At 38.4% G+C, this 57,671-nt stretch carries 55 protein-coding genes, 4 tRNA genes and 1 riboswitch (1 of these 60 only partly in view); of the genes, 47 read left to right on the plus strand and 12 right to left on the minus strand.

Annotation, left to right across the window (positions count from 1 at the left end; all coding sequences use genetic code 11):
* Nucleotides 1-69: 69 nt before the first annotated feature.
* The 7 genes from DEU42_RS01595 to tenA all read left to right on the plus strand — a co-directional run bounded on the left by DEU42_RS01595 (nucleotide 70) and on the right by tenA (nucleotide 5,657).
* Entirely contained in the window at nucleotides 70-870 is an 801-nt protein-coding gene (locus tag DEU42_RS01595) for a TIGR00266 family protein (RefSeq protein WP_114756527.1), read from the plus strand.
* Between the two features lie 138 nt (nucleotides 871-1,008).
* Nucleotides 1,009-1,575, plus strand: a complete 567-nt coding sequence (locus DEU42_RS01600) for a hypothetical protein (protein WP_147278042.1) — start codon at nucleotides 1,009-1,011, stop codon at nucleotides 1,573-1,575.
* A 130-nt stretch (nucleotides 1,576-1,705) separates the two neighbouring features.
* On the plus strand, nucleotides 1,706-2,530 hold the full coding sequence (locus DEU42_RS01605; protein ID WP_114756529.1) for a hypothetical protein: 825 nt from the start codon (nucleotides 1,706-1,708) through the stop codon (nucleotides 2,528-2,530).
* 67 nt (nucleotides 2,531-2,597) lie between these two features.
* A riboswitch (TPP riboswitch) is annotated at nucleotides 2,598-2,690 on the plus strand.
* Nucleotides 2,691-2,755: 65 nt separating this feature from the next.
* Nucleotides 2,756-3,559: a hydroxyethylthiazole kinase gene (thiM, locus tag DEU42_RS01610; RefSeq protein WP_114756530.1), complete on the plus strand. Its 804-nt coding sequence runs from the start codon at nucleotides 2,756-2,758 to the stop codon at nucleotides 3,557-3,559.
* Nucleotides 3,552-4,187 (plus strand): thiamine phosphate synthase, encoded by a 636-nt coding sequence (gene thiE / locus DEU42_RS01615; RefSeq protein ID WP_114756531.1) that lies wholly within the window; start codon nucleotides 3,552-3,554, stop codon nucleotides 4,185-4,187. The genes thiM and thiE overlap by 8 nt, the downstream gene beginning before the upstream one ends.
* The gene (thiD, locus tag DEU42_RS01620) at nucleotides 4,184-5,017 is read left to right on the plus strand and encodes a bifunctional hydroxymethylpyrimidine kinase/phosphomethylpyrimidine kinase (protein WP_114756532.1); all 834 of its coding nucleotides are present in this window, start codon (nucleotides 4,184-4,186) and stop codon (nucleotides 5,015-5,017) included. Before thiE ends, thiD begins: the two co-directional genes overlap by 4 nt.
* A complete protein-coding gene (gene tenA, locus DEU42_RS01625) occupies nucleotides 5,004-5,657 on the plus strand; it encodes a thiaminase II (RefSeq protein ID WP_114756533.1) in 654 nt (217 codons plus the stop codon). The genes thiD and tenA overlap by 14 nt, the downstream gene beginning before the upstream one ends.
* A gap of 145 nt (nucleotides 5,658-5,802) precedes the next feature.
* Here tenA and DEU42_RS01630 read toward each other — a convergent pair whose 3' ends face one another.
* Complete coding sequence (locus DEU42_RS01630) at nucleotides 5,803-7,182, minus strand: sialate O-acetylesterase (RefSeq protein ID WP_114756534.1); 1,380 nt, start codon at nucleotides 7,180-7,182, stop codon at nucleotides 5,803-5,805.
* 196 nt (nucleotides 7,183-7,378) lie between these two features.
* On the opposite strand from DEU42_RS01630, the gene DEU42_RS01635 reads away from it, so the two are divergent.
* Nucleotides 7,379-7,768 (plus strand): hypothetical protein, encoded by a 390-nt coding sequence (locus DEU42_RS01635; RefSeq protein ID WP_114756535.1) that lies wholly within the window; start codon nucleotides 7,379-7,381, stop codon nucleotides 7,766-7,768.
* 93 nt (nucleotides 7,769-7,861) lie between these two features.
* Here DEU42_RS01635 and DEU42_RS17395 read toward each other — a convergent pair whose 3' ends face one another.
* From DEU42_RS17395 to DEU42_RS01655, 5 genes are all read right to left on the minus strand, one after another.
* Nucleotides 7,862-8,020 (minus strand): hypothetical protein, encoded by a 159-nt coding sequence (locus DEU42_RS17395; RefSeq protein WP_158537840.1) that lies wholly within the window; start codon nucleotides 8,018-8,020, stop codon nucleotides 7,862-7,864.
* 1 nt (nucleotide 8,021) lies between these two features.
* The gene (locus DEU42_RS17715; protein ID WP_255418233.1) at nucleotides 8,022-8,153 is read right to left on the minus strand and encodes a hypothetical protein; all 132 of its coding nucleotides are present in this window, start codon (nucleotides 8,151-8,153) and stop codon (nucleotides 8,022-8,024) included.
* An 11-nt stretch (nucleotides 8,154-8,164) separates the two neighbouring features.
* Nucleotides 8,165-8,644, minus strand: a complete 480-nt coding sequence (locus DEU42_RS01645) for a hypothetical protein (protein ID WP_114756537.1) — start codon at nucleotides 8,642-8,644, stop codon at nucleotides 8,165-8,167.
* 194 nt (nucleotides 8,645-8,838) lie between these two features.
* The gene (locus DEU42_RS01650) at nucleotides 8,839-9,099 is read right to left on the minus strand and encodes a hypothetical protein (RefSeq protein ID WP_114756538.1); all 261 of its coding nucleotides are present in this window, start codon (nucleotides 9,097-9,099) and stop codon (nucleotides 8,839-8,841) included.
* A 119-nt stretch (nucleotides 9,100-9,218) separates the two neighbouring features.
* Complete coding sequence (locus DEU42_RS01655; RefSeq protein ID WP_114756539.1) at nucleotides 9,219-9,458, minus strand: hypothetical protein; 240 nt, start codon at nucleotides 9,456-9,458, stop codon at nucleotides 9,219-9,221.
* 212 nt (nucleotides 9,459-9,670) lie between these two features.
* On the opposite strand from DEU42_RS01655, the gene DEU42_RS01660 reads away from it, so the two are divergent.
* Together DEU42_RS01660 and DEU42_RS01665 are read left to right on the plus strand one after the other, a co-directional pair.
* Complete coding sequence (locus tag DEU42_RS01660; RefSeq protein ID WP_114756540.1) at nucleotides 9,671-10,177, plus strand: hypothetical protein; 507 nt, start codon at nucleotides 9,671-9,673, stop codon at nucleotides 10,175-10,177.
* A gap of 92 nt (nucleotides 10,178-10,269) precedes the next feature.
* The gene (locus tag DEU42_RS01665) at nucleotides 10,270-11,142 is read left to right on the plus strand and encodes an SdiA-regulated domain-containing protein (protein ID WP_114756605.1); all 873 of its coding nucleotides are present in this window, start codon (nucleotides 10,270-10,272) and stop codon (nucleotides 11,140-11,142) included.
* On the opposite strand, the gene DEU42_RS01670 is transcribed toward DEU42_RS01665, so the two are convergent.
* Entirely contained in the window at nucleotides 11,128-14,862 is a 3,735-nt protein-coding gene (locus tag DEU42_RS01670; protein WP_114756541.1) for a metallophosphoesterase, read from the minus strand. The two genes, DEU42_RS01665 and DEU42_RS01670, sit on opposite strands and share 15 nt — an antisense overlap.
* Before the next feature lie 26 nt (nucleotides 14,863-14,888).
* Between DEU42_RS01670 and DEU42_RS01675 the strand changes: the two genes are divergently transcribed.
* A complete protein-coding gene (locus tag DEU42_RS01675) occupies nucleotides 14,889-16,088 on the plus strand; it encodes a Pycsar system effector family protein (RefSeq protein ID WP_114756542.1) in 1,200 nt (399 codons plus the stop codon).
* A 32-nt stretch (nucleotides 16,089-16,120) separates the two neighbouring features.
* On the opposite strand, the gene DEU42_RS01680 is transcribed toward DEU42_RS01675, so the two are convergent.
* The gene (locus tag DEU42_RS01680; RefSeq protein WP_317047558.1) at nucleotides 16,121-18,508 is read right to left on the minus strand and encodes a GAF domain-containing protein; all 2,388 of its coding nucleotides are present in this window, start codon (nucleotides 18,506-18,508) and stop codon (nucleotides 16,121-16,123) included.
* Between the two features lie 159 nt (nucleotides 18,509-18,667).
* Here DEU42_RS01680 and DEU42_RS01685 point away from each other — a divergent pair, with 159 nt between their 5' ends.
* The 3 genes from DEU42_RS01685 to hemL are packed head-to-tail and all read left to right on the plus strand — an operon-like array spanning nucleotide 18,668 to nucleotide 21,729.
* On the plus strand, nucleotides 18,668-19,558 hold the full coding sequence (locus DEU42_RS01685) for a 1-aminocyclopropane-1-carboxylate deaminase/D-cysteine desulfhydrase (RefSeq protein ID WP_114756543.1): 891 nt from the start codon (nucleotides 18,668-18,670) through the stop codon (nucleotides 19,556-19,558).
* 3 nt (nucleotides 19,559-19,561) lie between these two features.
* A complete protein-coding gene (locus tag DEU42_RS01690; protein ID WP_114756544.1) occupies nucleotides 19,562-20,440 on the plus strand; it encodes a glucosaminidase domain-containing protein in 879 nt (292 codons plus the stop codon).
* Nucleotides 20,441-20,442: 2 nt separating this feature from the next.
* A complete protein-coding gene (gene hemL, locus DEU42_RS01695; protein WP_114756545.1) occupies nucleotides 20,443-21,729 on the plus strand; it encodes a glutamate-1-semialdehyde 2,1-aminomutase in 1,287 nt (428 codons plus the stop codon).
* 68 nt (nucleotides 21,730-21,797) lie between these two features.
* Here the strand turns inward: hemL and DEU42_RS01700 are convergent, their stop codons facing one another.
* On the minus strand, nucleotides 21,798-22,169 hold the full coding sequence (locus DEU42_RS01700; protein ID WP_147278043.1) for a hypothetical protein: 372 nt from the start codon (nucleotides 22,167-22,169) through the stop codon (nucleotides 21,798-21,800).
* Nucleotides 22,170-22,258: 89 nt separating this feature from the next.
* Nucleotides 22,259-22,687, minus strand: coding sequence for a hypothetical protein (locus DEU42_RS01705; RefSeq protein WP_147278044.1), 429 nt, complete (start codon nucleotides 22,685-22,687; stop codon nucleotides 22,259-22,261).
* Nucleotides 22,688-22,795: 108 nt separating this feature from the next.
* Here DEU42_RS01705 and DEU42_RS01710 point away from each other — a divergent pair, with 108 nt between their 5' ends.
* The 4 genes from DEU42_RS01710 (at nucleotide 22,796) to DEU42_RS01725 (ending at nucleotide 26,116) form a co-directional block, all read left to right on the plus strand.
* Entirely contained in the window at nucleotides 22,796-23,167 is a 372-nt protein-coding gene (locus DEU42_RS01710) for a hypothetical protein (protein WP_233506596.1), read from the plus strand.
* A gap of 114 nt (nucleotides 23,168-23,281) precedes the next feature.
* The gene (locus tag DEU42_RS01715; RefSeq protein ID WP_114756548.1) at nucleotides 23,282-24,103 is read left to right on the plus strand and encodes an MbnP family protein; all 822 of its coding nucleotides are present in this window, start codon (nucleotides 23,282-23,284) and stop codon (nucleotides 24,101-24,103) included.
* 6 nt (nucleotides 24,104-24,109) lie between these two features.
* Nucleotides 24,110-25,156, plus strand: a complete 1,047-nt coding sequence (locus tag DEU42_RS01720; protein ID WP_114756549.1) for a cytochrome-c peroxidase — start codon at nucleotides 24,110-24,112, stop codon at nucleotides 25,154-25,156.
* Between the two features lie 3 nt (nucleotides 25,157-25,159).
* A complete protein-coding gene (locus DEU42_RS01725; RefSeq protein ID WP_114756550.1) occupies nucleotides 25,160-26,116 on the plus strand; it encodes a transporter in 957 nt (318 codons plus the stop codon).
* 60 nt (nucleotides 26,117-26,176) lie between these two features.
* On the opposite strand, the gene lysS is transcribed toward DEU42_RS01725, so the two are convergent.
* A complete protein-coding gene (gene lysS, locus DEU42_RS01730) occupies nucleotides 26,177-27,871 on the minus strand; it encodes a lysine--tRNA ligase (RefSeq protein WP_114756551.1) in 1,695 nt (564 codons plus the stop codon).
* A 135-nt stretch (nucleotides 27,872-28,006) separates the two neighbouring features.
* On the opposite strand from lysS, the gene DEU42_RS01735 reads away from it, so the two are divergent.
* Together DEU42_RS01735 and lipB are read left to right on the plus strand one after the other, a co-directional pair.
* Entirely contained in the window at nucleotides 28,007-28,738 is a 732-nt protein-coding gene (locus DEU42_RS01735; protein ID WP_147278045.1) for a hypothetical protein, read from the plus strand.
* 111 nt (nucleotides 28,739-28,849) lie between these two features.
* The gene (lipB, locus tag DEU42_RS01740; protein WP_114756608.1) at nucleotides 28,850-29,575 is read left to right on the plus strand and encodes a lipoyl(octanoyl) transferase LipB; all 726 of its coding nucleotides are present in this window, start codon (nucleotides 28,850-28,852) and stop codon (nucleotides 29,573-29,575) included.
* 13 nt (nucleotides 29,576-29,588) lie between these two features.
* On the opposite strand, the gene DEU42_RS01745 is transcribed toward lipB, so the two are convergent.
* Nucleotides 29,589-30,194 carry a ribonuclease HII gene (locus DEU42_RS01745; RefSeq protein WP_114756553.1) on the minus strand — a complete coding sequence of 202 codons (606 nt, stop codon included), beginning with the start codon at nucleotides 30,192-30,194 and terminating at the stop codon, nucleotides 29,589-29,591.
* A 206-nt stretch (nucleotides 30,195-30,400) separates the two neighbouring features.
* Between DEU42_RS01745 and DEU42_RS01750 the strand changes: the two genes are divergently transcribed.
* From DEU42_RS01750 to rpoB, 27 genes are all read left to right on the plus strand, one after another.
* On the plus strand, nucleotides 30,401-32,338 hold the full coding sequence (locus DEU42_RS01750; protein WP_114756554.1) for a S8 family serine peptidase: 1,938 nt from the start codon (nucleotides 30,401-30,403) through the stop codon (nucleotides 32,336-32,338).
* 255 nt (nucleotides 32,339-32,593) lie between these two features.
* The gene (locus DEU42_RS01755; protein WP_114756555.1) at nucleotides 32,594-35,713 is read left to right on the plus strand and encodes a SusC/RagA family TonB-linked outer membrane protein; all 3,120 of its coding nucleotides are present in this window, start codon (nucleotides 32,594-32,596) and stop codon (nucleotides 35,711-35,713) included.
* 12 nt (nucleotides 35,714-35,725) lie between these two features.
* Entirely contained in the window at nucleotides 35,726-37,219 is a 1,494-nt protein-coding gene (locus tag DEU42_RS01760; protein WP_114756556.1) for a RagB/SusD family nutrient uptake outer membrane protein, read from the plus strand.
* A 17-nt stretch (nucleotides 37,220-37,236) separates the two neighbouring features.
* Nucleotides 37,237-38,109, plus strand: coding sequence for a DUF1735 domain-containing protein (locus DEU42_RS01765; RefSeq protein WP_114756557.1), 873 nt, complete (start codon nucleotides 37,237-37,239; stop codon nucleotides 38,107-38,109).
* A gap of 122 nt (nucleotides 38,110-38,231) precedes the next feature.
* A complete protein-coding gene (locus tag DEU42_RS01770) occupies nucleotides 38,232-40,241 on the plus strand; it encodes a putative porin (protein ID WP_114756558.1) in 2,010 nt (669 codons plus the stop codon).
* A 65-nt stretch (nucleotides 40,242-40,306) separates the two neighbouring features.
* Complete coding sequence (locus tag DEU42_RS01775) at nucleotides 40,307-41,668, plus strand: pyridoxal-phosphate dependent enzyme (RefSeq protein ID WP_114756559.1); 1,362 nt, start codon at nucleotides 40,307-40,309, stop codon at nucleotides 41,666-41,668.
* A 53-nt stretch (nucleotides 41,669-41,721) separates the two neighbouring features.
* Nucleotides 41,722-42,234: a 3'-5' exonuclease gene (locus DEU42_RS01780; protein ID WP_114756560.1), complete on the plus strand. Its 513-nt coding sequence runs from the start codon at nucleotides 41,722-41,724 to the stop codon at nucleotides 42,232-42,234.
* A 28-nt stretch (nucleotides 42,235-42,262) separates the two neighbouring features.
* A complete protein-coding gene (locus DEU42_RS01785) occupies nucleotides 42,263-43,531 on the plus strand; it encodes a DUF2851 family protein (RefSeq protein WP_114756561.1) in 1,269 nt (422 codons plus the stop codon).
* Between the two features lie 58 nt (nucleotides 43,532-43,589).
* A complete protein-coding gene (locus DEU42_RS01790) occupies nucleotides 43,590-43,817 on the plus strand; it encodes a PspC domain-containing protein (protein WP_114756562.1) in 228 nt (75 codons plus the stop codon).
* A 12-nt stretch (nucleotides 43,818-43,829) separates the two neighbouring features.
* On the plus strand, nucleotides 43,830-44,720 hold the full coding sequence (locus DEU42_RS01795; protein ID WP_114756563.1) for a helix-hairpin-helix domain-containing protein: 891 nt from the start codon (nucleotides 43,830-43,832) through the stop codon (nucleotides 44,718-44,720).
* 15 nt (nucleotides 44,721-44,735) lie between these two features.
* Nucleotides 44,736-45,878 (plus strand): acyl-CoA dehydrogenase family protein, encoded by a 1,143-nt coding sequence (locus DEU42_RS01800; RefSeq protein WP_114756564.1) that lies wholly within the window; start codon nucleotides 44,736-44,738, stop codon nucleotides 45,876-45,878.
* Nucleotides 45,879-46,040: 162 nt separating this feature from the next.
* Entirely contained in the window at nucleotides 46,041-47,393 is a 1,353-nt protein-coding gene (locus tag DEU42_RS01805) for an alpha-amylase (protein ID WP_114756565.1), read from the plus strand.
* A gap of 72 nt (nucleotides 47,394-47,465) precedes the next feature.
* A complete protein-coding gene (gene rpsU, locus DEU42_RS01810; protein ID WP_114756566.1) occupies nucleotides 47,466-47,660 on the plus strand; it encodes a 30S ribosomal protein S21 in 195 nt (64 codons plus the stop codon).
* 72 nt (nucleotides 47,661-47,732) lie between these two features.
* Entirely contained in the window at nucleotides 47,733-48,650 is a 918-nt protein-coding gene (locus tag DEU42_RS01815) for a tyrosine-type recombinase/integrase (RefSeq protein ID WP_114756567.1), read from the plus strand.
* Between the two features lie 12 nt (nucleotides 48,651-48,662).
* Complete coding sequence (hpf, locus tag DEU42_RS01820; protein WP_114756568.1) at nucleotides 48,663-48,965, plus strand: ribosome hibernation-promoting factor, HPF/YfiA family; 303 nt, start codon at nucleotides 48,663-48,665, stop codon at nucleotides 48,963-48,965.
* A 92-nt stretch (nucleotides 48,966-49,057) separates the two neighbouring features.
* A tRNA-Thr gene (locus DEU42_RS01825) sits at nucleotides 49,058-49,131 on the plus strand.
* 117 nt (nucleotides 49,132-49,248) lie between these two features.
* Nucleotides 49,249-49,329: transfer RNA gene (locus tag DEU42_RS01830), tRNA-Tyr, on the plus strand.
* Nucleotides 49,330-49,416: 87 nt separating this feature from the next.
* Nucleotides 49,417-49,488, plus strand: a tRNA-Thr gene (locus DEU42_RS01835).
* 55 nt (nucleotides 49,489-49,543) lie between these two features.
* Nucleotides 49,544-50,731 (plus strand): elongation factor Tu, encoded by a 1,188-nt coding sequence (tuf, locus tag DEU42_RS01840; RefSeq protein ID WP_114756569.1) that lies wholly within the window; start codon nucleotides 49,544-49,546, stop codon nucleotides 50,729-50,731.
* A gap of 57 nt (nucleotides 50,732-50,788) precedes the next feature.
* Nucleotides 50,789-50,859: transfer RNA gene (locus tag DEU42_RS01845), tRNA-Trp, on the plus strand.
* Nucleotides 50,860-50,875: 16 nt separating this feature from the next.
* A complete protein-coding gene (gene secE, locus DEU42_RS01850) occupies nucleotides 50,876-51,073 on the plus strand; it encodes a preprotein translocase subunit SecE (RefSeq protein ID WP_114756570.1) in 198 nt (65 codons plus the stop codon).
* 10 nt (nucleotides 51,074-51,083) lie between these two features.
* Nucleotides 51,084-51,635, plus strand: coding sequence for a transcription termination/antitermination protein NusG (nusG, locus tag DEU42_RS01855; protein WP_114756571.1), 552 nt, complete (start codon nucleotides 51,084-51,086; stop codon nucleotides 51,633-51,635).
* Between the two features lie 69 nt (nucleotides 51,636-51,704).
* The gene (rplK, locus tag DEU42_RS01860) at nucleotides 51,705-52,142 is read left to right on the plus strand and encodes a 50S ribosomal protein L11 (RefSeq protein ID WP_114756572.1); all 438 of its coding nucleotides are present in this window, start codon (nucleotides 51,705-51,707) and stop codon (nucleotides 52,140-52,142) included.
* A 20-nt stretch (nucleotides 52,143-52,162) separates the two neighbouring features.
* Nucleotides 52,163-52,852: a 50S ribosomal protein L1 gene (gene rplA / locus DEU42_RS01865; RefSeq protein WP_114756573.1), complete on the plus strand. Its 690-nt coding sequence runs from the start codon at nucleotides 52,163-52,165 to the stop codon at nucleotides 52,850-52,852.
* 22 nt (nucleotides 52,853-52,874) lie between these two features.
* Nucleotides 52,875-53,390: a 50S ribosomal protein L10 gene (rplJ, locus tag DEU42_RS01870; RefSeq protein ID WP_114756574.1), complete on the plus strand. Its 516-nt coding sequence runs from the start codon at nucleotides 52,875-52,877 to the stop codon at nucleotides 53,388-53,390.
* A gap of 62 nt (nucleotides 53,391-53,452) precedes the next feature.
* Nucleotides 53,453-53,830, plus strand: coding sequence for a 50S ribosomal protein L7/L12 (rplL, locus tag DEU42_RS01875; protein WP_114756575.1), 378 nt, complete (start codon nucleotides 53,453-53,455; stop codon nucleotides 53,828-53,830).
* 127 nt (nucleotides 53,831-53,957) lie between these two features.
* Nucleotides 53,958-57,671, plus strand: the 5' portion of a protein-coding gene (gene rpoB, locus DEU42_RS01880; RefSeq protein ID WP_114756576.1) for a DNA-directed RNA polymerase subunit beta. The gene runs 99 nt beyond the window's last position; 3,714 of the gene's 3,813 nt are visible here — the first part of the coding sequence; the start codon lies at nucleotides 53,958-53,960; the stop codon falls past the right edge of the window.

The following is a 57,671-nucleotide window of genomic DNA, read 5'->3' on the forward strand; positions in this document are numbered from 1 at the left end:
TTCTGTAACGAATAATTGTTCTTTTCGTCTAATAGTTTTATAAACGAATCAATCTAAAACGTAAATAAAATGCTTGCACACGAAATTGACTACCATATTTATGGTGAAGAAATGCAATATGTAGAAATAGAGCTCGATCCTCAGGAGGCTGTAGTTGCCGAAGCAGGAAGCTTTATGATGATGGAAAGTGGTGTTCAGATGGAAACTATTTTTGGGGATGGCTCTAATCAGAATGAAAGTATAATGGGCAAATTGTTTTCTGCAGGAAAACGAATGCTAACAGGAGAAAGCCTGTTTATGACCGTTTTTCTTAACCAGTATCATACTAAAAGAAAAGTAAGTTTTGCTTCGCCTTACCCTGGTAAAATCGTTCCGCTGGATTTAACGCAGTTTGGCGGTAAGTTCATCTGCCAGAAAGATGCTTTTCTTTGTGCAGCAAAAGGAGTATCGGTAGGGATAGAGTTTTCACGTAAACTTGGGCGTGGCCTTTTTGGTGGCGAAGGCTTTATCATGCAGAAGCTGGAAGGCGATGGCCTGGCTTTTGTACATGCAGGAGGTACGCTTGCCAGAAAAGAATTGCAAGCTGGCGAAGTACTTAAGGTTGATACCGGATGTATAGTAGGTTTTTCGCAAACGGTAGATTATGATATTGAATTTATTGGAGGTATAAAAAACACCATTTTTGGTGGTGAAGGCTTATTTTACGCAACACTTCAGGGACCTGGTGTGGTTTACATACAGTCACTACCATTTAGCAGGCTGGCCGGAAGGATTTATGCCTCGGCACCTCAGGGTGGCGGACAGCAAAGAGGTGAGGGCAGTATATTAGGCGGTCTCGGAAACCTTCTTGATGGAGATAACAGATTCTAATATTTATAAAAGGGCTTTGGCCCTTTTTTGTTTGTGTTTTGTATATATTTGATTACTTATACAACTTATGAAGCCTTTTTATATAATCCTTTTATTGTGTCAATGCTTTCCTGTTCAAAAAAAGAGCATAAAGCTGTCGTGAAGCAAAATTTTACTGTATCTAACACAACAACAACAACAACAACAAAAGACTCAATAACGAAGGTAATCATTCAGAAGGATAAGGTAAAGGATACCTTAGATGGGCTAGCGCCTCATGAAACTACCTGCATAAAAAAATTTACTACCTCATATAAGTTCAGTGCATTCAAAGTTAAAATGTATACAGGTGAATTAGTCGCTCCAAACTTTGAAGGAAATCCATATGCCGGTGATAAAGAATATGTAGATTTTATAACGGAAGGCTGTAAAAACAACGGAATTAATTTTGCAGGCAGATATACTAATATTCAGAAAAGTTGTGGGTGTATGTGCGAGCATATTTTTATTGTGGATAGAAGTAATGGTGAAATTTTCACAGAGGGAATGCTGGCTTCGGCTGAAGGGGAGGGGAGATTTGGCTTTACCTATAAAAAGGACAGTAAAATGATTATTGTTGATTCCGGATTATTTACAGACGATAATTTCACACACTATACTTGCTTTTATAAAACTGCTCCTGAAATTTATATGTGGAAATCGAAGAGATTTAAAAAACTACAATGAACCTAATATTAGGTTTTATTATCTTTGGATATATATGGTAGGGAAAACGCTTGTTGCACTGTTTTACATAAGCGGCATAACAATTGCGGTTACAGCCTCGTTATTACATTCATAAAAAGACAACTACACAATGAAAATACAATTATTGCTTTCGGCATCACTATTTATGTTCTTTTCAGTTAATGGATCGGCTCAGGAAAAAAATTGTGATGTGAGGCAGTTACAGGTAAGTACATACGATTTTGTGCTCACAAACCTTGACTCTATAAAAATCTACACCCCAAAGACTAACCAGATTACTGCGGCTCTCGATCTGACAGAAGCCGGAGCGATAAAGAAAATTGGTTATTATACAAACTATGGGAAAAAAGAACAGAAAGAAGTAAAAGTCTGGAAGGGGCTCGAAACTTTTGTAAAAAATAATTTTTCACGTTGTCCTGATTCCCATTTCTATAATGCTACAGAACACCTGTTACAGGCAACAATTCCGTTACCACTTTCTAAAGAAGGTATTGCTAAGGCTAAGAAAGAAGTTGAGTCTGAGCCAAACTATATGACAGAGGGCGTAGGAAAAACTGATGTACCCGGTTACAGCAAATTTAAAGTAGAAGTAAAAAGTTTTACAGTAGGGCAGTTCAGGCATAATAAAACCATAGAGCCGGTTGTGAAAGAAGGTACTATGGATGCTTACAGGTCTAAGATGGTAAGGCTGTCGGATATTTTTTCTATAGCTTTTGATGTCGTAAAAGAGGGTAAGAACAATTACCTGAAATATACACTATATGAACGTGTAGACAATAAAAGCCAGACTGTAACTAAAGAAGGATGGAGACCAATCATAAACAATAAGGTTACCCTTTCGGTAAAAGGGATAAGGGATTCGCATCCCGGAGTAAGGCATATCAATGAAGGTGAGGAGTTCGAAATGAATTTTGAAATATCCTTTCCAAAATAATAAGTGATGAAAGACAGGTATTAACACCTGTCTTTTTTGTTTTATAAATACAATCAGTATATTTGAACTTTGGCTTTAGGGGTATTCTGAAAAGAATTGAGAGAGTCCCTTTGAACCTGATACGGTTAACACCGACGTAGGGAAAAGCGCAGGAATAGTATTCTTATTCCTTCACTTCTGTATAGGAGACCTATAGCCATATTTTATTAATCAGTTTATAAAAATATGAAAGAGTCTCTTTGGAATTCTATCCTTTCTGTTCGTGAAAATTCTCCTTTAGTACACAATATTACCAATTACGTGGTAATGAATAACACTGCTAATGCCCTGCTTGCTGCCGGTGCATCGCCCATTATGGCTCATGCTCATGCTGAAGTAGAAGATATGGTAACTTTTTGCGGGGCATCGGTTGTAAATATTGGAACCTTAGATGAATATTGGGTTGAAAGCATGCTTAAAACTGCTAAAAAAGCTCATGAGCTGAATAAGCCCTGGGTTTTAGATCCTGTGGGTGCAGGTGCAACGGCTTATCGAAATGAAACCGTAGCAAGCCTGTTAGCTTATAAACCCACTATCATTCGTGGAAATGCCTCAGAAATAATGGCTCTGGCCAAAGTAGGCGAAGCAAAATCAAAAGGTGTAGACAGTGTGCATCAAAGTACGGAAGCTACAGGCGCTGCGCAATGGCTATCCAATACTTATGGCAGCGTAGTTTGTGTTTCCGGTGCAACGGATGTAATCGTTTCCGGAAATAAAAAAATACTAATCAGTAATGGTCATCCGCTCATGCAGCTGGTTACAGGCTTGGGCTGTACAGCCTCGGCATTAACGGGGGCATTTGCTGCGGTTAGCAATGATAAACTAACGGCAACTGCCGCTGCAATGGCATTGCTAGGGATAGCAGGAGAGTTGGCACAAAAAGAGAGTGCCGGTCCGGGTAGTCTCCAGTTAAATATTCTGGATAAACTATATACTATTACTCAGGAGGATTTCTTTACATACCTTAAAGCTCAGGAAGATAATGGATAATAAGTTTCTTAGCAGGCTTTATCTGGTAGTAAGCAGGGAGGCTTGCCGGGGGCGTGATATTGTAACGGTTACCGAACAGGCCATTATGGGTGGTGTAGATATGGTTCAGTTGCGCGAAAAAAACTTATCGGTTCAGGAGTTTACAGAAACGGCCATTCAGCTCAAAAATATGCTCGACAGACATAATGTTCCATTGATCATAAATGATAATGTTAGTGTAGCTAAAGCATCGGGAGCCTATGGTATTCACGTAGGTAATAGCGATATTCCGCCATCTCAGATAAAAATACAATGGGCTGATTGCGATATGCTTGGATATTCGATTGAGTATTTGGAGCAACTTACAAATGCTGAAATAGCATTTGCTGATTATTTGGGAGTAAGTCCTGTGTTTTCTACCGCGACTAAAACGGATACTGTAACAGAATGGGGACTGGAAGGAATAACTCAAATAAGAAAGCTTACCGATAAACCCCTTGTGGCTATAGGCAACATGAATGAAAGCAATGCTTTTGATGTAATAAAAGCGGGTGCCGACTGCATTGCGGTAGTTTCAGCTATTTGTGGTGCCAAAGATCCTTTAAAATCTGCCGAAGTTTTAAGAAATCAAATTGAAAAAGCCTTATGAAAAAATATACATATCCAACAGTACTGACTATTGCGGGAACTGATCCCTCAGGAGGAGCGGGCATACAGGCCGATCTTAAAACTTTTGCGGCATTGGGCTGTTATGGTATGAGCGTAGTTACGGCATTGGTAGCCCAAAATACCTGTGGTGTAAGGGCAATACATAGTGTGCCACCTGAATTTGTCAGGGAACAGCTTTTAGCGGTACTTGAAGATATAAGACCCAATGCCATAAAAATAGGCATGGTGCATAGTGTGGGGCTTGTGGATGTTATTGTCGATATACTGGCAGCTTATCCGGATATTCCTGTCGTTTTTGATCCGGTTATGATCGCTACTAGCGGGCACCGCCTTATTGAAGAGGATACCGTCGCTGCTATTGTAGAAAAATTATTTCCGTTGTCGGCGGTCATTACGCCTAATATGGATGAAGCTTCTTTTTTGACAGGAATTCCGGTAAAAGGAATTGATGATATGCAGGAAGCTGCAGCGATGATAATGCAAATGAAACCGAAATCTTTACTCTTAAAGGGAGGACATCTGCAATCTGAAAAATTGACTTCAATGCTGGTAAATGCCGCGGGGTTGATTCAGGAGTATCATTCGGATAAAATAGATACAAAAAACATGCATGGTTCAGGATGTACCCTTTCTTCAGCGATAGCTTCTTACCTTGCAATTGGTGACACCATTCGGGATGCTGTAGCCAAAGCGCAGGAGTATGTTCATGGAGCAATTTTTAATGCTGCCGATGTCGTAATCGGTAAAGGGAATGGGCCTTTAAACCATTCCTATAACCCTCAAAAAATGATAAAAAATGAAATGGTCTGAAAAGATATGGGCAGAAACTTTGCCTGTATACAACGATATTATAAATATGCCTTTTATTACAGAACTGGCAGCCGGAACACTCGATGTTGAAAAATTCAAGTATTATCTTCAGCAGGATGCGCATTACCTGGAGTATTTCGCACGGGTTTTGGCAATAATAGCAGCTAAGACACGGGATGTTGATATAATGCTGGATTTTATTCGCTTTTCGGAAGGGGCTATCGTAGTGGAACGTGCACTACACGATTCTTATTTTAAAGATTATAATCTGAATGAACGAGTGGCTATGTCACCCGTATGCCATCATTATGTACACTATCTGCAGAGTAATGGTTACATGGCCGATAATGCCATAGGTATGGCTGCGGTATTGCCGTGTTTCTGGATATACAAAAAGGTTGGAGATCATATCCTTTCAATAGCCAGTATAGACAACAATCCTTATCAGAACTGGATTGCGACCTATGCAGGTGAAGAGTTTGGTCAGCTCGTAGACAAGGCTATTGCTATTTGTGATCTGGCAGCAGAAAAAGCAACCTTTGAACAGCAACAGCTAATGAGTGAAGCTTTTTTGAGCGCCAGTCGTTTAGAGTATTTATTTTGGGATAGTGCCTACAGGCTTGATAGCTGGAAAAAGTAAATATTTTTTATTGAAATATTGGTTTTGGCACACATTATGTATTATATAATTAGCATCAATCAAAAAGCACGAAATATGGCTTCATGCTAAATAATTTGAGTTAGTTAAGTTAATAGAAAAGAGCCTTTAAGGCCCTTTTCTTATGTTATTCAGTTTTGAAAGAAGACATTGGCAATCCTACGCTGTTAAACACGTCTGCAACTGCGATGTTTAGCCAAGCATAGCGAGCATGTACAGGTTTTTTAACCTTTTTTGAAGTCAGTACAACGGTATTGTTTACTATTTTGGGCTGAGCTTCATAAAAAATACCATCTTCCCCTGCAATTTCAAATTGTGTTGAAGTCTTTCCCTTAAAGTGCAATCCATCGGCATAGTTAAAATTCAGGATAATTTTAGTATTGTCTGTTTTCAGGTCTTTAAATAAAGGTCCATTAACCATCCCCTTATTTAAGCCATATGTATTACTTAAGGCCAAATTGGCAAGCCTTTCTGCGACCGGCTTTTTATTGCGCGGATGTATATCTTCCGTAGTACTGATGTCGTTTATAACAACCATTGCTGTTTTTGCAACCTGATTAAGTACTTTACGTTGCGCGTCTCTTATGGTCACTCCCTGATAATTTCCTCCTTCATATTTATACGATGCTATCTGCACATAGTAAAAAGGGAACTCCTCTTTCCATGCTTCGCGCCAAGATTTTATAAGCCCTCCCAACGTAGTATCGTATACATCAGATCCAACGTTAGATTCTCCCTGGTACCATAATACACCCGCTATCTTGTAGCCAACAAACGGATGAATCATGGTATTGTAAGTTCTTCCGGATTCAATAGGACTCCAGGACATAGCTGATAGTTTTGCCGCTGCTGAAGCCATTACAGGATTGCTGTTAACGTAAGTTTCAGGTATCCATATCTCGGCGGGTGACCCTCCCCAACTGGAATTTATTATACCGATAGGTATATTTTTAAGTTCTTTTTGAAGGCGTTCTGCAAAAAAATAACCTATAGCACTAAAGTACTTCATCGTTTCTGGTGTGCATATTTTCCATTCCCCGGGAACATTCATCTGAGGGTAAGGTGAAGAAAGCTTAGGGGCTGCAAAAAATCGTATGTTGGGATAGTTACCTTTTGCAATTTCTGCTTCTGCGTTATCTATTCCGGAGCTTGCTGTCCACTCCATGTTTGATTGTCCGGAGCAGAACCACACTTCACCTAACATCACATTTTTTAGCGAGAATTCATTATAGCCTTTTATGTTTACCGTATAAGGACCGCCCGCTTCAGTTGTTTTTACTAAAATTTCCCAATAGGCATCATTTCCGGGTGTAACTTTATATTCCTTGTCTGTCCATGATGGCTTGATGGTGATTTCTTCGAATGGGCTTGCCCATCCCCAAAGTTTTACTTCGCTGTTACGCTGTAAAACCATATTGTCTGAAAAGAAAGAAGGCAATGATACATTGGCAAAGGCCGACATATAAGTAATAAGCAGAGCAGCTATAAGAAGGCTGTACTTTTTCATTTTCGTAATCGTTTTTTTCTTCTGCAAAGTCGAAATAATTATCTGCTGAACCTAATAATATCCTGTCAAATGATAAGAGTATTTATAAATGCAATAGCTAAAGTTAATATGCTTTTATTTGGGTTAAACATTGGTTAATTAACCTGTTAGCTTAAAAAGTGTTTTGTAACTTTATAGAAACGCAAAAACACGCATCATGAGAAAAACAATTTTTATGCTGACGCTAATGCTGGTTTTTGGTATTGCCTCAGCACAGGTAAATAAGGTTGATCCGCCTACGGCTATGCCGTCTCCGGGAACACCGCCTACAGAAAATGCAACACAGGAGATAAACCGTGAACAGGCTTATAAAACAAATTCGCCGACTACTACGACGCCTTCTTCGACAGTACCAAAGCAGGTGCCTTTAGCAAATCCTATTAATGGAGCTGAGTCTCCGTATCCGGGAAGAACACTGGCTTATCCAAAACCGCAGGGTGCTTTACAGCCCGGAACAGCAATTACAACCGAAGATCCCGGAGGGACAAATAATAAACAAACTACGTTGCCTGCATCAAATACAACGAATCAGGGAAGAGTGCCATAAATCTTAGCATAGTAGTTTTCTCGGAGCTATATAAAAAAGCATCAGGTCTATCCTGATGCTTTTTTATTTGTCACAAGTTTTTGATTATTCTATTTAGTCGGTGGCGAATTTCTCGGCATCATAGTCTTCAGGTTCGCCGGGGCTAAATTTTTCATTATCTTTTTTCTGCACATTCTTAGCTGAAGTGTCAGGCTTGTTCTGATTTGCTTTTTTTGAAGGCTTTTTATCAGGCTTGTCGGTGTGGGGTATCATTTTATATACTTTGAGTTGGTAACCTGTCAACATTGTTTATCCCTTCACTCTCATAAAAGGGAGTTATTTCCGGATTATGAAATGTAGTACTTCCAAAAATAGAAGTATAAATTGCTTCTTTTACGACTTTCATTGTATTGGGTTTTAATTCGTTCTCTGTGCTTCTCGGGTTGTAACTTTTGAATTGTTTCCAGTACTTCCTGTGCCTGTCCCGGAACCACTGCCTGCAGCACCACTGCTTCTTAAAGGGTTTCCATTTTTGTCTACAGCATTATTTACATCGCTGTTTTCAATCCTGTCAGTAATAGCCTGTTGTCTAGCGGCCTCGTCTTTAGCAGTAGTTGCTGATGAACCTGAACTTGTGGTGCCTGATGAGGTGCTAGTTGGTTTTTTAATACTTCCGCTGCCAGATCCTGTTGCATTAATAGAAGTAGATGTAGTTGTTCCATCACTAACTGTGGTAGTTGTTTCATTGGTTGAAACGGTATCTTCATAAGTTACAGTAGTGCTTTCAGTAGTTGTCTGCGTTTTTCTGTCACAACTGTTACATGATGTAAAAACATTCATTCCGGCAACAATTCCCACACTAAATGCAAATTGTTTTATTAAGGTTATTGTTTTCATGTCTTAGGGTTTTGTAAGTCTCTACCTTAAAATTATTTAAAATAATAAAGGGATTTTGCCAACAAAAATCTAATTGTGAATACTATAACATTTGCGTTGAATTGTGGTTTAATTATAGCCTTTAAGCCAAAAAGAAAGGAGCTTTTAGCTCCTTAGTCCATTTTAAAGTAAAGTTGATTAATCATATAGCCATCTTAATCAAGATGATTATCTGTTATAGTGATGTTCTTTCCATCCCTCAATGGATTCCTTCGGTTGACCAAATGGCTTTCGTGATGAGGGAAATTACCATTGTGTGAAGGGCATGTTGTTTTAGGGAAGGACGCTAGTTCGTCCGGATTGATGATTGCCGGGTCTTCATACGGAAAAGTAAAATTATCGTATGAATTGTTCATAAGGTTCGGGTTTCCGCCAAGGTCTCCCAGATCGTGGCGGTTAGATAAATAATTTGCCATAATCGTCTGATTTATAGATTAAAGATACAAATTATAATTTTACGAAAACGTTATAGGTAGTTAATTTTTAATGATGTGTAATAATTAAATAAAAAAAGCCTTAAGAAAGGCTCTTTTTATTACATGAATCCGTCATTTTCAGGGTTGTTATCAGTTCTTATAATATTACGTCCTTCTCTGACGGGTGTTCTTTTATTAACCAAATGGTTTTCACTTTCGTGTTCAACTTCTTTTGCGTCCATTATTTGTGAAGGTTTTGGAAATGATGCCAGTTCCTGGGGATTTGTGATTGCCGGGTCTTCATAGGGCAGGTTGAACTCTTTTTTAGATCTATCAGATTTGTTTTTTAGATTTTCCATGATGTATAAATTATAAATTTAAAGCTTATTAAAGTTAAGGACTTATTTGGCCACAATATCTTAAGGGTTCTATAATTAACGGTTGATTAACAGTGTTTTAATATTTGTTGTTTATCGAAGAAAAAGAGCATTTTAACGTTTTTATCTTTTTTTGTTTTATCAGTTTTATCTTCAGATTTATGTTTGTGTATGTCAAATAATGTAGGGAGAATATGAAAAAGATTTTGCTGATAATTTTGGTTGCTATAGTAGTAGGAAGCTGTTCTGCAGATATGGAAGGGAATGATGTGCAGTACGATAATTCGGCTACTCAAAAAACAGATGTTTCTGAATCTACAGTTTTAGCAACAAGGTCTTGTTTTATAAATCTTTCAGCTCAGGTAAGTGTTAATTTGTCGAATGGATTGGGAAATCCGGTGGTTGTTTTTACACCGGTTATTTCAGGTTCGGTTCCGGCAACCACAACCTACAGGGTAAGAGTAGAGGTGCAGCCATTATCTGATTGCGACGATATGAATAGCAACACGGGGTCCCTGCTTACTTTTGGACCTTCAGGAACCGTGCAAAACGTTATTGCGGCACCACCTTCAATCTCTGTCTTGCCTGGCAGTATGCCACTGTGCTATAAATGGAGGTTTGTTTTCGAAGGAATATCTACTGGCCAGAAATTGCCCTTTTGTAATTCGGCTTCTATTTGGTATGAATCGCCACTGTTCTAATTTTTGATTTTTAATAGTAGAAGAACCATCACCTTATGTGGTGGTTTTTTGTTTTTGGGCAAATGCTTCTTACATTTACACAAAACATCACTATGAAACCATTTCGTCTACTGGCCTCAGTTTTATCTGTTTTTATAATGTCGTGTTCCGGAAACGGCCAGCATTTAAAGGAATTAGGTAAAACCGACCTTAAAGAAATATCTGCGCTGGAATATCTTCCGCAATCAGAAGCTTTGTGGAGCCTGGAAGATAGCGGGAATAAAAACAAGCTTTATAAACTGGATAAGGATGGTAAAACACTTAGTGAACTTACTATAACAAACCTTAAAAACACCGATTGGGAAGAGCTAACTTCAGATGGGCAGGAGAATCTGTATATTGGTGATTTTGGAAATAACGATAATAAAAGAACAGATCTTGCAATATATAAGATAGATAATGCCCAGCTTAACCAAAAAACAGCTGAAGCTACAGATAAGGTTTCATTTTCATATCCCGAACAAACGGAGTTTCCTCCTAAGAAATCGAAAATGATGTTTGATTGCGAAGCATTCTTCGAATTCAAAGGTAATTTTTACTTGTTTACCAAGAACAGGAGTGCAAAATTTGATGGGAGTTTTTATGTTTATAAAGTGCCTAATATACCCGGAAACCATAAAGCACAGTTGCTGGGAGTAATGACTACCTGTAAAAACTTTAACCGCTGCGCCATAACCGCTGCCGATATAAGTCCGGACGTAAATAAAGCGATACTGCTAACAGGCGATAAGATAGTTGTTATCAGCGATTTTGAATCGGGTAATTTTGCTAACGGAAAAACTGAAATGTTTGAGTTAGGTTTTGTTTCCCAAAAGGAAGGCCTTTGTTTTATAGATAATGATACCCTGCTCATCGCTGATGAGAAAGACAAACATGCAGGAGGTAAGCTTTATCAGCTTAAATTATCGGATTTAAAAGCCAAATGAGAAACCAAAAGCGACACGTCCGCCTTCTGACCCCTGAAAGTAAGTTACCCTTGCTGTAGCGGCTCCTGCTGCATTTACCCATATGCCGCCACCGTAGCTGTTGTGCCACTTACGAGAGTTGTCATTTTCCAGCCATACCCGTCCATAATCAAATCCGCCTAATATTCCGTACTGCATAGGGAGAAAGGCGCTTTTCCAACGGCCAAGCATTAGTCTCAGGTCACTGCTTTGTACATATCCCTGCTTTCCGGTAAAACGCTGCTGCCGGTAACCTCTTAAGCCTGTATCGGCACCAAGAGTGGCTGCCTGATAAAATTCATAATTATTGTTGAATAACAACTTTGTTTTAAACGAAGTGGCAAATATAAACACGTCATCATGCGAAATTTTATGCACAATATTCAGGTAACTTTCCAGATAGGGGAAATTACGCTCTAATTGGTCAAGACTTGTTTTCCATCCTCCCAAAAGGTTGAATTCAAGTCCCAGTGCCGGTAGAGATTTATTGTCGTAACTCGAGAAACTGTAGCGTGCGGTCGCTCCCATAAACTGACGATGCTCATGTAGATAATCGTTTAAAGCTCCCGGTTGGCTTACAAAACGACCTGCAGTTTCATCTACTTCAATAGATTCAAAGGGTATTTGGAATTCGACAGTGCTGTTATTTCTTCCATTTCTGAACAAAGAAGGCGCAGCTCTGAATACCTGAAGTTTTACCCTGTTATAATCCATTCCCAAATCATCGTCAAAATTTAGGGTTTCGTTTCCATTCCCAAAATAGTTGATACTGAAGTTAGGGCTTGTGTACAAGGCATCAAGGCCAATGTTCCACTTGCTGGCAACATTCATGAATTTGCCTTTGTATATCAGCTCAAAACCATTGGTTGCAAAATAATAGTTTGCTTTTACCTCATGTTTTTGAGAAAATGGCCTTCTGTTAAAGTTGTTGATGGTGTAACCTCCGGCAGCCCCCATTTTTACCCCGTCATCGGGATTGTAGCCAATCGTAGGATAAAGCGTCCATACATTATACTTAGGTTTTTTGTAATCATAACTGTTGGTTTCGTAATCATTGGTCAGCAACAGTCTGGTTTTATGGTCTACAGTATAAGTGTTTGGTTTACTTTTAAAGTCATAAACCTTAACTTTTTTGCCGTTTTGAATGTTGTAGGTGTCATTGTTCTGTCCGCCCAGCAGCCTTATGGATATGGCTTTTTCAGGCTTGCCTGTTACTTCATAAATGTCGTCATCATCTAGCCCATAGATCCATATTTCTTTTGTCTCACGCTTATTGTATGTTTTGTCCAGCGTCAGTATTTCGGTGCCATCTTTTTTAATGCAGTACATTTTAATCTGAGTATTGCCATGTGGCATTCGGGTAATGCTGAATCTTTCTTTTTTATCTGTACCGGCAATTAGTACAGTTTTTAATAATACCTCACGATATTCAAGGGCATATTTTTGAAGATCTGACCTACGCTTTTTTAGAGTTTCTTTAATTTTAGCAATAGTTTCGTCCTGTACTTCCTGAGGGAGGCCAGCGAAAGCTTTTTCTATAGCCTCATCGTTAAGTTCGTTTTGTAGTTCCTGAGCTGCTTTTATCCATACGCTTTCCCCTGATTTTGTTATGAATGCCAAATCCTGCGGATAAGCTTCCATATTGAACCATTTTATGCTAGGAATATGGTCTTTAAAGCTTCTCATGTGTCGTAACGGTGGAGCCGTCATAATTAGGGTTAAGGCAACTCCGCCATATTTAGCAAATGCCTGATCGCGATCGCGGGGAATGGGTCTGTAATAAATACTGTCTTTAGTATTGAATCTCGACCAGCGCCATTGGTCAGAATGCCTGTCCCAATCGCCGGTAAGCATATCAAAAAGACGTGCTTTGATATAGGTCGGCTCATCGATGACATATTTTTTGTCCTTTTGAAGATTAAGCAATACATCATCTGTACTTTCAATGGCATCAGGTTTACCAAAACTTCCAAGGTCTTTATGTTCATCCGAAGGGCGTTCTTCGACCATGTACAGTTGATCGCCATACTCTATATTGAATTCTTTCAGTGCATTTTGTTTGGGAATGTAATACAATTCAGGATTAGTATGGTATATGCCGGCAGCATCGGCAAGATCATCCATAATAAAAGGCGTATAAGGATGATTTGTAGTGTAAAAATCCAAAAGAAAATCTTCTACATAAGTTCCTTCGTATGAATCGCCTATGTATCGTGTTTTAAAAGCAACGGCCTGAAGGAAACGGGTAGCGCTTTTCTTTACGCCACGCATTACATATTCTTTTCCGTTTTTATCCAATAGCCTGACTGACATCGACTGATGCCCACCTCCGGCTCTCCCAGGGGTAAGTCCTCCATAAAGTGTATCTAATGATGCTGAAGGAACTGTAATCGGTAAGCTGAAATACTGTCGATAATGTGTACCCATTAAAAAGCTGTATACGCCGCTTCTTTTGGTCATTTCAGGAGTATACACCGATGTTGTTACGGTAGCCGGAAATGTGTTAGGGTATGTTGTTGTAAATGGTTCCGGTTTTTTAAGTAAAGGAGTTTCAAATAGTTTGGTTTCTATATTGTCTTTTACTCCGTAGTAGGTTACCTTAGAGTTGCCATTTTTTAAAATGTCAACTACAGCATAACCGTTCCCGCCATAAGAAAAGTCATTGTCATATATGGCTCTTGCAGCTTCTTCTTTAGATCCGGAACCACTTATTATCTGATGGATATTTTCAAAGTAAATGTATTGCAGGTTATGGTCATGGCCTGAAACTACAATAACATTGTCTTTATCCTGGATTAATGTTTTTATCCTTTTTGAAAGTGTCGCATATATTGGGCTTTGCTGATCCTGTGTGCTTGCACCTGATGTTTTGCGTAATAAATTGATAACAGAGCCCAATACTGGTAAAGGGATTTTGCTCTGGAAGGGAAATAAGTTTTTTTCAAGTGAAAATTGCCCGCCATGTGTACCATTGCTCAATAATGGATGATGTATCGCTAACAGTATTGTTTTGTCTGAATTCTTATTAAGCAGGCCTTCAAGTTCTTCAAAAAGATCTTCGCGGGTTTTAAGGGTACAATCATCATTAATTGTGGGGTATTTATCCCAGTCCTCAATATACCATTGGCTGTCTATGGTTATAAGCAGGGTGCTATCGCCTAATTTGACATCATTGATACCACATCCCTTGCCGGGAAGGAAGGACTTTTTTTCTTTCAATCCTGATTTTATGAACGCTTCTTCTTCCTCAAGACCTTTTAAACCATAATACCAGTCGTGGTTGCCGGGAATGAAGTAGGTTTTGCCATCAAAAACCGATGCAAGAGCCATCTGGCTGTTTAAAGATGCTTCTGCTTCTTTTCTTTCCTCAACGGCATTTTTTGGTGGCATTCCAAGAGGGTATATGTTGTCGCCAAGATAAACTAAAGTGGCATTCTTTCCTGAAGTCTTAAGTCTTTCGGCAACCTTAGCAAGCAACTGCTGCGAGTTAGGTTGTGTAGCATAGCCGGCATCTCCAACAAGAAAAATGCTTTGCTCGCTTTGTGAAGCATTAGTTTCAGTACTGTCTTTTACAGGTAAGGTAGCTGCTTTTCCATACTGTGGTTTATGCGTAGCGCAAGAATTTAATACTAATGCAATAAAAAGAAAAACTAAGAGTTTTATATTTGCTTTTACTATTATGTTACGCCAAAAGAATTTCATAATTTGGTGGTGTTAAATTCCTGCTTATGAATATTGTTCAAGAAGCCGAAAATTTTGTTTTTGGTTTATTCAAAGATAAACTATCTCCTGATTATATATACCACAATTTTAACCATACTTTGCGTGTGGTTAACAATGTGCGGATTATTGCAGCTGCTGAAGGTGTTAGTAAGGAAGATACCGAATTACTACTCCTTGCTGCATGGTTTCATGATTCGGCTTATATCGACGGTCCTGTTAACCACGAAGAGCGTAGTGGCGTTATAGCCGGAGATTTTTTACGTGAAAAAGGATACGGAGACGATGCAGTTGCCAAAGTGGCATCACTTATAAAGGTAACTAAGCTGGGTACCAGTCCGGAAACTCGCGATGAAAAGATTATGAGAGATGCAGATTGTTCCCATTTTTCGGACCCTAATTACTGTGATCTTTCACAACTGTTGCGAGAAGAATGGAAAATAACACAGGGCAAAGAATTTAGCGATATGGAATGGGCGCTTATTAACAGAAATGTACTGATACATGAGCACCGTTTTTATTCAGATTATGGTAAAGAAAAGCTGCAACCGCTTAAAGAAGCAAATATTGCCAGGCTGCAAAATGTAATATCTGAAATAGAACAGAAGCAGAAAGACGATTCTAAAGACAAGGAAAAGAAAGAGAAGAAGGAAAAAGATAAGAAAGAGAAGGAAGGGAAGTCGGAGAGAGGTATTGATACCATGTTTCGTGTAACCTTAAGTAATCATACCCGTCTTAGTGATATTGCCGACAGTAAGGCCAATATCTTGCTTTCTGTAAATGCTATTATTATTTCGGTGTCGCTTAGTACGCTTATACCAAAGCTTGACAGTGCAAGTAATGCCCATTTAATAATACCAACATTCATTATGGTGTTTTTTAGCGTAGTATCTATCATATTTGCCATAATGTCAACAAGGCCCAAGGTAACCAGCGGGACCTTTACCCGAAAAGATATCGAAGATAAAAAGGTAAACCTGCTTTTCTTTGGAAACTTTTATAAAATGCCTATAACTGAGTATGAGTGGGCAATGAATGAGATGATGAAAGACAGGGATTATCTTTACAACTCCATGATAAAGGATTTGTATTACCTGGGTTTGGTCCTGAACCGAAAATATAAATTACTGCGTATTACCTATACCATATTCATGATTGGTATAATAAGTTCGGTAATAGCGTTCGTATATGCTTTCAAAGCAATGTAAAAAAAAAATGCCACTGATAAAGTGGCATTTTTTTATTTGTTTGATATTTCCTTTAAAAGATTTTCGTAGCTCATCATCTCAGTTGAGTTGAGGTTGTTGCTGTAAAGAATGCCCACTCGGAGTGCTTTTAATCCTGTTACGCCCTGAAGGTCTTCTACTTCAAAACTCTCAATGTTATTGTCGAGCATATTGTTATGCTGAAGGTACTGTATGTATCTTTTATACTCGATTTCTTCCTGGCGGTGCGAATAAACGATTGTAATTTTACCTTTTTCGGTAATACGCTGTGTCGTACCTTTTATAAAAGCTTTATCAATACGTTTTTTTACAACTTCATAGCGGGCATTATAGGTGCCGTCTACGTCAAAGCGTTTTTCGTCCATCCTGAAACGTATCGAAATAGGCGAACTGAATACAAGTATCAAAGAAGTTACGTCAAGGTCATAAGGCAGGGTAGGGCGAATCCTGTAATACTCATTTTCCATTTCGCACATGGCCTGTAACTGCCATAATCTAAGATTACTCAGGTATAGCGGGCTATAGTTTTGGTTAGGTGATATTGAGGCTCCTATATACAGGTTATGCTCTACGCCATCGGTTTTAAAACGCTCATAATAATGAGGGAAAAAGGCTTGCGCCTCTGCTTGCTTCCTGTCAAGCACTTCAGCCATTTGTTTGTTGATCATCGATAGCGTATCGTCAAAATCCTTACGGCTTTCGTAAACCATTTTTACTTTACTGTCGAGTGTGTCAAAGTAAGCCTTTATTTTTTCGTGCACTTCATCGTTTGTAGTGTCAAAATGCTGAAGAACCGGATGTATTTCATTAGCAATATAACTTTGAACTATAGATTCGGTATCGGCTTTTAGCGAGTTTTTAAGTTCGCCCTCCATGTTCTCCAGTTCGTAGATGTGCTGCTCAATTAGAGGGAGCTTTTCCTGTTTGTGTATAAAACGGAATACTGATAAAAGTTTTTCAATCTGGCGAATCAGGTCTTTTTCTATTGATTCGTTTCGTGCTGTAGAAGATCCTTTAATGTCAATTTGTCCGTAAAGCGGGTATACTTCCTTAAAAACGATTTCTTTATACGCCAGGTTCTCTTTATCCGGGCTAACAATATGCTTAAGTGCTTCTTCCTTGAATTTCCAGTAAACGCTATGGTGTATGGCAGTATATTCATTCTGGATTATAGCATCGATTTCGTTTTGCAGCTCAGAATAGTTACGGTCAATGGTATCAGTAAGGAATGGTAGTACATAATCAAGCTTAACGGCGTTGATGCTGTTTAGTTCACGTGGTCTTGCTGAGACTACTTCAAAAAAGCCTAATAGCTTTTCATTTTTTATGATGGGAGCCAGAATACAGCTCTTAATGTTTTGCGACAGCAAATGTTCCGCAAAGTCTTTATCAACAGCATTGTTTTCGAGATAAGCTTCTACATCAGATATGATGTAGCTCTTTTTCTCGTCGAGCATGGTCTGAAGTGTTTCATGGCAGAAAACTTCATTGCAGTTCATCTCGTTACAGCCGGATAATATATAACTTTTTAGGGGTTTAAAAGGCGCGATCTTAAACATGTTGTCTTCCATGCTTATCTCGGTAAAACCAATGTGTAAATCAGGTATACGGTAGATTGACCTGAAAATGTCCTCAAATTTTTCTTTAATAGCAGCTTTATCAGGATGACTACTGTTAGCTAATAATAAATTCGTTTTTAAGTTAGAAATAGCAATTTCGCTTGTAGCATCAAATAGCGAAATGATACCAAATCCTTTTACTACCCAGCTTTCCGGAGGGAATTTTTGTTTCCAGAGCTCAAGGTCATCAAAATTATTCATAAGGAGTGTTATGTCCTCGGGAGTAATTGCTATGGCCTTTTCAGTAGGGATTATCTCTAAAAAATCGGCATTGTATAAAATACGATAATGTTTCATGATGCCGTCCTGATCAGGAATATCATAAAACAAAGGCCTGCTGAAATCAAAATGCTGGCCGTAATAACCATTTAATACAAGGCAACAGCAAAAAACATAAAATTCATGCTGCTCAAAATTACGTATGGCCATGCCAAAATCGTCACCGGCATTGGCAAGAATATCTTCAAAACGTTCAGTACGGTTGAAGGTAAAATTAAAAAAAGGTATTGCTGCGGCCTTTATCTCGTTTTTTTGAAGAGCAGTCGGGAAAAGATCGGCAAGCAGGTTTTTTATAAGGTCTTTATGTTTTTCGAGTTGCGAAAGGTCCGAAATTCCATCACGTAGCTCCGGAAAAGGAGAAGTGTGCCTCAACAGTGCCTTTGCATAGTCTGAGCGGTAGTCTACATCCGATTCGGCTATCTTCTCAAGGGCTTCCAGTACTTTATGGAAGGAGATGCGTGCAACCAGCGGACTTATAATTTCATTTTCATCATCCATTTTCATTGTAGAAAATTTATTTAATGTAAAGGTAGGTAATTTTAACATTCAATAATTAAAAGGGTGCATTTCTTGTCATAGTTCAAGATTAATTTTCAGAACCTTATGACGGTGTTTTGAAGGATTGTTATTTTATGCTTATTTTGCATATATCATACCATTTGCATGAATCAGCCTGTAAACTTATCTTTTCCTGACAAAATTTCACTTACCGTAAAAAGGGAAGACTTGCTGCATCCTCATATTTCAGGGAATAAGTTTCGAAAACTCAAATACAATATACTCGAAGCGAAGAAACTCCAAAAGAAGGCTTTACTAACATTTGGAGGTGCTTTTTCTAACCATATCGCGGCTACTGCCGCCGCAGGAAAAGAATATGGCTTTGCTACAATAGGAGTGATAAGGGGAGAAGAACTGGTTAATAAAATTGGGGATAACCCAACACTAAAGTTTGCACAGCAATGCGGCATGCAGCTTAAATTTGTAACAAGGGGTGAGTATAGACTTAAGGCTGACGCTGAGTTTATTAAAAAGCTTGAAGCGGAGTTTGGTGATTTTTATCTTGTTCCTGAAGGAGGGACAAACGAGCTTGCTGTAAAAGGATGTGAAGAGATATTGTTGCCGGAAGATCAACGATTTACACATGTTGCATGTGCTGTAGGCACAGGAGGTACTATTTCGGGACTAATTCGGTCAGCATTTCCCGGGCAGGAAGTACTGGGCTTTCCGGCACTTAAGGGTGAAGGTTTATCAGATGATATTTGTAAATTTGTCCCTCAGAGAAACTGGCAATTGGTAACGGAGTATCATTTTGGAGGCTATGGTAAAGTAACAGAGGAGCTTATCGTTTTTATAAATGATTTTTTTGATAAAACCGGAATACCTTTAGATCCTGTTTATACAGGAAAGCTGTTTTTTGGCGTTATAGATTTAATTCATAAAGGTTATTTTCCTGAGAACTCGGATATTTTGCTTATCCATACGGGTGGACTCCAGGGGATTGCCGGAATGAACAATGAATTACTAAGAAAGAAACTACCTATAATTAAAACCTGATATATGTTAAAAAGAATTTTGGCTTTAACTGTACTAAGTTGTTTTTTGTTAAGCTGCGGATCGTCTAAATCACGAGTGCAGACAACTAAAAACGGTACAGCCAAAACAAGGACTGCAAGAAATACCAAACCTGCAATAAAAACTACAACAGGCACGGCTTCGTCTTCAACAAAAAACACAGAGACCCTGGAGTCTACTTCAAAAACAGTTGTATATGCAGAGGTTGTAAAGGCCTATATTCAGGATTTTAAAGAAGTGGCAAAGGGTAATATGCGCAGTCATGGTATCCCGGCAAGTATTATTTTAGCGCAGGGTATTCTTGAATCTGGTGCAGGAAGAGGTACGCTTTGTATTTCAGCTAATAATCATTTTGGAATAAAGTGCCATACTGACTGGACAGGTGATAAGGTATATCATGATGATGACTCTGAGCAGGAATGTTTTCGTAAGTATAAAGATCCGGCGGGTTCTTATGAGGATCATGCCCTTTTTCTTACTTCAAGAAGCAGGTATGCATCATTATTCAAGCTAGATAAAGATGATTATGAAGGCTGGGCACATGGTTTAAAGGCAGCCGGTTATGCAACCGATCCTAAATATCCGGCAAAACTTATCGGCCTGATTGAAAATTATGGGCTTGCACAATATGATGCCGAAGTACTTAACAAAAAGTATGAAGCAAAGCCTAAAACTACAGCTCCTGTGGCTAGTGTATCACAGCCTTCATCAACTGCCCCTAAATATGGTACCTATACCGTTCAAAAAGGTGACACACTTTATTCTATTTCAAAAAAACATAATCTTACTGTAGATCAGCTAATGCAGCTTAACGATATGTCGAGCAATGCATTATCAATAGGTCAGGTATTAAAAGTTAAATAAATATGTTATATCAAAGAAGCAGCCAGCTGTTCGCTGAGGCAGAACAGGTTATTCCAGGCGGCGTGAACTCTCCTGTACGTGCCTTTAAAGCAGTAGGAGGAACTCCAATTTTTATTAAAGAAGCTAAAGGGCCTTATATTTATGATGAGGATGGTAATAAGCTTATAGATTATATTAACTCATGGGGTCCAATGATTTTGGGGCATGCTTATGAGCCAGTAGTAAATGCTGTAATTGACAGGGCTAAAAAAGGGACGTCTTTTGGAACTCCTACGGCCCTTGAAACAGAGATCGCTGCACTTGCAGTATCTATGGTGCCTAATATCGATAAAATTCGTTTTGTGAATTCCGGGACAGAAGCATGTATGAGTGCCATACGTCTTGCAAGAGGGTATACAAAACGCGATAAGATCATAAAATTTGCAGGATGCTATCATGGTCATTCGGATTCATTCCTTATTCAGGCCGGTAGTGGTGCTGTTACTTTTGGTACACCAAACAGTCCCGGTGTAACACAGGGAACTGCAAAAGATACTTTACTTGCTAATTATAACGATCTTCAAAATGTTGCAGATCTTTTTGCAGCCAATAAAAATGAGATAGCAGCCATAATCATTGAACCTGTTGCCGGAAATATGGGCTGTGTTCCGCCGGCAGAGGGCTTTTTAGAAGGTTTAAGGCAGCTCTGCGATGAAAACGGTACATTGCTTATATTCGATGAGGTTATGACCGGATTCAGACTTGCAAAGGGCGGAGCGCAGGAACTTTTTAATATTAAAGCCGATATTGTTGCCTTTGGTAAAGTGATAGGCGGAGGATTGCCTGTTGGTGCATTTGCAGCCCGTAATGAAATCATGAATTACCTTGCGCCACTCGGCCCGGTATATCAGGCGGGTACATTGTCAGGGAATCCATTAGCAATGGCAGCAGGTCTTGAAATGCTTAAAGCACTGAACAATGATACTGATGTGTTTAAAAGGCTTGAGGAAAAGACGGCTTATCTTGAAGTTGGAATTCGCAAACAATTAGATGAGGCTAACGTTGTTTATACCATAAACAGAAGAGGTTCTATGATATCGGTTCATTTTGATGCTGCTCCGGTAACCGATTTTAAATCGGCGGCTAATGGCGATAATGAAACCTTTAAAAAATTCTTCCACGGATTACTAAAAGAAGGTGTTTATATTGCTCCTTCGGCTTACGAAACGTGGTTTATTACCGATGCATTGACTTATGAAGATTTAGATGCTACAATTGCAGCGATTGGCAGAGTTGCTCAAACTTTGTAAATACACAAATAGCTATAAACAAAAAGCTTCCGCAATACGGAAGCTTTTTTTATAACATAATCCCGGTTTTAGTGGGTAAGGATGTTCATTAGCTGAGCATTGCCTTCAACTTTAGCAACCTGAGCAGGCTCAAGGTATGATTTCATTTGCGCTTCTACGTAGTCTGCAAGAACAGCTTTACGCTCACTGCTTAGGTCTTGAGCTAAATCCATGTGTTTTTGCTCAAAAAGCCCTTTTAGTTTTACTTTTTGATCTGCATTAAGTTTTACAAACTCAGAAAGCGTATTAACATCTTTAATAGCAGCTTCGCTGAAAGCAGCCTTTTTGCTTAATGCTTCCTGATTGGCAGCAGGCTTGGTAGCAACTGCTTTTTTTTGTTGTGCATTTGCATTAATCCCGAAAGCAAGCATCACAACGAAAAGTGCAACTATTTTTTTCATAATTTTAAAGTTTTTGGTAGAAAGTTTATGTTTATATAACATCAAATCTAATTAATTTGATTATTAACACAAAACTTTACACAAAAAAATTACCCTCTGTTATGAATTTTGTGTTTTCTTTCGTTTTTTCTCAATTCGTGATGTTTTTCTTTTCTAAGTTGTTCGAACTTCGTGAATTGGTCTTCAGAAAGAATTTTTTTCATTTCGCGGTTCATCGCGATTCTGTTGTCAAGCATTTTGTTTTTAAGGGCGAATCGCTCATCTGCTGTCAATTTTTTGCCTGCCTGCCTTTCCGGCATGTGCTGCCTTCTGAATTCTGCACGTTGTTTGCCTTGTTCAACAAGAAGCTCCTTAACATCTTTTTGCTGCTTTTCGTTAAGGTTTAGTGCCAGCGTCATTTTTTTAGATTGCAATTCTGCTCTTTGTTCCGGTTTTAGAGGTTCCGGTTTGTCATTTTTTTGTTGTGCATTAGCGCCTACAGTCATTGTCATTGCCATTGCTAAAATCCACATTTTCATAATTATAATTTTTAAAGTTATATCCATTAGACATTTTAGATAGAATAAAGGTTTAATTTTTTTAACTGTTAAACTTTTTATTTAACAAATGGGCTTTATCTTTGCGGCGTGAAAAAAGCAATATTCATAGTAATTGTAATAATGTTACTAAAGCCTGTAATGCCGGTTTTGGATTACGTCATCAATTACGATTATATTGCTAAAGAGCTTTGTGAGAACAAGACAAAACCTCAAATGCACTGTAACGGGAAGTGTCATCTTATGAAAGAGCTTGCCAAAGCTGCAGAAGAGCAAAAGCAGGAGTCAGACAGAAAATCCGCCCAGGAAAATGCTGAGGTGCTTTTTTTTCAGGCTCCGGTTGAATTTGCTTTCTCTCCGGTAATAGCGATTCCTTATTCTAAAAATGAAACAGTTTATTGCAACTTGTATTCGCATAGTAATACTGTTTCTTTTTTTCATCCCCCCGTGTTTATTTCTTAAAGTTATTTGTCCTGAAATATGTTGTGCTGCTTTTGTGGCCTGCATATGTTTTATTTATCCTGTTAGCCATGGCTTTCGGGGGTTCTAACCGTATACTTTAAAAAATTAAACCAAATGAAATTCCAAATAAAATATTTTGCAGCTGTATTGGCTGCAGTAAGCCTTTTTGTGTCATGTAATAACGATGATGATTCTGCAATTGTTGAAGGTACACATGGTGATGCCGAACTTTTTTTTGATAATGGAGTTGCCGGAGATGCACTTATAATAGGCAATACATACACTAATTCTAATGGTGAATCACTAACCATTAATCGTTTTAATTACATCATTAGTAATGTTGTTTTGATCAGGGAAGATGGTACAGAGTACATTTATCCAAAAGAAGAAAGTTATTTTGTTATCAACCATGCTGATGAGTTGCAAACAGTTCATCTGGAAGGGGTAGCTGCCGGAGATTATAAAAAGATACGTTTCGGGATAGGCGTAGATCAGCAGCGTTACCTTCAGGGAGAAACAGCGCAACAAAGCTTTTGGGATCTTGCTGCGGCTAACGATCTTACCTGGACGTGGTCTACAGGATACCGTTTTATAAACTTTGAGGGAGCATTTACTTCAACTGCTGGCACAGAAGCCAAACCGTTCCAGGTGCATCAGGGCAGTAATACAGCAACTGATAACTACAGAGAGGTAACGCTTGATTTGCCTACTACTGCTCGTGTTCGTGAAAACGAGCAGCCGAGCATCCATATTAAAACAGATATAAATGTTTTGCTTGACGGCGATACTAAAATATTATTGCAAAACAACCTTAACGGCGCCGGCACTGCTGCTGCTATTATGGGAGGTCAGAACCTGATTGATATTGCGGCAAATTCATTGAAAATGTTTACGGTAGATCACGTGCACAATGGGGCAGGTAGTCATCATGAATAAACTCTCATGAAAAATGTATTATTAGCAGTATTGTCATTCCTGTTGCTTTTATCGTGCGGGAATGATGATGCTGATCTTTATGAGGAAATAAATGAACAGCTGGAATTGAATGTTCCGGCTAATTTTCCACCAATGGCACAGGATATATCCTATAATTATCCTACCCAAAAGGGGTTTGAGCTTGGGCGAAAGCTGTTTTACGATGGCAGGCTTTCGGCAGATAATGCCATTTCCTGTTCATTTTGTCATGAGCAGGCTACAGCCTTTACACATCACGGACATCAGCTAAGTCATGGTATTAATAATCTTGAAGGGATTCGTAATGCACCTGCGGTGCAAAACATGGCTTTTCAGAGTGAATATTTTTATGATGGTGCTTCTAACAGTATTGAAATGCTGTCAATTGCACCAATTCACAATCCGGTAGAAATGAATGAAACGCTTGAGGGTATTGTGGCTAAACTGAAACAGGACAAGGAGTACGTAAGGCTCTTTAAGCAGGCTTTTGAGGATCAGCAGGTTTCTTCGGGTAATGTGCTTAAAGCATTGGCTCAGTTTATGACGATGATAGTTTCTGCCAATTCAAGATATGATAAATATGTGCGAAATGAAGGTGGTGTTTTTTCTCAGCAGGAATTACTGGGGATGCAGCTTTTTCAGCAAAAGTGTGCTTCATGCCATAAAACTGATTTATTCACCGATAGTGCGTTTCGTAATAATGGATTGCCGCCCAATCCTAACTTAAATGATAAGGGCAGGGAAGTGGTGACCGGCTTTGAAACAGACAGATATAAATTTAAAGTGCCTAGCTTACGAAATGTTGCGCTTACGGCACCTTACATGCATGATGGACGCTTCGGGTCATTGGAGTCGGTACTGAATCATTATTCAAACGGAGTAAGGCAGAATGAAACACTCGATCCAATTTTAAATCAAAATGGGACATTGGGACTCTCAATTACCCAAGAAGAAAAAGATGCTATTATAGCGTTTCTTAAAACCCTAACAGATGAGGAGTATATCAATAATCCTTTGTTCTATTATAAAACATAACGAATGAAAAAATATATAATAATTGTTCTTTTAATATGCCAGACTACACTCGCAAGCACTGCTAAAGATAGTTTAGACTTGAATTATAGCAGGTATGTCCCTGTGTATGAGTTTGAGGATTTTTGTGATGCCTGTGGCTGCTCTGCAAGTGGCGGGGGTATGGGTTTTAGTTCTATGCTGAATCAAAATTTTGTAGGTCTGCGTTATATGTATCAAAGTTATACCAGCCGTGAGGGGATCTTTAATAATTCTCCGTGGATCGATGAGAATTTTAATACCATTCAGGCCTGGGCCAGGATACCTGTGTTTAAAAATTTTCAGGTGTCTGCATTGGTTCCCTATCATTTTAACAGTCGTAGGCCGTCTACGGGAAAACAAACGATAGAAGGTATTGGGGACATTACAGTATTAGGTTTATATACCGTTTACCAGACCCATAAAGATAGTACTCTTTTTGTGCATACATTACAGGCTGGTGCCGGAGTAAAAGCGCCAACGGGTAAATATAACGATGCTAATAATGGCAGTGTAAATCCGAGCTTTCAGTTGGGTACTGGAAGCTGGGATTATATGCTGGCTACAGAGTATGTTATAAAACATAAACAATGGGGTTTCAATACTATGCTCAACTATATCTTAAAGACAAAAAATGATGAGTATTATCAGTTTGGTGATCAGTTTAATTATGCCGGTACATTGTTTTATGTAGTAGAGAAAGAAAAGCTCACCCTGGTGCCTCAGGTTGGTTTGGCAGGGGAAGTATATGCTTCTAACCGACAATATGATGAGGATGTTCCTAATACCAAAGGAGATATTCTTTTCGGAAAGGCAGGACTTGAAGTGGGGAGCGGTAAATTTTCTTTGGGCGTAAATGCTATGCTGCCAATAAATCAGAATCTTACAGGAGGTAAGGTAGAAGCAAACTACAGGTTGGCAATCAATCTGAATTATAGTTTGTAATTGTGAGGTAAGTAAAAAAAAGGCTCCCATTGGGAGCCTTTACTTATATATGCAAGGAAATTATCCTTTGTATTCTACTGTTTTAGATTCGCCTTCTACAGTAACTTTTACAAGTCCGTGTTTAGCTAATCCTTTCATGGCAGCATCCCATTTCTTTCCGCTTAATCCTGCCTGGGTTTTAAGGGCGTCAAGAGCAAGTTGTCCGGCCGCTTTAAGTAGTTCAGCTACCGCTTTTTCATCTTCGGTAAGCTCAGGGCCTTTTTTCTCCGGACGCATCTGAGGGAAGAACAGAACTTCCTGAATAGATGGGTTGTTGGTAAGGAACATGATAAGTCTGTCCATACCTATACCTAAGCCTGATGTAGGTGGCATACCATATTCAAGCGCTCTAAGGAAGTCATTGTCAATAAATTGAGCTGCTTCAACGTCGCCACGCTCTGATAGTTTAAGCTGCGCTTCAAAACGCTCTCTCTGGTCGATAGGGTCGTTAAGCTCTGAATATGCATTAGCAATCTCTTTACCACATACCATAAGCTCGAAACGCTCGGTAAGTTCCGGATTGTCACGGTGCTCTTTACAAAGCGGACTCATCTCTTTTGGATAGTCAGTAATAAAGGTTGGCTGAATGAAGTTACCTTCACATTTTTCACCAAATATTTCGTCGATAAGCTTGCCTTTACCCATAGTGTCGTCAACAGCGATACCCATGCCTTTAGCAGCTTCATATAGTTCTTCTTCAGTTTTGCCTGTAATATCAAAACCTGTAAACTGTTTGATGGCATCTGTCATAGTAACACGTGCATAAGGAGCTTTAAAGCTTACTTTGTGTTCTCCAAAAGTGGCTTCAGGAGTACCATTTACCTCCATTGCACAGTGCTCAAGCAGGTTTTCGGTAAATTCCATCATCCAGTTGTAGTCCTTGTAGGCTACATATATTTCCATCGCGGTAAATTCAGGATTGTGCGTCCTGTCCATACCTTCATTACGAAAGTTTTTAGAGAATTCATAAACACCGTCAAAACCACCCACAATAAGTCTTTTTAAGTAAAGCTCATTAGCAATCCTCATATACAAAGGAATATCAAGGCTGTTGTGGTGAGTGATGAAAGGTCTTGCCGATGCTCCACCCGGAATTGATTGGAGGATAGGTGTTTCTACTTCAAAATAACCTTTGTCGTTAAAGAAGTTACGCATTGCGTTGAACAATTTTGTTCTTTTAACGAATACTTCTTTTACCTGAGGGTTTACCACAAGGTCTACATAACGCTGGCGGTAACGAAGCTCAGGGTCGCTGAAGCTATCAAACACATTTCCGTCAGCATCTGTTTTAGGCATAGGAAGCGGACGAAGTGTTTTGCTTAACAGCGTAAGTTCTTTTACGCGGATTGATTTCTCACCAACCTGAGTTGTGAAAAGCTCACCTTTTACACCTACAAAATCACCAAGGTCAATTAGTTTTTTGAATACTTCCGTGTAAAGTGTTTTATCTTCTCCGGGACAGATTTCGTCACGGTTAATGTAAACCTGTACGCGTCCTTCGCTGTCCTGAAGCTGAGCAAAAGCAGCTTTACCCTGGTCGCGGATAGACATTAAACGTCCTGCAACTACAACCTTCTTACTTTCAGAAAAATCGTTCTTTACCTGTTTAGATGTATGATCTACAGGATAAAGGTTTGCGGGATACGGATTGATGCCGAGTTTTCTCAGCGCATCCAGTTTTACTCTACGAATGATTTCTTGTTCTGAAAGCTGCATGATTTATAATGTTTTTTAAGCCTGCAAAGATAATGATTATTAACAAATAATCAATTTGCAGATTGTGCTTTCTAAAAGCTTTTTAGGTTGCGCTTTATTGTATATTTGGCATTCAAAACAATTTTACAAACACCAATGAAAACAAAATTATATACTGTTTTAGCATTACTGCTGCTTGTATTTACGACCTCGTGTGATTTTACCGAAAATATTACTATAAATCCTGATGGTTCGGGTAATATGACCATGGCTATGGATGGTTCTACACTTATGGCCCTGGCAGGAGAAGAGATTGCGAGTGAAACGGGAGGAAAAAGAACAGATACGATTATGGATTTTAGCGCGCTTTTAAAAGATAAAAAAGACAGCATTGCTAAAATGCCGGAACAGGAAAGGAGAATGCTGCAGGCGTTAAGCAATATGAAAATAAAAATGCTGATGGATCCTGAAACATCGGAGTTTAAGTTTGATATGATTTCAGATTTTAAAAAAATTGATGAACTTCAGGATATGATGAAGCTTATTAATGAAGCGCGTAATATGGATAAGAACGGATTAGGTGAGGCTGCGGGAATGATGAATAATAATTCAGTAGTTAAATATTCGTATGACGGGAAAAAATTCATCAGAAAGGTTGAGCTTCCTGAAACGTTTCAAAAGCTTCCGGATAGTCTTAATGCTTATATGGAAATGATGGGTGCATCGGAGTATGTCTTGAAGTATAAATTTCCTAAGAAAATAAAATCTGTTTCAGACAAGAAGGCAGTTATTGGTCAGGACGGTAAATCGCTTACTTTGGTTTATTCGTTTTCAGATTATTTGTCCGACCCTAAGAAAATGGGGTTAGAGGTCGAATTTGTGAAATAGAAATTTTATCATCATCAAAACAGGTTAAGGCCTGTTTTTTGTGGACAGGATTAATGTTACAGGAGGCAATAAGTTTTGTAAATTTGTAATGCGATTTAAGCTTAAATGAAGATGAATAAAAAAGTGCAGTTTTCTGATCTTGGGGTTAGAGATTATAAAGATACGTGGGAGTTTCAGGAAAAACTATTTCAGGAAATTTTAGATATAAAAATAAGAAACAGGAGGGAAGAGCTTTCGCTTGAGACTCCCAATTATTTATTATTTGTTGAGCATCCGCATGTTTATACCCTTGGTAAAAGCGGAGATATAGAGAATCTGCTTATCAATGAAAAACAACTTGAGCTAAAAGGTGCGACTTTTTATAAAATTAACAGGGGAGGTGATATAACATATCATGGTCCGGGACAGTTAGTAGGCTATCCTATATTGGATCTTGAGAACTTTTTTACAGATATTCATAAATACCTTCGCTTTCTTGAAGAAGTTATAATCAAAGTAATGGCTGATTATGGGTTAAAAGGTACGCGTAGTGATGGTGAGACCGGAGTGTGGCTTGATGTAGGTACGCCGTTTGCAAGGAAGATTTGTGCAATGGGGGTACGTGCATCACGATGGGTGACAATGCATGGTTTTGCATTTAATGTAAATTCTGATTTAGGCTATTTTGATAATATTGTTCCGTGTGGAATACGTGGAAAAATGGTAGCGAGCCTTAATACTGAACTTAAGGTGTATAAAGTAGATGAAGAAGAAGTAAAGCAAAAAGTGCTTAAATATTTTGCAGAGCTTTTTGAAGCAGAAATTGTATCTAAAAAAATAGAAACTTTATACCTATAATATATAGGTGTAATTATGATCCAAAATCAATCTCGAGCTGATCGGGTAAAAGCCGGAATGATTTACGGTGGTATTTTGTGATTCCGTATTTTCTAATGGCTTCCCTGTGTTCGGTCGTGGGGTAGCCTTTGTTTTTTTTCCAGTTATACATAGGGTATTCTTCGTGGATCATATTCATGTAATCATCGCGGTAGGTTTTGGCAAGTACCGAGGCTGCTGCAATACTCAGGTATTTGCTGTCGCCTTTTATAATGCAGTTGTGAGGGATGTTGTCTACGGGTTTAAAACGGTTGCCGTCTACTATAATATAATTAGGCGTGGGATTTAGGTTTTTTATGCATTCCTGCATAGCCTTAATGGAGGCGTTTAAGATATTGATCTCGTCGATAATTTCCGGTTCTATATGGATGATGTGATAACAAATGGCTTTTTCCTGTATTAACGGCCGAAGATTTTCACGTACCTTTTCTGAAAGTTGCTTTGAGTCATTGAGTAATTCGAGTTTAAAATCTTCCGGAAGAATTATAGCTGCTGCAGTAACCGGTCCTGCCAAGCAACCACGTCCGGCTTCGTCGGTTCCGGTTTCATTTTGCAATCCGGAGAAGTTAGATAAAAGCATTTTGATTATTTGTAGGTAATGTTTGTAAAAGTAACTTTTGTGGGTCAAATGTAAAATGTTTATTAATTAAATTGTAATTTTTAATGTTGCAATTTAGTTGTTGATTGATAATAATTTATATTTTTGCTTTTCTATAAAAAAACATTTTGCATCTTGTTTTTAAATAGTGCTATTAAATTGATTAAATAAAAACTAAAAGAACAGTTATGAAAAAAAATACTTTGAAGCTTTTCGTTCTTGCACTTGCGCTGGGAGGTAGCCTTGTTGCTACGGCTCAGAACAGGAAGCTGGAGTCGGAAGACTTTAAGCCTAATCAGGCAGCCTTGAAAGGGCTTAGTGACAAGTACCGCGCTAAATATGAAAAAGAGCTTGCGGATGCTTTAAGACTTGCTGAGGTAAACAACTGGCCTGTTGAAGAGCATACTAAAGAAGGTGGGTACAGAAAACTTACTGCAGTAGACGCTTCAGGTAATCCTGTCTATACGGAAACATATAATGCTGGTTCTGCTATTACATCCAGGGTTAATGAACTTCATCCTGGTGGTTCTTCTAATTTAGGTCTTACGGGTAAGTTCGAAGATGGTACTTATATGCAATTAGGTATTTGGGATGGTGAATATCCATTGTTAAGTCATCAGGAATTTCTTTCTCCCGATGGTCAACGTTTTGATAGTGGAGATGGGCCTCCAAGTGCAAGTGCACCTCATCCCACACACGTTTTAGGAACGATGATTGCTACAGGGGTGAATCCTCAGGCACAGGGAATGGCTTATGAGGCAACGGGTAAAGTTTTTAACTTTAATCTTGATTTTGCTGAAATGGCGGCAAATGCTGCTACCCTTATACTTTCTAACCATTCCTATGGTATTCCAGATTTGCAAAGAGGTGTTTATACGAATTATGCAAAAGAGGTAGATGAGATAATGTTTTTTTCACGTCGTTATCAGCCGGTAATTGCGGCGGGTAATGAAGGTAATGGTGTTTCTTATAACAGAATGGGTGATAGAGGTATTGCTAAAAATGCTGTTACTGTTGCGGCTATTTATGAGTTAGATCATGTTACTACTACTGTGCCTGCTATTTCTGATTTCAGTAGCTTTGGACCTACTAGCGATAACAGGATTAAACCGGATATTTCAGCTAAGGGTGTTGCTGTTTTCTCTTCGTTAAATAGTAGCTCTTCGGCTTATGGTAATTTGCAAGGAACATCTATGGCCTGTCCAGGGGTTACCGGGGCTTTTGCTTTGATACAGCAATATTATGCAGAAAAGCATACGCCTGAAGGTGCGGGTCCTGGAATTGAGAATAAAACGTTTATGCTGTCATCGTCACTTAGGGCCCTTATGGCGCATACGGCTTTAGAAGCTGGAGATAATCCTGGTCCTGATGCTAAATTCGGATGGGGTGTGCTTGATGCTCGAAAAATGGCTGATGTTATAACCAATGAAGGTGTGTCGTCTACAATTATCCAGCTTACGCTGAGGCCGGGCGAAGAGCATACTTATGAGGTGCAGGCTTTAGGTGGTGAGCCGCTTATTGCTACATTAGCTTGGACTGATCCTGCTCCGGTTATGCCTTCAAGTGGGATAGATTCAACGCCTCAGGTTAATGATCTTGATATTAAGATTGAAAAAGGTACTTCTGAGTTTTTTCCTTGGAAGTTAGGTACTACGCCGAGTTCACCGGCAATAAAAGGAGATAATAGTAAAGATAATATTGAGAAGGTTGAGGTTGAAAATGCTTCAGGTACTTATACAATCAGAATTTCTCATAAAGGAAATACGTTGGTTAATCCTGCGCCGCCGCCATCATTTGATGATCCGAATCCTGTTACAGAGCCTCTTCAGATTTATTCGTTGGTTATAACTGGATTTGATGCTACACTTGCTAACGAGGAATTCGTTCAGGAAACTTTTAGTGTGTGGCCGAACCCTGCGCAAGGTCATTTAAATATTTCTATGGCATCTGATGTTGAAGTAGGAGCAAAAGCAACTATTTATGATATACAAGGAAGGGTTGTGCTTAAGAGTGCTATTTCTTCTGCTAATACTGAATTAAATATAGAAAATTTAAGTTCAGGTATTTATATGGTAAATGTTGAAAATGGTAAAACAAATACCACTAAGAAATTTATTGTGAAATAATTTTCTAAAAAATATATAAAATCACGCAACCTTTTAAGAAAGTTTGCATCTAAAAAGAAACGTCGGCTTAATTGTTGGCGTTTCTTTTTAATTTAAAAAAAGATGCAAAATGTGGTCAATAATTATTAATCTGTTGTGGATTTTTCATTTACGTTAAAAAAAATGAAAATTTAGCGTTGCGGGGCAATGTTAAAAGTTTGTTATATTAAAATAAATTAATAGATTTGCAACTTAACTAACTCAAATTAATTCAATATGAAATCAAAGTTTACTTGGATTTTTACGCTGTTACTGGCGTTTTTTATTCAGTTTTCCTTTGCGCAGGAGAAGACCATTACTGGGGTCGTAACTGACGGTACTGGTATGCCGGTTCCGGGAGCTAACGTAGTAATTGAAGGTACTTCGCAAGGTGTTCAGACTGATTTTGATGGTAAATATGCCATCACAGCATCTGTGGGTCAGAAGCTGGTTTTCTCTTTTGTAGGTATGGCTCCACAAACTGTTAAAGTTGGTGCGTCAAATACTATTTCTGTAAAACTGGAAGATGATGCTCAGATTCTTAAAGATGTAGTTGTTGAAGCTTACAGAACAACTACAAAATCTCAATCAAACGTAGCGGTAACAACAATTACATCTGAGACTATTGAAGGAAGGCCAAATGCTAACTTTATCCAGACGCTACAAGGTCAGGTTCCTGGTTTGAATATTTCAACTGGTTCTGGTCAGCCTGGTGCTAACAGTACTGTTATCCTTAGGGGTTATGGTTCTGTTAATGGTAATATAGAGCCTTTATATGTTATTGATAACGTTCCAATGAGTGTTGATAACTTTAGAAGTATCAACCCGAACGATATCGCGTCGATTTCAGTACTTAAAGATGCTGGTGCAACTTCGATTTACGGTAACAGGGGTGCTAATGGTGTTATCATTGTTAAAACTAAAAAAGGAGGTTTTAAATCTCAGTTAGATATTAAATATACTGGAACTACTAGCTTCACTTCATTACAAGGTAATGATTATAACAAAATGAACGCTAAACAATTGCTTACTCTTGAGAGAGCTTATGGTAGAGGTTTAGGTGCTTCAGGAGGTGCTGCAGGTGGTGCAATGACTGATGATGAAATCAATAACTACGGTGTAAATACTGATTGGTATGATCAAATATTCAGAACAGGTGTTTCTCAAAATCACGTATTGAGTTTAACAAGTGGTAGTGAAAACCTTTCGTCTTTCACGTCGTTTGGTTACTATGATATGGAAGGTATTGTTAGAGGTACAGGTCTGAAAAGATTTAACTTCAGAAATAACCTTAACGGAAAAAGCAGCGATGGTAGGTTTAACTACTCTACAGCTACTACAATTAACTACTCTGTAAGAAACGAGGCTACTAACCTTGGTACAGGTGCGGTTAACCAAAACCCTATTATTGCTGCAAATCAGGGAGCTCCTTATTTAAGTCCGTCTTGGTACACTAATGGTCAGGAACTTAATAACTGGTATGCTTCTGGTATTCCTTCAGAATCAGCTGCTGCTCTTGGAGCGCCAAATATTACTAAAGGTAACCTATTGTTAACTCCGTTGATGCTAATGGATAAACTAAAAACCTTTACTAATGAGACAAATGAGATTAAAATGATCTCTAATATTCAGGCTTCTTACAAACTTACTGATGACCTTACTTTAGGTACTTCAATTGGTGGAGATTTTACTGAGAATATGACGCTTTTTGTTGAGGATCCTCATTCATTCAATGCTTACGTATTTCAACGTGATGAGGAAGATTATCTAGGTTTCCAAACGGAGGCTGTTACAAGAGAGTTTAACTTCAATGCTAATACTAGCTTGAATTATAACAAAGTTTTTGCTCAAAAACATGCACTTGATGTTTCAGTATTTACTGAGTATTATAAATCTCACCTTAAATCATTCCAATATACTCAGAATGGTTTAAATTCTAAAGTTTTTGTGCCAGGTAATGGTGCAGGTTTTATACCTCATAATCCATTCCCTGCTGACGGTGCAGGTAGTCCTGCTTTCTATGTTCCGGAAGTTGGAGCTGCTAAAGCTACTGCAGGTCTATTCTCTTATTTTGGTTCTGCGGATTATTCTTACGATCAAAAATATGGTGTGTCTGCTACAGTTCGTAGAGATGCTTCTTACCGTTTCTCTGAAACAAACAGATGGGGTACTTTCTGGTCGGTTTCTGGACGTTGGAATATCGACAAAGAAGCTTTCATGCAAAATACAGCATTTAACATGCTTAAGTTAAGAGCTTCTTATGGTACTACAGGTAACCAGAACATTTTAGGTCAGAGTTCTTTCTCTGCTCCAAATAACTCAAGAGAGTTAATGGCTTCTGGTACAGGTTATGCTAACCTTCCTGCGTATTTTGTTGATCAGCTTGGTAACCCGGATCTTAAATGGGAAACAAATGAGCAATTTAACATCGGTTTAGATTTTGAACTTTGGAAAAGCCGTTTAAGAGGTAATCTTGATGTTTACCAAAGAACAACTAAAGATCTATTCCTTACAACTCCAATTTCTGGTGTTAATGGTACTTATGGGTTACTTTCTAACAATGGTGATATGAGAAACAGTGGTGTTGAAGCCTTAGTTTCTTATGGTCTTATCAACGGTAAAGACTTCAAATTAACACTTAACTTCAACGGATCTTACAATAGAAACATTGTTCTTGATATTCCGGATGAAGGTGGTCTTCAAAATAATGGGAACACTGTGCTTCACGAAGGTGGTCCAATCAATGAGTACTACCTAATCAAATATGCAGGTGTTAACCCAACTAATGGTAACTTATTGTTTTACAAAGCTGATGGTAGCTTAACTGAAAACCCGGATCCGGAAGTTGACAGAAGATTTACGAATAAATCTCTTGCTCCAATCTATCAGGGAGGTTTTGGTTTCGATGCTGAATATAAAGGTTTCTACTTAACAACACAGTTTAACTATGTTGCTGATATCTGGAGGTTTGACTTTGACCTAGAAGGACTTCAGGATACTTCAGATATGGGACAATTTAATAAGTCTACAGATTTGTTAAACGCCTGGACTCCTGACAACAGAATTACTGATATGCCATCTATCTTCGTTACAAACAAAGGATATGATGGTGCTTCAGACAGATATCTTAAAGATGCTTCATACGTAAGATTGCGTTATGCTACTTTAGGTTATACTTTCTCAAATGAATTGTTGGCTAAGACTCCTTTCAAAGGTATTAAAGCTTTTGTTCAGGGAGAGAATCTTGTAACATGGTCAAAATGGAGAGGATGGGATGCTGAAAGTAACAGAGCTGGTGATCAGTCTCAGTACCCAACTCCACGTATTGTTTCAGTTGGTCTTGAACTACAATTTTAAAAAAAAATTATCATGAAAAACTTTAAAGTATTACTATTTGTTGCAGTAGCTTCTTTGTTTGCTGGCTGTAACGATGCTATAGATATTACACAGCCGAGTGAGTTACTTCCTATAGATACTTACGAAACTGTTGAAGATTTGAAACTTGGCCTTAATGGTGCTTACGCAGCAATACCTGGAGAGAACATTATTAAGTTTACATCGCTTTTTACTGATGAGGTAAAATTGGGAGTTAGTAATGGTGGTCAGGGAACGGATGGGGAGCTTGCTTTTGTATTAAATAATACATCTGGTGATGCTGCATCTATCTGGTTGTCTAATTATTATCTTATAAACTTATCTAACCGTATCATTGCCGGAGCTCAGAATGTAGTTCCTAATGATGAGATAGATGGTGAAGATACTGATAGATATAACACTATCCTTGCGCAGGCTTATTTCTTAAGAGCATTTGGACACTTCCAGTTAATGTCTTTCTTCTCTGAAGATATGACTAACGATAGTGCTTTGGGTGTTATTCTTATGGATTTTGTTCCTACAACAAAAGTTCAGCTACCTAGAAACACAAATGCTGAAATATTTGCTCTGATTGATAGCGATCTTACTTTTGCTGAAGCAAATCTTAATGATGGTATTGCCGGAGGTATGTTTGCTAACAAAACAGGAGCTAGCAAGGCTGCTATTAAAGCTTTAAGAGCTCGTATGGCACTTTATAGAGGCCAGTATGATCTTGCTTTGAGCTATGTTAATCAGATTGGTGTTCCAGGAAGTTTAACGTTAGCGACTAAAGGAACTACTTTAACTAACAGTCAATATGTAGCAATGTTCCTTGATACAAACGTTAATGAGATTATCTGGAAACTTGAAAGAACGGTAGACAGTGATGCTACCGGTAACTTCTACCAGATTTGGGCATCGGTTAACAGTACAACTACAGGTTCTCCATTCTTCGAAGTTAGTACTGCTTTGTTCAATCAGCTAGCTGCTAGTGATATTCGTCGTCAGGTTGTTATTGATCCTAGTGCTGCTCCTAGCTACACTATAAGACCTGTTGGAAAATACAGTAAATCTGAAAGCCAGAATCTTTTGGGTGATATCAAGATTTTCAGAAATTCGGAAATGGTTTTGATTGCTGCTGAAGCTTATGCAAACAATAATGATTTTACTAATGTAGCTGCGATGGTAAACAGAATCAGATCTGTTCGTTTTGGTAATACTTCAGGTAATATTGCTGTGCCAACAACATCTGAGGAAGCTTGGAGAGCTATCCTTAATGAAAGAAGAATTGAATTTGCATTTGAAGGTCACCGTTATTTAGATATTAAACGTATTGGTGCTAAAGCAGGTGTGAATGTTGATAGAGTTGCGTCGGATTATGTGACAGTTGGCGGTCTGATTGATCTTCCTGTTGATGATTACAGATGGAGATTACCAATTCCAAGGGATGAGCAGGCTGCAAATCCTAATATCCAACAAAATCCTGGGTACGGTGTTGCTACCCCATAATAATAAAAAAAAACTATATGAAAAAATATTTTTTAAAATTAGCTTTTGTAGCTTTAGGTGTTACTACACTTGTAAGTTGTGAAGAAGATACTGTTACTTATGGAGGTCAGAATTTTGTTACTTTTGATGAAGTAGCTAAAAGAAATTTTCCTTTCTTTGAAAATGGGGGTACCTCTGAAGTTCCAGTTAACATGGCTTTTCCTGTGTCTCACGATGTAACTGTAGACTTTCAGGTTGCTGAAAATGGTGCACTTGCCGGAACACATTATAATCTTTTGAATACTCAGGTAGTTATTCCTGCTGGTGAAACTACTGGTTATATTAGTATCCAGGTTATAGATAATACAATTCTTAACGATTCTAAATCTTTAGATATTAAGCTTACTGCAATAGACGATAGTAATATTACTTTAGGTTTAAATGATGATTATTCTCGTGATAAAAGATTTCTTATCGTAAACGATGACTGTACAACAACATCTTTCGCTTTCCTAGGAAAACTTAACTTCACAACATCTGGTGGTGGTGATTATGAAGGGGAGGCTGAGGCTGAAATTACTGAAGATGCATCTTGTAACCAGCTTCTTATTTCAGGAGATTTCTCTGGATTAGGACGTACTCAGGCAGCTCCAATTAGATTTGCTTTTGCTCCTAATGGTTCTGCAGTTCCTGCTTCATCTGGTACTATTTCTGCTTACGAGCAATTATGGTGTGAAAAATGTTATACTTCGGAAGGTAAAACATATAACATCCTTTTCTCTGCTACAGGTAGTTATTCAACACTAGGTACTAACAAAGACAATTGGAGAATGATTGTTAGTGGTACTACTACTATTGATGGACTTGGTTCTCTTACTGAGACTACTGTGTTTACAATTCCTCAACAATAGTCTGTAACTAATTACAGCTTATATAATTTAAGAGGCTTTCTTCGGAAAGCCTTTTTTTTTGCTTTATTTTTAGCTTTCGTGATATATAAAAATAAGTACCTTTGCCCAAACTCTAAATGTGCATGTTAAAAAAGAGCCTTTTCGTTTTTTTATGTTTGCTTCCTCTGTTTGCGTTTTCCCAGAAGAAGGGTAAACTTAATGCAAGGTCTAATCCGTCTAATCAAAAAACTATATCAGATAAGGATAAGGATAAGGCAGCAAGCTCGCCTAAAGACAGCGTTGCCACTATTGACATGTATAAAATCATTTCCTTTGACAGAGATACGACCTATGTCGATACTGCATTAACTTTAAAAAAGGAATATGAAGTTAATTATCTAAGAAAAGACAATTTTGGGCTTCTTTCGCTTTCTAACGATGGTGGGGCCTACAATGTACTTGATTTTGGGTTGAATAAATTTGATCCTTTTCCGCAGATGGGCTTTAAGGCAAAGCATGTTGCTTATCAGGAAGTAGAAGATATAAAGTATTATAATGTTGCTACTCCTTACACTGATCTTATGTATCGTTCTGTTTTGGGACAGGGACAAATACTCGATGCTTTTATTACTTTAAACACATCCGAGAATCTGAATTTTTCTGCAGGTTATAAAGGACTGCGTTCTTTAGGGCGTTATATCAACGAGCTTTCAAGTAATGGTATTTTTAAGCTAAGCGGTAGCTACAATACTACGGATAAAAGATATGTGCTTAGAGCACACTTTACCGGGCAGGATTTTTCTAATCAGGAAAATGGTGGGATTGTTGAACCCGAACTATTTGAACAAAGTGATCCTCCTTTTAACCAAAGGGAGCGCCTTGAGGTTTACATGCGTGATGGTAAATCAGTCTTAAAAGGGAATCGCTATTTTGTAGATCATACTTTCAGGTTGAGTAAAACAAATCCAAACAGCCTGGTTTTTCACCATCAATTCAATTATGAGAATAAATCCTATGAATTTAGTGCCGGTACCAATACGTCAGTTGGGGTAAGTGAAAGATTTGGAGATTCCTATGCGTCAATTGTTAATAATAAAACACGCTATAATAGGATGTATAACCTGATTGGTGCCGCATATGCTAATGAAAAAATTGGTAAGCTTGAATTTTACCTGGATGATTTTAGATATAATTATTTTTATAAGAGTGTGATAATTGCTGATGGTCAGCTGGCAACACCAAATTCAATTAGCGATGATATAGTTACTTATGGTGCCAAATATATTTATCAGAAGGATAAATGGAAAGGTAGTGTTCTGGTTTCTAATTCGATTACAGATCAGTCTTTGGCTAATATAGAGGCTTCTGTGCGTTATAAATTAAATGATGATTTTGAGTTTTCGGGTAAATATCAAAACATGAATAAGTTGCCGGATAATAACTACCAGTTATATCAGAGTACTTATAAAAGTTACAACTGGCCTTATGATGTTGAAGAGGATGATAATGGTTTGAAAACTGGCTTTAAGAATGAAAAGATTAATAATTTTGAATTTGAGGCTAAAACCAAATGGCTAAATGCGTCAGTTCAGTATTCTATACTGAATGATCATTTATTTTTTAACAGGGTTTATCCTGATCCGGCTCCGGCGGAAGATGAAGTTGAGCCTTTATTTGTAAGACCACAACAGTTTGATGGTACGATAAATTATCTTTCGGTTAAGGCTAACCGTGAATTCAGGCTGGGTAAATTTGCCCTTGATAATACAGTTTTATTCCAGAATGTACAGCAAAGCGCTAATGTACTGAATGTGCCTTCATTGCTTACAAGGAATACACTGTATTATACAGATCGTGCCTTTAAAAAAGCTTTATTCTTTCAAACAGGGGTGACTTTCCAGTATTTTACTGAATATTATACTAATGGATATAATCCTGTAATTGGTGAGTTTTATAGTCAGGATGCTACGAAAACCGGTAATTTCCCTTTAATCGATTTCTTTATCAATGCCAAAATTCAAGAGTTTAGGTTATTTATTAAGGCCGAACATTTAAATTCGAGTTTTTCGGGTTATAATTATTTCTCGGCTCCTAATTATCCTTATATGGACTTTACAATCCGTTTTGGAGTTGTTTGGGACTTCTTCTCTTAATCTTATAATTGTATTTTTTATCTTTGCTACTGAAAGTCATCTTAATGGCTTCTAAATAAATTAAAATGAAATACGCTAAAAACATATTAGAAACTATTGGTAATACACCAATGGTTAAACTAAACAAGCTTACTGAAGACATAGATGCACTTGTGTTAGCAAAAGTTGAAACGTTCAATCCCGGAAATTCTGTAAAAGACAGGATGGCTGTAAAAATGATTGAAGATGCGGAGGCAGACGGAAGGTTAAAACCGGGAGGTACTATTATTGAAGGTACTTCAGGTAATACCGGTATGGGACTTGCTTTGGGTGCAATCGTAAAAGGATATAAGTTGATATGCGTAATATCAGATAAACAGTCTAAGGAAAAAATGGATATTCTTCGTGCAGTAGGTGCGAGGGTAGTTGTTTGTCCTACTGATGTTGAACCAACAGATCCGCGTTCTTATTATTCGGTTTCTAAGCGCCTGGCTGAAGAAACTCCTAATTCATGGTATGTTAACCAGTATGACAACATGTCTAATACTGCTGCTCATTATGAGCAGACCGGGCCGGAGATATGGGAGCAGACTGAAGGTAAAATCACCCATTTTGTTGTTGGTGTTGGTACGGGTGGAACAATTTCCGGTGTTGCTAAATTCCTTAAGGAGAAGAATCCCAATATCAAGATTTGGGGTATCGATACGTACGGATCGGTATTCAAAAAATACCATGAAACAGGTGTTTTTGATGAGAATGAGATCTATTCATATATAACTGAAGGTATAGGTGAAGACATCCTTCCTAAGAACGTTGATTTTTCTCTTATTGATGGTTTTACTAAAGTAACTGACAAGGATGCTGCCGTTTATACCAGAAGACTGGCTCTTGAAGAAGGGATTTTTGTGGGGAATTCAGCCGGAGCTGCCATTAAAGGCTTACTACAGCTTAAAGATGAGTTTAAACCGGATGATGTGGTTGTGGTACTTTTCCACGATAGCGGAAGCCGTTACGTGGGTAAAATGTTCAATGATGACTGGATGCGTGAGCGTGGTTTCCTTGATGAGGAAATTACAAAAGCCGAAGATCTTATTAAAGACCACTCAGATAAACCGCTGGTGATTGTTCGTACAGAAGAACTTGTTTCTCATGCGATTGATCGTCTTCGTAAATATAAGATATCTCAGATTCCGGTTATAGATACTAACGGTTTTGTTGGGTCTATAGACGAAACGGATCTTTTCCGCAGCTATGTGGAAGATAAGGATATTGCTGATAAGCCTATTCGTGAGATAATGGGTAAACCTTATCCGGTTGTTAAGGCTAATACCTCGATAGAAGAAATATCTAAACTTATCAATAAGGATAATCAGGCTGTTCTTGTTGATTTAGGTAATGGTAAACACCATATCATTACGAAACATGATATCATCAGTTCAATCAAATAAAAGTATTTTTATATATTTGAAAGAGCCTTCGGGCTCTTTTTCCATTTTATCCTATGACCTTTACTGCTATCGATTTTGAAACAGCTACCGGCTATGCCTACAGTGCGTGTGCCGTTGGGATTGTTACGGTTGAAGACGGTGTTATTACAGAGGAATATCATACACTCATACAGCCGCCTTATAATGAATACTGGTATCGAAACATTATGGTACATGGTATTAAGCCTGCTGAAACACTTAACCTGCCAACTTTTGACGGTGTGTTTCCCGAGATTCGTAAAAGGCTACAGGGTAAAAAACTTGTGGCACATAATGAGTCTTTTGATCGTAATGTTCTTATGAAAACCATGCATTATTATGGTTTGTATTATGATGAGCTTGAATTGGCCAATCGTTGGGAGTGTACCTGTAAGATATACAAGGCTAAAGGTTACAAACCTACAAATCTAAAGGCTTGCAGCGAACGAAACGGAATTGAATTAAATCACCATGAAGCCTTGTCAGATGCTCGTGCCTGTGCTAAATTATATCTTCTTCATGACGGACAGGTAAAACTACATTTGTAGATTAAGTTTTTTGTGTATTTTCGTACTAATGAAAGAAGATTTTCTGCATTACGTATGGCAATTTAAAAAGTTTGACACCCTCAACCTGAAAACGGTTCAGGGTGAAGATATTGTTGTGGTAAATACCGGGCAATACCTACAGTTGGCCGGACCTGACTTCTTTAATGCACAGCTTGCCATCGGTAGCCAAAAGTGGGCCGGTAATGTAGAGATTCATATTAAATCTTCAGATTGGTATCACCACAGCCATGAGAAGGATACTGCTTATGACAATGTGATCCTTCATGTAGTATGGGAACACGATACAGAAGTTTTTAGAAAGGATAACACCGAAATTCCTGTTTTCGAACTTAAGCATTATGTCTCTGCTGAAACGCTCAATAATTATAATAACCTGGCTGTTACTAAATCTTGGATATATTGCGAGAAGGAATTGGCGCATGTAGATGCCTTTATGTTTTCTAATTGGAAAGAGCGTTTATTTTTTGAGCGACTCGAACGTAAAGCTTTACCAATTCTTGAACTGGCAAAAGCAACTGGGAATGATTGGGAAGCTGTTTTGTTTTCTTTTCTTGCTAAAAGTTTTGGGCTTAATACCAATGGAGAGATATTTTACCGCGTGGTACAATCATTGCCATTTTCGGTAATTAGAAGAGAGGGATTCGAGTTTGAAAATCTTGAGGCTTTGTTTTTTGGAAGGGTAGGTTTGCTGGAAGACAATCATGAAGATTTATATTTTAAAGATTTGAAATCGCGATATGATTACATCTGCCATAAGTACAGGTTAGACAAGGTGTATGTTGATCCCGTTCAGTTCTTCAAGCATCGCCCCGATAATTTTCCTACTATACGTCTGTCACAGCTGGCTCAGTTATACCATAAGCATCAGAATCTGTTTTCTAAGCTTACGGAAGGAGTTTCTGTTGAACAGATTTACAATATTTTTGATATACAAGTTTCTCCGTATTGGCAAACACATTATACTTTTGATAAGGTGAGCACTAAAAAACGAAAATCGCTCACAACATCATTTGTTGACCTGCTGATTGTTAATACCATTGTGCCTTTTAGGTTTGCTTATGAAAGAAGTATCGGTAAAGAAGATCCGGAAAAGCTCATAGCTATGTTGCAGGCGATAAAGCCTGAAAAGAATGCTATAATTGATAAATTCACTCAATTTAATGTTGAAATGAAGTCTGCTTTTGATACACAGTCTTTATTGCAGCTTAAAAATGAATATTGTGCTAATAAACGCTGCCTGCAGTGTGCAGTAGGTTTGGAACTATTAAAAAAGTAGAAAAACTTATACAAACTGTTTGCGAAACCATTACATTTGGTAAACTAAACATAGAAGAATGTCCTTTATAACCAACATACGTCATTTTTTTGAAAAACACGGTTTTGAAGTCCTGCAACGATTGTCTGACAGGTTGGGTATGCGACCTACAAACGTAAGGCTGTTCTTTATATATATATCATTTGTGACCGTAGGGCTTTGGTTTGGTGTTTATTTAACGCTCGCTTTTCTGCTTAGGCTAAAAGATATGGTATATACCAAAAGAAGCTCGGTTTTCGATCTGTAAAACCTATAGTCGATGAAGGCTTTCAGATTCTTTTTCAGATTTACTAAAGATCAGCAAAAGGGCATAATGGTGCTGTTTGGGCTGATAATTGTTTTTCAGATAATTTATTTTATTCTCACATCTTTTGATTTTGCCTCTGAACGAAAAAAATCAAATGAACAAAACGAATGGCTGGCACATCAGGATGAAATAAATGCACTAAAAGAAAAAACTACAACTAAGGATACGATATATCCTTTCAATCCAAATTTTATTACCGATTATAAAGGCTATATTCTTGGGCTTTCTACTTCGCAACTGGATAAACTGCATGCTTATAGAGCGTCAGGTAGGTTTATTAATTCAGTATCAGATTTTAAGCAGATTACCGGTGTGCATGATACATTACTGCTAAAATTGGAACCATACTTTAAATTTGGTAATAAGCCTTTATATTATAATAATAATACTTCTAGTGTAAAAGAATATTCCCGTAGTAGGTTTGCTTCCGATTCTAAGGCAGTAAAGGTTATTGATATTAACGAAGCCATTGAGGAGGATTTAATAAAAGTTTACGGTATTGGGCCTTATTATGCCAAGGAGATACTTAAACGGCGAAGTGTTTTGGGAGGCTTTGTTAGTATGGATCAGATGGATGATTTTTCAACCTTGTCGGCTGAGGCTAAATCAGAACTTAAAAAGTACTTTAGTGTTTCTAAAATTCCTGAAATAGAAAAAATAAATGTAAACACGGCATCACTATTACAACTTTCGCGGTTTCCTTATTTCAATAAAGATATTGCCAGAAGTGTAATTACACAACGTAGCATGGATGGTAAAATCAGAAAAATTGATGATTTGTTAGAAATTCAGAATTTTCCTGTTGATAAAGTAAAAATAATTGCCTTATATTTGGAATTCTAAAAAAATCAAACAAAAATGAACTTTGAATATAATGAAACGCAAAATATGATCGCTCAATCGATCAGGGATTTTGCAGAACAGCACATACGTCCGAACATTATGGAATGGGATGAGGCCCAACATTTTCCGGTAGACTTGTTTAAGAAATTAGGCGAAATGGGATATATGGGTGTTTTAGTTCCTGAAGAGTACGGAGGTTCGGGCTTAGGTTACCATGAATACATTACTGTTGTTGAAGAAATCTCTAAAGTAGATCCATCTATAGGTTTGTCGGTAGCGGCACACAATTCGCTATGTACAAATCATATCCTTACTTTCGGAAACGAAGAACAAAAAAAGAAATGGCTTCCTAAATTAGCTACTGCCGAGCATATTGGTGCCTGGGGTCTTACAGAACACAATACGGGTTCTGATGCAGGTGGTATGAATACTACTGCTGTTAAGGATGGTGACCATTGGATTGTTAATGGTGCTAAGAACTTCATTACACATGCTAAATCGGGAGATATAGCTGTAGTAATTGTTCGTACAGGAGAAAAAGGTGATTCTAAAGGAATGACTGCTTTTGTATTCGAAAAAGGAATGCCAGGTTTTACAAGCGGGAAAAAAGAAAATAAATTAGGTATGCGTGCAAGTGAGACCGCAGAGCTTATATTTGACAACTGCCGTATACCGGATGCGAACAGACTTGGAGAAGTAGGGCAAGGGTTTATTCAGGCAATGAAAGTACTTGACGGAGGTCGTATTTCTATCGGTGCATTATCATTAGGTATTGCTAAAGGTGCTTATGAAGCTGCACTTAAATATTCTAAAGAGCGTTACCAGTTTGGTCAGCCGATAAGTAACTTCCAGGGAATTGCCTTTAAGCTTGCAGATATGGCTACTGAAATCGAAGCTTCTGAATTATTACTTCACAAAGCTGCTTATCTTAAAAACAACCACAAACCAATGACTGTAGCAGGAGCTATGGGCAAAATGTATTCTTCTGAGATATGTGTGAAGGTTTCTAATGAGGCAGTTCAGATTCACGGAGGTTATGGTTATACCAAAGATTATCCGGTTGAGAAATTTTACAGGGATTCTAAGCTATGTACTATTGGAGAAGGTACTACTGAAATACAAAAACTTGTTATTTCTCGTAACTTACTGAAAGAGTAATAGTTAAAATATAGATATTTGAAAAAGGGGTTTGTGTATTACACAAACCCCTTTTTAATTTTATTTATTAACATTACAACGTTGTAGTAGCGTATTTGTTGTCAAATGTGTAATTTTTGAAGTTTGTTTTTATAAATTAGGTAAAATCCAAACCTATTAATTATGAAATACATATTTACTATTACTGCTTCTGCACTACTACTGTGGAGCTGTTCAAATGATCCTGAAATATCACAGGAAAAAAATCTGTCGACGGCTAATAATGCCGCTGTGCAAACAAAAGTTATAGGCTCTAAGGTTATGATTCAGGCTTTCTACTGGGATGTTCCTGCTGGAGGAATCTGGTGGAATACTATTAAAGGAAAAGTTCCTTCGTGGAATAGTGCCGGGTTTGATGCTATTTGGCTTCCTCCGGCTAGTAAAGCACAAAATGGGGGATATTCAATGGGGTATGATCCTTTTGATTATTTCGATTTTGGAAGTTATAACCAAATGGGTAGTGTGGAAACACGCTTTGGTTCTCTTGCTGAAATTAATTCTCTTATTACTACGGCGCATAATAATAATCTGAGTGTTATTGCTGATATTGTTCTGAATCATAACAGTGGAGGCGCTTCACAAGCTAACCCTTATACAGGTTCTAATACCTGGACCGATTTTCAGCCTGCTTCAGGTTTATTTATCCGTTCGTACAACGATTTTCATCCCAACAATCTCCATGCTTCTGATGCAGGTTCTTTTGGAGGTTTCCCTGATCTGTGTCATGATAAGACCTATGTACAGGATTGGCTGTATAATAATTCCAATTCTGTTGCCAAGTATTATAAGAACACTATGAAGTTTGATGGTTGGAGGTTTGATTATGTGAAAGGATTTGAGCCTTGGGTGGTAAAAAACTTTAAAAATGCAGCTCCCGGATTTGCGGTTGGGGAGTATTGGGATGCTAATGCTGCAACCCTTGAATGGTGGGCTAATTCGGCTGAAGTAAGTGCTTTTGATTTTGCCTGTTATTATAAAATGCGTGATGCATTACAGAATAATGATCTGACACAGCTTAATGGTGATATGCTTTTAAAGCGTAATGCCTACAGGGCGGTAACTTTTGTAGCAAACCATGATACGGACGAGATTTATAATAATAAGATATTAGCCTATGCTTATATACTGACACACGAAGGTTATCCATGTGTGTTCTATCGTGATTATGAAGAATGGCTTGATAAGAATAAGCTGAATAACCTTATATGGATCCATAATAACAAAGCTTCGGGGTCTACAACGTATCTTTACGCGGATAATGATGAATATGTAGCACGCAGGAATGGAACGCCGGGTCTTATAGTATATATTAATAATAGTAATTCATGGCAGGAAAGATGGGTAGATACGAACTGGGCAAGTACAACCATTAAAGATTATACAGGAGCGTCAACGTGGGAGCCTGTAACGCAGGCTGATACATGGGTTAAGGTTCAGGCGCCTCCGCATGGCTATACTGTATGGTCGGTAAAATAAAAAGTACATTTTATTTGTCAGGTATAAAAAAAGATGTAGTTTTGCAGCCTTAACGAGAGGAGGTGTTATATTATGTTGATTATACCAATTAAAGACGGAGAAAATATTGATAGAGCGCTTAAGCGTTACAAAAGAAAATTTGATAAAACTGGTGTAGTGCGTCAGCTAAGAAGTCGTCAGGCTTTCATCAAACCTTCGGTTGTAAGAAGAGCTCAAATACAAAAAGCAAGTTATATCCAGGGATTAAGAGATTCTCTAGAGAATTAATTAATTTTAAGGATTAATGATATTACCGTTAGCAGGAAAGTTTTATAACTTTGCTGTTAACGGTTTTTTTTTATGGTTAATTCTAAACAGGCATACGCAGATTATCTTTTAAAGGAGAAGAATTATTCTCTCCTGACACTTCGTGCTTATACGGATGATGTGTCTGCATTTGAGCGATTTATTAAAGAGCAGGATGAAGATGCTGAGCTTGAAAATGTTGTTTATAGTCACGTACGAAGCTGGGTGGTTCATCTTGTTGAAGGTGGTGTGGCTAATAAGTCGGTTAACAGGAAAATTTCTTCACTAAAATCGTTTTATAAATTTCTATTGCGTTCAAAACAAATTTCTGTAAATCCTTTGCAGCAACATAAGTCGCTAAAGACTGAAAAGAAAGTTCAGATACCCTTTTCTGAAAAAGAGTTGAATGATGTGGTGGCTGATATAGAATACACTGATGATTTTGAAGGGATTAGAAATAGGTTGATAATTGAGCTTTTTTATACTACGGGTATTCGTCGCGCTGAACTTATAGGTTTAAAGTTGGGTAGTTATGATTCCGGGAACGGAACGCTGAAGGTGTTGGGTAAACGGAATAAGGAACGGATGCTGCCTGTTTTGCCTTGTACGGCTCAATTGCTGGGTAGGTATATGGTGGAAAGGAGAGCTTTGGCGGAGATTAACGATGCTGATGTGTTAATTTTGAATAATCGGGGCAATAAAGTGAGTGAATCATTTGTTTATAGGTTAATAAATGGTTACTTTAGTGTTGTCTCCGGTAAGGTAAAGAAAAGTCCGCACGTGCTTCGGCATACCTTTGCAACGCATCTTCTCAATAACGGAGCCGACTTGAATTCAGTAAAGGAATTGCTGGGTCATGCGAGCTTATCTTCTACACAAATATATACCCACAGCAGTCTTGCTGAGTTGAAAAAAGTGTACGGTGATGCGCATCCGCGTAATCGGGGCGATTCCTCAACGTTTAACGATTAAAAGTTTTAGATTATGAAAGTAAATGTTCATGCAGTCAACTTTAATGTTGACAGGAAGCTGGTTGGTTATGTTCAGGACAGGTTGAATAGACTTGAAAAGTATTATGACAGGGTTGTGAATTCTGATGTGTATTTTAAACTGGATAATACGAGTGAAAAGCAAAATAAGATCGCAGAGATTAAAATAGCAGTCCCGGGGGATGAGTTTATAGTTAAAAAGCAGTGTAAATCATTCGAGGAGGCGGTTGAGCTTGCGGCAGATTCCATGGAACGTTTATTGATGAAAAGAAAGCAAAAAATCAGGACGCATTCATAAAAAGAAAAAAAACCTGAAAAATGTTTTGATTAAAAAATAAATTCTATACATTTGCAGTCCGTTAGAAATAGCGGACTTTTTTATTGTAAGTTGCCGGTGTAGCTCAGCTGGCTAGAGCAGCTGATTTGTAATCAGCAGGTCGTGGGTTCGAGTCCCTCCATCGGCTCTAAAATAAAGAGCTTTGTGAGATTTGATTAAGTTTTTGATTGTCAATTATTTGAAAGAAAATCACAAATTTGTTCTTAAGGTTTTTGAAGAAAAAGCAACTGAAAAGTAAAGGTTAGGGGAGATACTCAAGCGGCCAACGAGGACGGACTGTAAATCCGTTGGGAAACCTTCGCAGGTTCGAATCCTGCTCTCCCCACAAAAAAAAGTTATTTGAGTATTGAGTTGTGAATAATAAGCTGTTTTTGGCTTAGGGTTTAAAATTCATGTTGAGATGACGAGACAGGCCGGTGTAGCTCAGGGGTAGAGTGCTTCCTTGGTAAGGAAGAGGTCACGGGTTCAAATCCCGTCATTGGCTCAAGTTTAAAAGAATTTGAACACTAATTATATAACTAAGATTAAATTATTAAATCATGGCAAAGGAAACTTTTGATAGGTCGAAGCCGCACCTTAATATAGGTACAATCGGGCACGTTGACCACGGTAAAACTACTTTGACTGCTGCTATTACAAAAGTATTAGCTGATGCAGGTCTTTCTGAGGCTAAATCATTTGACCAAATTGATAACGCTCCTGAAGAAAAAGAAAGGGGTATTACTATTAATACTTCTCACGTAGAGTATGCTACAGCTAACCGTCACTACGCTCACGTTGACTGTCCAGGTCACGCGGATTACGTTAAGAACATGGTTACTGGTGCTGCTCAGATGGACGGTGCTATCCTTGTAGTTGCTGCAACTGACGGACCGATGCCACAAACTCGTGAGCACATCCTTCTAGGTCGCCAGGTAGGTGTTCCAAGAATGGTTGTATTTATGAACAAAGTGGATATGGTTGATGATGCTGAGCTTCTTGAGCTAGTTGAAATGGAAATCAGAGATCTACTTTCTTTCTATCAATATGATGGTGATAACGGACCAGTTATCCAGGGTTCTGCTCTAGGTGCGCTTAACGGTGAACCAAAATGGGTTGATACTGTAATGCAATTGATGGATGCGGTTGATAACTGGATTGAGCTTCCTGCTCGTGACGTTGATAAGCCATTCCTAATGCCGGTTGAAGACGTATTCACAATTACTGGTCGTGGTACTGTTGCTACAGGTCGTATCGAAACAGGTGTTGCTAATACAGGTGACGCAGTTGAAATCATCGGTATGGGTGCTGAGAAACTTACTTCAACTATTACTGGTGTTGAGATGTTCCGTAAAATCCTTGACAGAGGTGAAGCTGGAGATAACGTAGGTCTACTTCTACGTGGTATCGATAAAGCTGATATCAAAAGAGGTATGGTTATCATCAAGCCAGGATCTGTTAAACCACACGCTCACTTTAAAGCAGAGGTTTATATCCTTAAAAAAGAAGAAGGTGGACGTCACACTCCATTCCACAACAACTACCGTCCTCAGTTCTACGTTCGTACAACTGACGTAACAGGAACAATTTCTCTTCCTGCAGGTGTTGAGATGGTAATGCCAGGTGATAACCTTACTATCGATGTGCAACTACTTAGCCCAATCGCTCTTAGCGTAGGTCTACGTTTCGCTATCCGTGAGGGTGGTCGTACAGTAGGTGCAGGTCAGGTTACTGAAATACTAGACTAATTTATAGTTAAAATAAAAAGCCAGCCTGGTGCTGATGCATCAGCTGGCTTTTAACAAACGGGCGTAGTTCAAGGGTAGAATAGCGGTCTCCAAAACCGTTGATGGGGGTTCGAATCCCTCCGCCCGTGCAAAAACAATATAACAATGGCAAAAGTTACTAATTACATATCAGAAGCATTTACTGAGCTTAAATCAAATGTAACATGGCCTGAATGGGCTGAAGTTCAACGTTTGACTATTATTGTTGCTGTATTTTCAGTAATATTTGCGTTGGTTACTTTTGGAGTGGATAAAGGCTTTGAAGTTCTTGTCGCTAAGTTTTATGCTTTATTAAAAAACTAATTTTATTACAATGACTGATAACAATGTCAAAAAGTGGTATGTGGTTAGAGCTGTAAGCGGTCAGGAAAATAAAGTTAAAAACTACATAGAAACAGAAATTAGCAGACTAGGGATGTCTGATTATATTTCTCAGGTACTTGTTCCAACTGAAAAGGTGGTTCAGGTTCGTGATGGAAAAAAAATCAGCAAAGACCGTGTTTACTTTCCTGGCTATGTAATGATTGAGGCTAATTTAACCGGTGAAATACCGCATATTATAAAGTCTATTACCGGTGTTATCGGTTTTCTAGGAGAGACTAAAGGTGGCGATGCTGTTCCTTTACGTTTAGCTGAAGTAAACAGAATGCTTGGTAAAGTAGACGAATTGTCTGTTAAAACTGATAACGTTTCTATACCATTTGCGGTAGGAGAGACGGTAAAAGTTATTGACGGACCATTTAACGGTTTTAACGGAAACGTTGAAAAAGTTAATGAAGAAAAGCGTAAGCTTGAGGTGATGGTGAAGATCTTTGGAAGAAAGACTCCGCTTGAGCTAAGTTTTATGCAGGTTGAGAAAGTATAATTTTGTTACACTTATTATAAATCACATCATTCGCTTCCAAATGAAGATGTGCTAAATTTTTTTAAAGAAATGGCTAAAGAAATTAGTAAAGTAGTTAAACTACAAGTTAAGGGAGGTGCTGCGAATCCGTCGCCACCGGTTGGACCTGCATTGGGAGCTGCTGGGGTTAATATCATGGAGTTCTGTAAGCAATTTAATGCCAGAACACAAGATAAACCCGGTAAAGTTCTACCAGTACAAATTACTGTGTACAAAGACAAATCTTTCGAGTTTGTTGTTAAAACGCCACCGGCTGCAATCCAACTACTGGAAGCTGCTAAACTTAAAGGAGGTTCTGGTGAGCCAAACCGTAAGAAAGTAGCAAGCGTTACCTGGGATCAGATCAGGACTATTGCTGAAGACAAAATGGCTGACCTAAATGCTTTCACAATCGAGAAAGCTATGAGTATGGTAGCTGGTACAGCAAGGTCTATGGGTATAACAGTATCAGGAGCAGCTCCTTTTTAATCTAAAAAGAAAAAGAAGACATGGCAAAATTGACAAAAAAACAGAAAGAGGCTGCTTCAAAAATTGAGAAGAACAAGCTGTATTCATTGAAAGATGCTTCTGCATTAATCAAAACAGTTGCTTCTGCAAAATTTGATGAGTCTGTTGATATCGCAGTACGTCTGGGTGTAGATCCAAGAAAAGCGAATCAAATGGTGAGAGGTGTTGTAACGCTTCCTCATGGTACAGGTAAAGATGTAAGAGTTCTTGCTCTTGTTACACCTGATAAAGAAGCTGAGGCTAAAGCTGCTGGTGCTGACTACGTAGGTTTAGATGATTACCTTCAAAAAATTAAAGACGGATGGACAGATGTTGATGTTATCATCACTGTACCTGCAGTTATGGGTAAATTAGGTCCTCTAGGTAGAATATTAGGTCCTCGTGGTCTAATGCCAAACCCTAAAACAGGAACTGTTACTATGGAAGTAGGTAAAGCTGTTGCTGATGTTAAAGCTGGTAAAATCGACTTTAAAGTTGATAAAACCGGTATCGTTCATGCAGGAATCGGAAGAATCTCTTTTGAGGCTGACAAGATTACTGAGAACGCGCACGAAATTATTCAAACATTAATCAAATTGAAACCAACTGCAGCTAAAGGTACATACATTAAGAGTATCCACATCTCTTCTACTATGAGCCCTGCTATCGCTTTAGATCCTAAAGCAGTATAATTGGTAGTTAAAAAGTTTTATTATGACCAAAGAAGAAAAATCAAGAGTTATTGAAGATTTAACTGCACAGTTGGCTGGTACAAACGTTGTTTATGTAACAGATATTTCAGGACTTAATGCAGAGAATACTTCAAACTTAAGAAGAGCTTGTTTTAAAGCTGGTATCAAACTTGAGGTTGTTAAAAATACCCTTCTTGAAAAAGCTATGGGTAGCTTAGATAACAACTATGGTGAACTACCTTCTATCCTAAAAGGAAGTACTTCTATCATGATTGCAGAGAACGGTAACGCTCCTGCTAAAATCATCAAAGAATTCCGTAAAAAATCTGATAAACCAGTTCTTAAAGGTGCTTACATCCATGAGGCTGTATTCATCGGTGACAACCAGCTTGACGCCCTTGTAGCACTTAAATCTAAAGACGAAGTTATCGGAGAAATCATCGGTCTTCTTCAATCTCCTGCTAAAAACGTTGTTTCTGCACTTAAATCAGGTGGTAGTACAATTGCAGGACTTGTTAAAACATTATCTGAAAGATAATAACCCCGCGAGAACGCACTTTATAAATTATATATTACAAACTATTTAAAACGATAGAAAAAATGGCAGATTTGAAACAATTCGCAGAACAACTAGTTAACTTAACAGTTAAAGAAGTTAACGAACTAGCTACAATATTAAAAGATGAGTATGGAATCGAGCCTGCTGCTGCTGCAGTAGTTGCTGCTGGTCCTGCTGCTGGAGGTGATGCTCCTGCTGCTGCTGAGCAAACTGAGTTCACTGTAGTTCTTAAAGATGCTGGTGCTTCTAAACTTGGTGTTGTTAAAGCTGTAAAAGAACTTACAGGTTTAGGACTTAAAGAAGCTAAAGATCTTGTAGATGCTGCTCCAACAAACGTAAAAGAAGCTGTTTCTAAAGAAGAGGCTGAAGGTCTTAAGAAAGCTTTAGAAGAAGCTGGAGCTGTTGTTGAGCTTAAATAAGCTTACATCGGTTACAAAACCCAGGTTTAGGCCTTGAGAAGTACTCTCAAAGGCCTAAACCATTTTTCGTATAATAACATTTTATACGCTTTTTACTAAATTTTTTTAATCAAAATTTTGTCCATTGATGATAACAAATCAGACTGAAAGATTAAATTTTGCCTCAACAAAAAACATTCCTGATTACCCGGACTTCCTTGACATACAGGTAAAATCTTTTAAAGATTTTTTCCAGCTTGAAACGAAATCAGATGAAAGAGGCAACGAAGGTCTTTATAACACCTTCATGGAAAACTTTCCGATTACTGATACAAGAAATCAGTTTGTATTGGAGTTCCTTGATTACTTTGTTGATCCGCCACGTTATACAATTGAAGAGTGTATAGACAGGGGACTTACATACAGTGTGCCGCTTAAAGCAAGGCTTAAACTTTACTGTACAGACCCTGAGCATGAAGATTTTGAAACTATTGTACAGGATGTATATTTGGGAACTATCCCTTATATGACACCAAGCGGTACTTTTGTTATCAACGGTGCTGAACGTGTGGTTGTATCACAGCTTCACAGGTCTCCTGGTGTTTTCTTTGGCCAGTCATTCCACGCAAACGGAACAAAATTATACTCTGCAAGGGTAATTCCTTTTAAAGGTTCTTGGATAGAATTCGCTACAGACATTAACAGTGTAATGTATGCTTATATCGACAGAAAGAAAAAACTTCCTGTTACTACGCTATTCAGAGCTATTGGTTTTGAAAGGGATAAAGATATCCTTGAAATATTTGACCTTGCTGAAGAAATCAAGGTTTCAAAAACAGGTCTTAAAAAGTATATCGGAAGAAGACTTGCTGCACGTGTATTGAACACTTGGCACGAAGATTTCGTGGATGAGGATACAGGTGAGGTGGTTTCTATCGAGCGTAACGAAATTATATTAGATCGTGACACTATCATCGACAAAGATAATGTTGAAGAGATCATCGACTCTAACGTAAAAACAATTCTGTTACACAAAGAGGATAACAATCAGGCAGATTATGCTATTATCCACAATACTTTACAGAAAGACCCTACTAACTCAGAAAAAGAAGCTGTAGAGCATATTTACCGTCAGCTGCGTAATGCAGAACCACCTGATGAGGAAACGGCTCGAGGCATTATAGATAAATTGTTCTTCTCTGACCAACGTTACAACCTTGGTGAAGTAGGTCGTTACAGAATGAACAAAAAACTTAATCTTGATATTCCTATGGATAAGCAGGTGCTTACCAAAGAGGATATCATTACGATAGTTAAATACCTTATTGAGCTTATCAACTCTAAAGCAGAGATTGATGATATTGACCACTTATCAAACCGTCGTGTACGTACAGTAGGTGAGCAGCTTTCAGCTCAGTTTGGCGTTGGTCTTGCCCGTATGGCAAGAACAATCAGAGAGCGTATGAACGTTAGGGATAACGAGGTGTTTACACCAATCGACCTTATCAATGCTAAAACATTGTCGTCGGTTATAAACTCGTTCTTTGGTACTAACCAGCTTTCTCAGTTCATGGACCAGACGAATCCACTTGCAGAAATCACTCACAAGAGAAGGTTATCAGCACTTGGACCAGGTGGTCTTTCAAGAGAGAGAGCAGGTTTCGAGGTTCGAGACGTTCACTATACGCACTATGGCCGTTTATGTCCTATCGAAACGCCTGAGGGACCAAACATTGGTTTGATCTCGTCTCTTGGTGTTTATGCTAAGGTAAACGGAATGGGCTTTATTGAAACGCCTTACCGTAAAGTTACTGAAGGTAAAGTAGACCTTGAATCGGCTCCTATTTATCTAAGTGCTGAAGAAGAAGAAGGTAAGATGATTGCTCAGGCAAACATTGAAATGGATGGAAGTGGTGTTATTACTGCCGATAAGATCATTGTTCGAGAAGAAGGTGATTTTCCGGTTGTTGAACCTACTGCAGCTCACTATACTGACGTTGCTCCTAACCAGATCGCTTCTATCTCGGCTTCATTGATTCCTTTCCTTGAGCACGATGATGCGAACCGTGCGTTGATGGGATCGAACATGATGCGCCAGGCTGTTCCTCTTTTACGTCCGGAAGCCCCAATTGTGGGTACAGGATTGGAGCGCCAGGTAGCTTCTGACTCTAGGGTACTTATCAATGCTGAAGGGCATGGTACTGTTGAGTATGTTGATGCTAACGAAATTACAATTAAATATGACAGAACTGACCGTGAGAGAAGCGTGAGCTTTGATCCGGATGAGAAAACATACCAGCTTATCAAGTTCAGAAAAACGAACCAGAGTACAAGTATTAACCTTAAGCCTATCGTAAGAAAAGGTGACAGAGTTAAACCGGGTCAGGTTCTTTGTGAAGGTTATGCTACACAAAATGGTGAACTTGCTCTTGGTCGTAACCTTAAAGTGGCATTCATGCCTTGGAAAGGTTACAACTTCGAGGATGCGATCGTGATTTCTGAAAAAGTGGTTCGTGATGATATCTTTACGTCTATCCACGTAGATGATTACTCTCTTGAGGTAAGGGACACTAAATTAGGTAACGAAGAGTTAACTAACGATATCCCTAACGTAAGTGAGGAAGCTACTAAAGATCTGGACGAAAACGGTATGATCAGGATTGGTGCCGAGGTTAAACCTGGTGACATCCTTATTGGTAAGATTACTCCAAAAGGTGAGTCTGATCCAACACCGGAAGAAAAACTTCTTCGTGCTATCTTTGGAGACAAAGCAGGTGATGTTAAGGATGCTTCATTAAAAGCATCTCCGTCATTACATGGTGTTGTACTTGATAAAAAACTGTTTGCGCGTGCCGTTAAGGATAAACGTAAACGTACAAAAGATAAAGACGATTTAGGAAAACTTGAAATGGATTTTGAAGTTAAGTTCAACGAGCTTAAGGATAGACTTATTGACAAGTTATTTAATATCGTTAACGGAAAAACTTCACAGGGAGTGATGAATGATCTGGGTGAGGAAGTATTACCAAAAGGTAAGAAATATACTCAGAAAATGCTGTATGCTGTTGAAGATTTCGCTCACTTGACTAAAGGTCAGTGGACTACGGATGACGAAACCAATGCAATGGTTAACGACCTTATCCACAACTATAAAATTAAGCTGAACGACCTTCAGGGAGCCCTAAGAAGGGAAAAATTCACCATTACTGTGGGTGATGAGCTTCCGTCAGGTATCTTGAAACTTGCTAAAGTTTACATCGCTAAGAAACGTAAGCTTAAAGTGGGTGATAAGATGGCGGGACGCCACGGTAACAAAGGTATCGTTGCTAAAATCGTACGTCAGGAAGATATGCCGTTCCTTGAGGATGGTACTCCTGTGGACATCGTGCTTAACCCGCTTGGTGTACCTTCACGTATGAACATCGGTCAGATTTATGAAACGGTTCTTGGATGGGCTGGTATGGACTTAGGAAGGAAATTTGCTACTCCTATTTTCGACGGTGCTTCTCTTGACCAGATCAATGCTCTAACAGATGAGGCAGGTATACCAAGATTTGGCCACACTTACCTATACGATGGAGGAACCGGAGAGCGTTTCCACCAGGCGGCTACAGTAGGTGTAATCTACATGCTGAAACTAGGTCACATGGTAGATGATAAGATGCACGCGCGTTCTATCGGTCCTTACTCGCTTATCACGCAGCAGCCTCTTGGAGGTAAAGCGCAATTTGGTGGTCAGCGTTTTGGAGAGATGGAGGTTTGGGCTCTTGAGGCTTATGGTGCGTCAAGTACTTTAAGGGAGATACTGACTGTTAAATCGGATGACGTTATCGGTAGGGCTAAAACTTACGAAGCTATCGTT

Source organism: Flavobacterium sp. AG291 (genome assembly GCF_003350375.1).
Taxonomy (GTDB): domain Bacteria; phylum Bacteroidota; class Bacteroidia; order Flavobacteriales; family Flavobacteriaceae; genus Flavobacterium; species Flavobacterium suzhouense.

Excerpts from the sequence above, each read along its gene's own strand:
- DEU42_RS01595 (WP_114756527.1), top strand. The coding sequence starts at position 70 with ATGCTTGCACACGAAATTGACTACCATATTTATGGTGAAGAAATGCAA.
- DEU42_RS01605 (WP_114756529.1), top strand. The coding sequence starts at position 1,706 with ATGAAAATACAATTATTGCTTTCGGCATCACTATTTATGTTCTTTTCA.
- thiM (WP_114756530.1), top strand. The coding sequence starts at position 2,756 with ATGAAAGAGTCTCTTTGGAATTCTATCCTTTCTGTTCGTGAAAATTCT.
- thiE (WP_114756531.1), top strand. The coding sequence starts at position 3,552 with ATGGATAATAAGTTTCTTAGCAGGCTTTATCTGGTAGTAAGCAGGGAG.
- thiD (WP_114756532.1), top strand. The coding sequence starts at position 4,184 with ATGAAAAAATATACATATCCAACAGTACTGACTATTGCGGGAACTGAT.
- tenA (WP_114756533.1), top strand. The coding sequence starts at position 5,004 with ATGAAATGGTCTGAAAAGATATGGGCAGAAACTTTGCCTGTATACAAC.
- DEU42_RS01630 (WP_114756534.1), bottom strand. The coding sequence starts at position 7,182 with ATGAAAAAGTACAGCCTTCTTATAGCTGCTCTGCTTATTACTTATATG.
- DEU42_RS01635 (WP_114756535.1), top strand. The coding sequence starts at position 7,379 with ATGAGAAAAACAATTTTTATGCTGACGCTAATGCTGGTTTTTGGTATT.
- DEU42_RS17395 (WP_158537840.1), bottom strand. The coding sequence starts at position 8,020 with ATGATACCCCACACCGACAAGCCTGATAAAAAGCCTTCAAAAAAAGCA.
- DEU42_RS17715 (WP_255418233.1), bottom strand. The coding sequence starts at position 8,153 with ATGAAAGTCGTAAAAGAAGCAATTTATACTTCTATTTTTGGAAGTACT.
- DEU42_RS01645 (WP_114756537.1), bottom strand. The coding sequence starts at position 8,644 with ATGAAAACAATAACCTTAATAAAACAATTTGCATTTAGTGTGGGAATT.
- DEU42_RS01650 (WP_114756538.1), bottom strand. The coding sequence starts at position 9,099 with ATGGCAAATTATTTATCTAACCGCCACGATCTGGGAGACCTTGGCGGA.
- DEU42_RS01655 (WP_114756539.1), bottom strand. The coding sequence starts at position 9,458 with ATGGAAAATCTAAAAAACAAATCTGATAGATCTAAAAAAGAGTTCAAC.
- DEU42_RS01660 (WP_114756540.1), top strand. The coding sequence starts at position 9,671 with ATGAAAAAGATTTTGCTGATAATTTTGGTTGCTATAGTAGTAGGAAGC.
- DEU42_RS01665 (WP_114756605.1), top strand. The coding sequence starts at position 10,270 with ATGAAACCATTTCGTCTACTGGCCTCAGTTTTATCTGTTTTTATAATG.
- DEU42_RS01670 (WP_114756541.1), bottom strand. The coding sequence starts at position 14,862 with ATGAAATTCTTTTGGCGTAACATAATAGTAAAAGCAAATATAAAACTC.
- DEU42_RS01675 (WP_114756542.1), top strand. The coding sequence starts at position 14,889 with ATGAATATTGTTCAAGAAGCCGAAAATTTTGTTTTTGGTTTATTCAAA.
- DEU42_RS01680 (WP_317047558.1), bottom strand. The coding sequence starts at position 18,508 with ATGAAAATGGATGATGAAAATGAAATTATAAGTCCGCTGGTTGCACGC.
- DEU42_RS01685 (WP_114756543.1), top strand. The coding sequence starts at position 18,668 with ATGAATCAGCCTGTAAACTTATCTTTTCCTGACAAAATTTCACTTACC.
- DEU42_RS01690 (WP_114756544.1), top strand. The coding sequence starts at position 19,562 with ATGTTAAAAAGAATTTTGGCTTTAACTGTACTAAGTTGTTTTTTGTTA.
- hemL (WP_114756545.1), top strand. The coding sequence starts at position 20,443 with ATGTTATATCAAAGAAGCAGCCAGCTGTTCGCTGAGGCAGAACAGGTT.
- DEU42_RS01700 (WP_147278043.1), bottom strand. The coding sequence starts at position 22,169 with ATGAAAAAAATAGTTGCACTTTTCGTTGTGATGCTTGCTTTCGGGATT.
- DEU42_RS01705 (WP_147278044.1), bottom strand. The coding sequence starts at position 22,687 with ATGAAAATGTGGATTTTAGCAATGGCAATGACAATGACTGTAGGCGCT.
- DEU42_RS01715 (WP_114756548.1), top strand. The coding sequence starts at position 23,282 with ATGAAATTCCAAATAAAATATTTTGCAGCTGTATTGGCTGCAGTAAGC.
- DEU42_RS01720 (WP_114756549.1), top strand. The coding sequence starts at position 24,110 with ATGAAAAATGTATTATTAGCAGTATTGTCATTCCTGTTGCTTTTATCG.
- DEU42_RS01725 (WP_114756550.1), top strand. The coding sequence starts at position 25,160 with ATGAAAAAATATATAATAATTGTTCTTTTAATATGCCAGACTACACTC.
- lysS (WP_114756551.1), bottom strand. The coding sequence starts at position 27,871 with ATGCAGCTTTCAGAACAAGAAATCATTCGTAGAGTAAAACTGGATGCG.
- DEU42_RS01735 (WP_147278045.1), top strand. The coding sequence starts at position 28,007 with ATGAAAACAAAATTATATACTGTTTTAGCATTACTGCTGCTTGTATTT.
- lipB (WP_114756608.1), top strand. The coding sequence starts at position 28,850 with ATGAATAAAAAAGTGCAGTTTTCTGATCTTGGGGTTAGAGATTATAAA.
- DEU42_RS01745 (WP_114756553.1), bottom strand. The coding sequence starts at position 30,194 with ATGCTTTTATCTAACTTCTCCGGATTGCAAAATGAAACCGGAACCGAC.
- DEU42_RS01750 (WP_114756554.1), top strand. The coding sequence starts at position 30,401 with ATGAAAAAAAATACTTTGAAGCTTTTCGTTCTTGCACTTGCGCTGGGA.
- DEU42_RS01755 (WP_114756555.1), top strand. The coding sequence starts at position 32,594 with ATGAAATCAAAGTTTACTTGGATTTTTACGCTGTTACTGGCGTTTTTT.
- DEU42_RS01760 (WP_114756556.1), top strand. The coding sequence starts at position 35,726 with ATGAAAAACTTTAAAGTATTACTATTTGTTGCAGTAGCTTCTTTGTTT.
- DEU42_RS01765 (WP_114756557.1), top strand. The coding sequence starts at position 37,237 with ATGAAAAAATATTTTTTAAAATTAGCTTTTGTAGCTTTAGGTGTTACT.
- DEU42_RS01770 (WP_114756558.1), top strand. The coding sequence starts at position 38,232 with ATGTTAAAAAAGAGCCTTTTCGTTTTTTTATGTTTGCTTCCTCTGTTT.
- DEU42_RS01775 (WP_114756559.1), top strand. The coding sequence starts at position 40,307 with ATGAAATACGCTAAAAACATATTAGAAACTATTGGTAATACACCAATG.
- DEU42_RS01780 (WP_114756560.1), top strand. The coding sequence starts at position 41,722 with ATGACCTTTACTGCTATCGATTTTGAAACAGCTACCGGCTATGCCTAC.
- DEU42_RS01785 (WP_114756561.1), top strand. The coding sequence starts at position 42,263 with ATGAAAGAAGATTTTCTGCATTACGTATGGCAATTTAAAAAGTTTGAC.
- DEU42_RS01790 (WP_114756562.1), top strand. The coding sequence starts at position 43,590 with ATGTCCTTTATAACCAACATACGTCATTTTTTTGAAAAACACGGTTTT.
- DEU42_RS01795 (WP_114756563.1), top strand. The coding sequence starts at position 43,830 with ATGAAGGCTTTCAGATTCTTTTTCAGATTTACTAAAGATCAGCAAAAG.
- DEU42_RS01800 (WP_114756564.1), top strand. The coding sequence starts at position 44,736 with ATGAACTTTGAATATAATGAAACGCAAAATATGATCGCTCAATCGATC.
- DEU42_RS01805 (WP_114756565.1), top strand. The coding sequence starts at position 46,041 with ATGAAATACATATTTACTATTACTGCTTCTGCACTACTACTGTGGAGC.
- rpsU (WP_114756566.1), top strand. The coding sequence starts at position 47,466 with ATGTTGATTATACCAATTAAAGACGGAGAAAATATTGATAGAGCGCTT.
- DEU42_RS01815 (WP_114756567.1), top strand. The coding sequence starts at position 47,733 with ATGGTTAATTCTAAACAGGCATACGCAGATTATCTTTTAAAGGAGAAG.
- hpf (WP_114756568.1), top strand. The coding sequence starts at position 48,663 with ATGAAAGTAAATGTTCATGCAGTCAACTTTAATGTTGACAGGAAGCTG.
- tuf (WP_114756569.1), top strand. The coding sequence starts at position 49,544 with ATGGCAAAGGAAACTTTTGATAGGTCGAAGCCGCACCTTAATATAGGT.
- secE (WP_114756570.1), top strand. The coding sequence starts at position 50,876 with ATGGCAAAAGTTACTAATTACATATCAGAAGCATTTACTGAGCTTAAA.
- nusG (WP_114756571.1), top strand. The coding sequence starts at position 51,084 with ATGACTGATAACAATGTCAAAAAGTGGTATGTGGTTAGAGCTGTAAGC.
- rplK (WP_114756572.1), top strand. The coding sequence starts at position 51,705 with ATGGCTAAAGAAATTAGTAAAGTAGTTAAACTACAAGTTAAGGGAGGT.
- rplA (WP_114756573.1), top strand. The coding sequence starts at position 52,163 with ATGGCAAAATTGACAAAAAAACAGAAAGAGGCTGCTTCAAAAATTGAG.
- rplJ (WP_114756574.1), top strand. The coding sequence starts at position 52,875 with ATGACCAAAGAAGAAAAATCAAGAGTTATTGAAGATTTAACTGCACAG.
- rplL (WP_114756575.1), top strand. The coding sequence starts at position 53,453 with ATGGCAGATTTGAAACAATTCGCAGAACAACTAGTTAACTTAACAGTT.